Origin of the sequence: Bradyrhizobium barranii subsp. apii, assembly GCF_011516635.5 — a bacterium.
GTDB lineage: Bacteria > Pseudomonadota > Alphaproteobacteria > Rhizobiales > Xanthobacteraceae > Bradyrhizobium > Bradyrhizobium barranii.
Genome location: NZ_CP096255.1, coordinates 1953736 through 2008794 on the forward strand (window position 1 = coordinate 1953736; position 55059 = coordinate 2008794).

At 61.6% G+C, this 55059-nt stretch carries 61 protein-coding genes, 1 tRNA gene and 5 pseudogenes (2 of these 67 cut by a window edge); 41 read left to right on the forward strand and 26 right to left on the reverse strand.

Annotation, left to right across the window (positions count from 1 at the left end; genetic code table 11):
• Positions 1–36 carry the 3' portion of a hypothetical protein gene (locus tag HAP41_RS09305; RefSeq protein WP_063985493.1) on the forward strand. It extends 144 nt beyond the left edge of the window, so only the last 36 of its 180 coding nucleotides appear in the window; the start codon falls outside the window, past its left edge; its stop codon occupies positions 34–36.
• An 18-nt stretch (positions 37–54) separates the two neighbouring features.
• Here HAP41_RS09305 and HAP41_RS09310 read toward each other — a convergent pair whose 3' ends face one another.
• The 3 genes from HAP41_RS09310 to HAP41_RS09320 are packed head-to-tail and all read right to left on the reverse strand — an operon-like array spanning position 55 to position 1341.
• On the reverse strand, positions 55–567 hold the full coding sequence (locus HAP41_RS09310) for an SRPBCC family protein (RefSeq protein WP_166103299.1): 513 nt from the start codon (positions 565–567) through the stop codon (positions 55–57).
• Positions 564–1034, reverse strand: coding sequence for an SRPBCC family protein (locus tag HAP41_RS09315; RefSeq protein WP_166103294.1), 471 nt, complete (start codon positions 1032–1034; stop codon positions 564–566). Before HAP41_RS09315 ends, HAP41_RS09310 begins: the two co-directional genes overlap by 4 nt.
• Complete coding sequence (locus HAP41_RS09320; protein ID WP_008544842.1) at positions 1027–1341, reverse strand: ArsR/SmtB family transcription factor; 315 nt, start codon at positions 1339–1341, stop codon at positions 1027–1029. The genes HAP41_RS09315 and HAP41_RS09320 overlap by 8 nt, the downstream gene beginning before the upstream one ends.
• Before the next feature lie 116 nt (positions 1342–1457).
• Here HAP41_RS09320 and HAP41_RS09325 point away from each other — a divergent pair, with 116 nt between their 5' ends.
• From HAP41_RS09325 to HAP41_RS09340, 4 genes are all read left to right on the forward strand, one after another.
• Positions 1458–2906, forward strand: a complete 1449-nt coding sequence (locus tag HAP41_RS09325) for an LVIVD repeat-containing protein (RefSeq protein ID WP_166103289.1) — start codon at positions 1458–1460, stop codon at positions 2904–2906.
• 2 nt (positions 2907–2908) lie between these two features.
• The gene (locus tag HAP41_RS09330; RefSeq protein WP_166103286.1) at positions 2909–3445 is read left to right on the forward strand and encodes a hypothetical protein; all 537 of its coding nucleotides are present in this window, start codon (positions 2909–2911) and stop codon (positions 3443–3445) included.
• Positions 3446–3490: 45 nt separating this feature from the next.
• Positions 3491–4111 (forward strand): LysE family translocator, encoded by a 621-nt coding sequence (locus tag HAP41_RS09335; protein ID WP_175618152.1) that lies wholly within the window; start codon positions 3491–3493, stop codon positions 4109–4111.
• 84 nt (positions 4112–4195) lie between these two features.
• Positions 4196–5179: a DUF3592 domain-containing protein gene (locus tag HAP41_RS09340; RefSeq protein ID WP_166103281.1), complete on the forward strand. Its 984-nt coding sequence runs from the start codon at positions 4196–4198 to the stop codon at positions 5177–5179.
• Here the strand turns inward: HAP41_RS09340 and HAP41_RS09345 are convergent.
• Positions 5176–5982: an N-formylglutamate amidohydrolase gene (locus HAP41_RS09345; RefSeq protein WP_166103278.1), complete on the reverse strand. Its 807-nt coding sequence runs from the start codon at positions 5980–5982 to the stop codon at positions 5176–5178. The genes HAP41_RS09340 and HAP41_RS09345 overlap by 4 nt on opposite strands.
• Before the next feature lie 205 nt (positions 5983–6187).
• Between HAP41_RS09345 and HAP41_RS09350 the strand changes: the two genes are divergently transcribed.
• Complete coding sequence (locus HAP41_RS09350; protein WP_028150696.1) at positions 6188–6586, forward strand: gamma-glutamylcyclotransferase family protein; 399 nt, start codon at positions 6188–6190, stop codon at positions 6584–6586.
• 76 nt (positions 6587–6662) lie between these two features.
• Here the strand turns inward: HAP41_RS09350 and HAP41_RS09355 are convergent, their stop codons facing one another.
• A complete protein-coding gene (locus HAP41_RS09355) occupies positions 6663–7226 on the reverse strand; it encodes a chlorite dismutase family protein (protein ID WP_166103275.1) in 564 nt (187 codons plus the stop codon).
• A 203-nt stretch (positions 7227–7429) separates the two neighbouring features.
• Here HAP41_RS09355 and dnaG point away from each other — a divergent pair, with 203 nt between their 5' ends.
• Entirely contained in the window at positions 7430–9448 is a 2019-nt protein-coding gene (gene dnaG, locus HAP41_RS09360; RefSeq protein WP_166103270.1) for a DNA primase, read from the forward strand.
• 379 nt (positions 9449–9827) lie between these two features.
• Positions 9828–11987, forward strand: coding sequence for an RNA polymerase sigma factor RpoD (gene rpoD, locus HAP41_RS09365; protein ID WP_166103267.1), 2160 nt, complete (start codon positions 9828–9830; stop codon positions 11985–11987).
• A 109-nt stretch (positions 11988–12096) separates the two neighbouring features.
• Here the strand turns inward: rpoD and HAP41_RS09370 are convergent, their stop codons facing one another.
• Positions 12097–12333, reverse strand: coding sequence for a hypothetical protein (locus HAP41_RS09370; protein WP_028150700.1), 237 nt, complete (start codon positions 12331–12333; stop codon positions 12097–12099).
• A 636-nt stretch (positions 12334–12969) separates the two neighbouring features.
• Positions 12970–13902, reverse strand: a complete 933-nt coding sequence (locus HAP41_RS09375) for an OmpA family protein (RefSeq protein WP_414643260.1) — start codon at positions 13900–13902, stop codon at positions 12970–12972.
• A 155-nt stretch (positions 13903–14057) separates the two neighbouring features.
• Between HAP41_RS09375 and HAP41_RS09380 the strand changes: the two genes are divergently transcribed.
• On the forward strand, positions 14058–14864 hold the full coding sequence (locus tag HAP41_RS09380; protein WP_166103261.1) for a lytic murein transglycosylase: 807 nt from the start codon (positions 14058–14060) through the stop codon (positions 14862–14864).
• Positions 14865–15048: 184 nt separating this feature from the next.
• On the opposite strand, the gene HAP41_RS09385 is transcribed toward HAP41_RS09380, so the two are convergent.
• Positions 15049–15879: an SDR family NAD(P)-dependent oxidoreductase gene (locus HAP41_RS09385; protein WP_166103254.1), complete on the reverse strand. Its 831-nt coding sequence runs from the start codon at positions 15877–15879 to the stop codon at positions 15049–15051.
• Positions 15880–15998: 119 nt separating this feature from the next.
• On the opposite strand from HAP41_RS09385, the gene HAP41_RS09390 reads away from it, so the two are divergent.
• The 4 genes from HAP41_RS09390 to HAP41_RS09405 all read left to right on the forward strand — a co-directional run bounded on the left by HAP41_RS09390 (position 15999) and on the right by HAP41_RS09405 (position 19545).
• Positions 15999–16373 (forward strand): response regulator, encoded by a 375-nt coding sequence (locus tag HAP41_RS09390; protein WP_166103249.1) that lies wholly within the window; start codon positions 15999–16001, stop codon positions 16371–16373.
• 55 nt (positions 16374–16428) lie between these two features.
• A complete protein-coding gene (locus tag HAP41_RS09395; RefSeq protein WP_166103244.1) occupies positions 16429–17040 on the forward strand; it encodes a LysE family translocator in 612 nt (203 codons plus the stop codon).
• A 632-nt stretch (positions 17041–17672) separates the two neighbouring features.
• Complete coding sequence (locus HAP41_RS09400) at positions 17673–18884, forward strand: GGDEF domain-containing protein (protein WP_166103239.1); 1212 nt, start codon at positions 17673–17675, stop codon at positions 18882–18884.
• A gap of 34 nt (positions 18885–18918) precedes the next feature.
• Positions 18919–19545: a peptidoglycan recognition protein family protein gene (locus HAP41_RS09405; RefSeq protein WP_166103235.1), complete on the forward strand. Its 627-nt coding sequence runs from the start codon at positions 18919–18921 to the stop codon at positions 19543–19545.
• A 113-nt stretch (positions 19546–19658) separates the two neighbouring features.
• On the opposite strand, the gene HAP41_RS09410 is transcribed toward HAP41_RS09405, so the two are convergent.
• From HAP41_RS09410 to HAP41_RS09425, 4 genes are all read right to left on the reverse strand, one after another.
• Positions 19659–20051 (reverse strand): hypothetical protein, encoded by a 393-nt coding sequence (locus tag HAP41_RS09410; RefSeq protein WP_028150707.1) that lies wholly within the window; start codon positions 20049–20051, stop codon positions 19659–19661.
• Between the two features lie 288 nt (positions 20052–20339).
• Complete coding sequence (locus HAP41_RS09415; RefSeq protein WP_063985480.1) at positions 20340–20681, reverse strand: hypothetical protein; 342 nt, start codon at positions 20679–20681, stop codon at positions 20340–20342.
• A gap of 431 nt (positions 20682–21112) precedes the next feature.
• Complete coding sequence (gene rpoH, locus HAP41_RS09420) at positions 21113–22012, reverse strand: RNA polymerase sigma factor RpoH (RefSeq protein WP_166103229.1); 900 nt, start codon at positions 22010–22012, stop codon at positions 21113–21115.
• A 216-nt stretch (positions 22013–22228) separates the two neighbouring features.
• Positions 22229–23236 carry an RluA family pseudouridine synthase gene (locus tag HAP41_RS09425; protein WP_166103225.1) on the reverse strand — a complete coding sequence of 336 codons (1008 nt, stop codon included), beginning with the start codon at positions 23234–23236 and terminating at the stop codon, positions 22229–22231.
• Between HAP41_RS09425 and HAP41_RS09430 the strand changes: the two genes are divergently transcribed.
• The 6 genes and pseudogenes from HAP41_RS09430 to HAP41_RS09450 all read left to right on the forward strand — a co-directional run bounded on the left by HAP41_RS09430 (position 23235) and on the right by HAP41_RS09450 (position 27018).
• On the forward strand, positions 23235–23579 hold the full coding sequence (locus HAP41_RS09430) for a hypothetical protein (protein ID WP_166103220.1): 345 nt from the start codon (positions 23235–23237) through the stop codon (positions 23577–23579). The two genes, HAP41_RS09425 and HAP41_RS09430, sit on opposite strands and share 2 nt — an antisense overlap.
• A 57-nt stretch (positions 23580–23636) precedes the next feature.
• A tRNA-Glu gene (locus HAP41_RS09435) sits at positions 23637–23711 on the forward strand.
• A gap of 236 nt (positions 23712–23947) precedes the next feature.
• Positions 23948–24790: an IS5 family transposase gene (locus tag HAP41_RS09440; protein WP_166103217.1), complete on the forward strand. Its 843-nt coding sequence runs from the start codon at positions 23948–23950 to the stop codon at positions 24788–24790.
• A 314-nt stretch (positions 24791–25104) separates the two neighbouring features.
• On the forward strand, positions 25105–25239 hold the full coding sequence (locus HAP41_RS50710; protein WP_414643389.1) for a hypothetical protein: 135 nt from the start codon (positions 25105–25107) through the stop codon (positions 25237–25239).
• Between the two features lie 259 nt (positions 25240–25498).
• The gene (locus HAP41_RS09445) at positions 25499–25699 is read left to right on the forward strand and encodes a hypothetical protein (protein WP_166103214.1); all 201 of its coding nucleotides are present in this window, start codon (positions 25499–25501) and stop codon (positions 25697–25699) included.
• 483 nt (positions 25700–26182) lie between these two features.
• Positions 26183–27018 (forward strand): annotated as a pseudogene (locus HAP41_RS09450) (IS5 family transposase).
• A gap of 16 nt (positions 27019–27034) precedes the next feature.
• Here the strand turns inward: HAP41_RS09450 and HAP41_RS09455 are convergent.
• Both HAP41_RS09455 and HAP41_RS09460 read right to left on the reverse strand, forming a co-directional pair.
• Entirely contained in the window at positions 27035–28147 is a 1113-nt protein-coding gene (locus HAP41_RS09455) for a hypothetical protein (RefSeq protein WP_166103209.1), read from the reverse strand.
• A 6-nt stretch (positions 28148–28153) separates the two neighbouring features.
• Positions 28154–28795 carry a hypothetical protein gene (locus HAP41_RS09460; protein ID WP_166103206.1) on the reverse strand — a complete coding sequence of 214 codons (642 nt, stop codon included), beginning with the start codon at positions 28793–28795 and terminating at the stop codon, positions 28154–28156.
• Between the two features lie 128 nt (positions 28796–28923).
• Between HAP41_RS09460 and HAP41_RS09465 the strand changes: the two are divergent.
• A pseudogene (locus HAP41_RS09465) lies at positions 28924–29759 on the forward strand (IS5 family transposase).
• Between the two features lie 263 nt (positions 29760–30022).
• On the opposite strand, the gene HAP41_RS09470 reads toward HAP41_RS09465, so the two are convergent.
• Genes HAP41_RS09470 through HAP41_RS09485 form a run of 4 tightly spaced genes read right to left on the reverse strand, consistent with a single transcriptional unit; the run spans position 30023 to position 32275 of the window.
• Positions 30023–30235: a hypothetical protein gene (locus tag HAP41_RS09470; protein ID WP_166103203.1), complete on the reverse strand. Its 213-nt coding sequence runs from the start codon at positions 30233–30235 to the stop codon at positions 30023–30025.
• A 35-nt stretch (positions 30236–30270) separates the two neighbouring features.
• A complete protein-coding gene (locus HAP41_RS09475) occupies positions 30271–30615 on the reverse strand; it encodes a ubiquitination-like system serine protease family protein (protein WP_224580907.1) in 345 nt (114 codons plus the stop codon).
• The gene (locus tag HAP41_RS09480; protein WP_166103200.1) at positions 30612–31997 is read right to left on the reverse strand and encodes a ThiF family adenylyltransferase; all 1386 of its coding nucleotides are present in this window, start codon (positions 31995–31997) and stop codon (positions 30612–30614) included. Before HAP41_RS09480 ends, HAP41_RS09475 begins: the two co-directional genes overlap by 4 nt.
• The gene (locus HAP41_RS09485; protein WP_166103195.1) at positions 31994–32275 is read right to left on the reverse strand and encodes an E2/UBC family protein; all 282 of its coding nucleotides are present in this window, start codon (positions 32273–32275) and stop codon (positions 31994–31996) included. Before HAP41_RS09485 ends, HAP41_RS09480 begins: the two co-directional genes overlap by 4 nt.
• 34 nt (positions 32276–32309) lie before the next feature.
• On the opposite strand from HAP41_RS09485, the pseudogene HAP41_RS09490 reads away from it, so the two are divergent.
• From HAP41_RS09490 to HAP41_RS09545, 12 genes and pseudogenes are all read left to right on the forward strand, one after another.
• A pseudogene (locus tag HAP41_RS09490) lies at positions 32310–32549 on the forward strand (hydroxymethylglutaryl-CoA lyase); the annotation flags it as partial.
• Between the two features lie 142 nt (positions 32550–32691).
• On the forward strand, positions 32692–33309 hold the full coding sequence (locus HAP41_RS09495) for a VOC family protein (protein WP_206706218.1): 618 nt from the start codon (positions 32692–32694) through the stop codon (positions 33307–33309).
• Entirely contained in the window at positions 33306–33584 is a 279-nt protein-coding gene (locus tag HAP41_RS09500; protein WP_206706219.1) for a hypothetical protein, read from the forward strand. The genes HAP41_RS09495 and HAP41_RS09500 overlap by 4 nt, the downstream gene beginning before the upstream one ends.
• A gap of 23 nt (positions 33585–33607) precedes the next feature.
• Complete coding sequence (locus HAP41_RS09505) at positions 33608–34867, forward strand: alpha/beta fold hydrolase (protein ID WP_166103190.1); 1260 nt, start codon at positions 33608–33610, stop codon at positions 34865–34867.
• 42 nt (positions 34868–34909) lie between these two features.
• Positions 34910–36577 (forward strand): AMP-binding protein, encoded by a 1668-nt coding sequence (locus tag HAP41_RS09510; RefSeq protein WP_166103185.1) that lies wholly within the window; start codon positions 34910–34912, stop codon positions 36575–36577.
• A gap of 148 nt (positions 36578–36725) precedes the next feature.
• Complete coding sequence (gene bktB / locus HAP41_RS09515) at positions 36726–37829, forward strand: beta-ketothiolase BktB (protein ID WP_166103181.1); 1104 nt, start codon at positions 36726–36728, stop codon at positions 37827–37829.
• Positions 37830–37923: 94 nt separating this feature from the next.
• The gene (locus HAP41_RS09520; RefSeq protein ID WP_166053720.1) at positions 37924–39267 is read left to right on the forward strand and encodes an IS1380 family transposase; all 1344 of its coding nucleotides are present in this window, start codon (positions 37924–37926) and stop codon (positions 39265–39267) included.
• Positions 39268–39441: 174 nt separating this feature from the next.
• Positions 39442–39537: a hypothetical protein gene (locus HAP41_RS09525; RefSeq protein WP_248577188.1), complete on the forward strand. Its 96-nt coding sequence runs from the start codon at positions 39442–39444 to the stop codon at positions 39535–39537.
• Positions 39537–40292, forward strand: a complete 756-nt coding sequence (locus HAP41_RS09530) for a TetR/AcrR family transcriptional regulator (protein WP_224580906.1) — start codon at positions 39537–39539, stop codon at positions 40290–40292. Before HAP41_RS09525 ends, HAP41_RS09530 begins: the two co-directional genes overlap by 1 nt.
• A gap of 190 nt (positions 40293–40482) precedes the next feature.
• Positions 40483–41169: a TetR/AcrR family transcriptional regulator gene (locus HAP41_RS09535; RefSeq protein ID WP_166103175.1), complete on the forward strand. Its 687-nt coding sequence runs from the start codon at positions 40483–40485 to the stop codon at positions 41167–41169.
• 226 nt (positions 41170–41395) lie between these two features.
• Complete coding sequence (locus tag HAP41_RS09540; RefSeq protein ID WP_166103172.1) at positions 41396–42214, forward strand: TetR/AcrR family transcriptional regulator; 819 nt, start codon at positions 41396–41398, stop codon at positions 42212–42214.
• 272 nt (positions 42215–42486) lie between these two features.
• Positions 42487–42820 (forward strand): annotated as a pseudogene (locus HAP41_RS09545) (IS481 family transposase); the annotation flags it as partial.
• Between the two features lie 62 nt (positions 42821–42882).
• On the opposite strand, the gene HAP41_RS09550 reads toward HAP41_RS09545, so the two are convergent.
• The 5 genes from HAP41_RS09550 to HAP41_RS09570 all read right to left on the reverse strand — a co-directional run bounded on the left by HAP41_RS09550 (position 42883) and on the right by HAP41_RS09570 (position 47763).
• Positions 42883–44214, reverse strand: coding sequence for a protoporphyrinogen/coproporphyrinogen oxidase (locus HAP41_RS09550; RefSeq protein ID WP_166103167.1), 1332 nt, complete (start codon positions 44212–44214; stop codon positions 42883–42885).
• A gap of 227 nt (positions 44215–44441) precedes the next feature.
• On the reverse strand, positions 44442–44948 hold the full coding sequence (locus HAP41_RS09555) for an aromatic-ring-hydroxylating dioxygenase subunit beta (protein WP_166103165.1): 507 nt from the start codon (positions 44946–44948) through the stop codon (positions 44442–44444).
• 60 nt (positions 44949–45008) lie between these two features.
• Positions 45009–46283 (reverse strand): IS256 family transposase, encoded by a 1275-nt coding sequence (locus tag HAP41_RS09560; protein ID WP_166064748.1) that lies wholly within the window; start codon positions 46281–46283, stop codon positions 45009–45011.
• Between the two features lie 139 nt (positions 46284–46422).
• Positions 46423–47301 (reverse strand): SRPBCC family protein, encoded by an 879-nt coding sequence (locus HAP41_RS09565; RefSeq protein ID WP_166103161.1) that lies wholly within the window; start codon positions 47299–47301, stop codon positions 46423–46425.
• A gap of 12 nt (positions 47302–47313) precedes the next feature.
• Positions 47314–47763 (reverse strand): aromatic ring-hydroxylating oxygenase subunit alpha, encoded by a 450-nt coding sequence (locus HAP41_RS09570; protein WP_166103158.1) that lies wholly within the window; start codon positions 47761–47763, stop codon positions 47314–47316.
• Between the two features lie 313 nt (positions 47764–48076).
• Here HAP41_RS09570 and HAP41_RS09575 point away from each other — a divergent pair, with 313 nt between their 5' ends.
• The 4 genes from HAP41_RS09575 (at position 48077) to HAP41_RS09590 (ending at position 50689) form a co-directional block, all read left to right on the forward strand.
• Positions 48077–48607 (forward strand): NAD(P)-dependent oxidoreductase, encoded by a 531-nt coding sequence (locus tag HAP41_RS09575; protein ID WP_166103153.1) that lies wholly within the window; start codon positions 48077–48079, stop codon positions 48605–48607.
• A gap of 44 nt (positions 48608–48651) precedes the next feature.
• The gene (locus HAP41_RS09580; protein WP_248577189.1) at positions 48652–48966 is read left to right on the forward strand and encodes an NAD-binding protein; all 315 of its coding nucleotides are present in this window, start codon (positions 48652–48654) and stop codon (positions 48964–48966) included.
• Positions 48967–49113: 147 nt separating this feature from the next.
• Positions 49114–50307, forward strand: coding sequence for an NAD(P)/FAD-dependent oxidoreductase (locus tag HAP41_RS09585; RefSeq protein ID WP_166103137.1), 1194 nt, complete (start codon positions 49114–49116; stop codon positions 50305–50307).
• Positions 50308–50350: 43 nt separating this feature from the next.
• Complete coding sequence (locus tag HAP41_RS09590) at positions 50351–50689, forward strand: non-heme iron oxygenase ferredoxin subunit (protein WP_166103134.1); 339 nt, start codon at positions 50351–50353, stop codon at positions 50687–50689.
• Here HAP41_RS09590 and HAP41_RS09595 read toward each other — a convergent pair.
• A pseudogene (locus HAP41_RS09595) lies at positions 50683–50940 on the reverse strand (response regulator); the annotation flags it as partial. The gene HAP41_RS09590 and the pseudogene HAP41_RS09595 sit on opposite strands and share 7 nt — an antisense overlap.
• Before the next feature lie 217 nt (positions 50941–51157).
• On the opposite strand from HAP41_RS09595, the gene HAP41_RS09600 reads away from it, so the two are divergent.
• From HAP41_RS09600 to HAP41_RS09620, 5 genes are all read left to right on the forward strand, one after another.
• Positions 51158–51628, forward strand: coding sequence for a DUF2147 domain-containing protein (locus HAP41_RS09600; RefSeq protein WP_166103129.1), 471 nt, complete (start codon positions 51158–51160; stop codon positions 51626–51628).
• Positions 51629–51827: 199 nt separating this feature from the next.
• Positions 51828–52325 (forward strand): SH3 domain-containing protein, encoded by a 498-nt coding sequence (locus HAP41_RS09605; protein ID WP_166103125.1) that lies wholly within the window; start codon positions 51828–51830, stop codon positions 52323–52325.
• Between the two features lie 182 nt (positions 52326–52507).
• Positions 52508–52960: a GNAT family N-acetyltransferase gene (locus HAP41_RS09610; protein ID WP_321576385.1), complete on the forward strand. Its 453-nt coding sequence runs from the start codon at positions 52508–52510 to the stop codon at positions 52958–52960.
• A 127-nt stretch (positions 52961–53087) separates the two neighbouring features.
• Complete coding sequence (locus tag HAP41_RS09615; protein WP_166103122.1) at positions 53088–53399, forward strand: hypothetical protein; 312 nt, start codon at positions 53088–53090, stop codon at positions 53397–53399.
• 587 nt (positions 53400–53986) lie between these two features.
• Complete coding sequence (locus HAP41_RS09620; RefSeq protein ID WP_166103119.1) at positions 53987–54490, forward strand: EF-hand domain-containing protein; 504 nt, start codon at positions 53987–53989, stop codon at positions 54488–54490.
• Here HAP41_RS09620 and HAP41_RS09625 read toward each other — a convergent pair.
• Together HAP41_RS09625 and istB are read right to left on the reverse strand one after the other, a co-directional pair.
• The gene (locus tag HAP41_RS09625) at positions 54444–54701 is read right to left on the reverse strand and encodes a hypothetical protein (RefSeq protein WP_248577190.1); all 258 of its coding nucleotides are present in this window, start codon (positions 54699–54701) and stop codon (positions 54444–54446) included. The two genes, HAP41_RS09620 and HAP41_RS09625, sit on opposite strands and share 47 nt — an antisense overlap.
• Before the next feature lie 54 nt (positions 54702–54755).
• Positions 54756–55059, reverse strand: the 3' portion of a protein-coding gene (gene istB / locus HAP41_RS09630; RefSeq protein WP_166057122.1) for an IS21-like element helper ATPase IstB. It continues 449 nt past the right edge of the window; only the last 304 of its 753 coding nucleotides appear in the window; the start codon falls outside the window, past its right edge; the stop codon is at positions 54756–54758.

The window sequence follows — 55059 nt, forward strand, 5'->3', positions numbered from 1 at the left end:
GACGAGATTCAACCGCCGGTGAAGAAGAAGCGATAACAGCGCCGATTTCGGCCGCTACGGCGTCTTGATCCCCATCGCCTTCAACGCCGCCAGCATCTGCGCTGGCGGTGTCATTTTGATCTGCGGCGCCTTGCCGGTTTCCAGCAAACTCTTCAGTCCCGACAGGATCGCGGGCCAGCCGGTGCGGCCGCCGGAGAGGATGTCGTCGCTGAGCGGGCGGTCGTGGCGTTCGCTCATGGTGAGGCGGACGGCCTCGCCGGCTTGCTCGATCTCGTAAGTGACGAGCGTGGTGCCGAGCTTTGCGACGAGGTCGGGCCAGTTGACGTTCCACGTCACCGTCAGCTTGTTCGGCGGATCGTATTCGAAGACTTCACCCGAGATGTGCTCCGAACCGTCAGGCGCGCGCACGGTGAAACTGCCGCCGAGCCTCCGTTCCATCTCCACCGCAAAGCCGGAAAAGTACTTCCTGCTGAACTCGGCCGAGGTCAGCGCTTCCCAGACCTTCTCCGGCGTGGAGACGATGTAGATGGTGTAGACCGTCAGCGGTTTGAACTGATCGAGGTTCATTTTGCGTCGAATCCCTTGTTGAGCGCTGCGCGTGGAATGCCGAGCAGCTTGCCGGTCTCGAGCAGGCTCTTGAGCTGGGACAGGATCGCCGGCCAGCCGTTGGAGACGGCGCCGAGATATTTGCCACCCTCGATGAAGCCGTCATGCAGCACGGTCAAACGCACGAGCGAGTCGAACGGTTCGATCGTGAAGACGACGCGTGATATCGGCTCGCCGCGCAGCTCTTCGAACTTCTGGTGCTTGAAGCTGTAGGACAGGCGGCGCGGCGGATCGGCCTCCAGAATCTCGCCGGAATCGGTGACCTCGCCGTCGAGCGCGAGCGCGAAGGGTGAGCCGACCTTCCAGTCCGACTGGACCTCGGCGCCGAACCAGTATTGCCTGGTGAACTCGCTCGACGTCAGCGCCTCCCACAGTCTCTCCGGCGTGGTCTCGATATAGCTCACATAGACGAATTGGGGCTTACTCATCGCGCTTCTCCAACTGACGTTTCAACTCGCTGAGCGCGGCGAGCTTGCCGCGCTCGAATTTCCTGATCCAGCGTTCGCCGATCTGATGGATCGGCACCGGATTGAGGTAATGCAGCTTCTCGCGGCCATGTCTGATGGTCGTGACCAGATTGGCCTCTTCGAGAATGACAAGGTGCTTGGTCACGGCCTGGCGCGTCATCGCGAGGCCTTCGCAGAGTTCGTTCAGCGTCTGGCCGTTCCTGGCGTGAAGCCTGTCCAGCAGCGACCGTCGTGACGCATCGGCGAGCGCTTTGAAGACCTCATCCATGGCGGCGATAATAGGCAACCAAATGGTTGCATGTCAAGATGGTGTCTTTGGCGCCCGGAAATGGCTGTGCTAGCCTTGAAGCTCAGCCAACGCAGATTGGTTCCGGGAGAGCTTTGATGTTCCGTTGCATCTCACTCGCTGCAGGTCTTGTCCTTTTCGCCTGCAGCACCACGGCCCAGGCACAACAGAAGCAGACCATCGGCGCGCCGCCGGAAGCGTCCAATATGAAGCTGGTCGGCGCCAACGACCTCCAGGCGCGCATCGCGTACCAGCCGACCATCCATCACCAGGGTGATCGCTGGATCGCCTATATCGGCCATCACGGCGGTACTGACGACGTGCCCGCGCCGGTCAACCCGATGACGGGGCAGGCCGAACCGAACGGAACGTCCATCGTCGACGTCACCGATCCCGCGCGTCCAAAATATCTGCGGCATCTGCCGGGCCAGGAAGGCAAGTACGAATCCGGCGGCGCGCAGATGGTACGGGTTTGCGACGGCAAGTCGCTGCCGAAGGGCGATCCCAATGCGGTCTATATGCTCCGCACCTTCGGCAGCGAGGCGCATGAGATCTGGAACGTCGCCGACCCCGTAAATCCCGTGCTCGTTACCCGCATCGGCGGGCTGAAGGACACCCACAAGAGCTGGTGGGAGTGCGACACCGGCATCGCCTTTCTCGTCTCCGGCGCGCCGGACTGGCGCACGCGGCGCATGACGCAGGTCTACGACCTCAGCGATCCCGCGCATCCGCAGAAAATCCGCGACTTTGGCCTGCCCGGCCAGGAACCCGGCTCGACCGGCGCCGTGCCGACCGAATTGCACGGGCCGATCTCGACCGGGCCCGACGGCAATCGCGTGTTCTTCGGCTACGGCACCAACAAAGGCGGCATTTTGCAGATCGTCGATCGCGACAAGTTGCTGAACGGGCCGAAGGAGGCAACGCCGGACAATCTGCGCTATCCCGAGATTTCGCGCATGCCGATGTCCGCCTTCAACGGCGCACATACGACGTTCCCGATGCTCGACATGCCCGTCACCGAATTCGCCGAGGACAAGGACGGCAAGACCCGCGACATCGTCATGATCGTCGACGAGGCGATCTTGAACGAATGCGGTGAGGCACGGCAGATGGTGTGGTTCGCCGACGTCACCACCGAGACGCGGCCGATGATGATCTCGAGCTACACCGTGCCGGAGGCGGGTGGACAGTTCTGCCAGCGCGGCGGCCGCTTCGGCTCGCACTCCTCGAACGAGAGCATGGCGCCGGTCTATTACAAGAAGATGGCCTTCATCGCCTTCTTCAATGCGGGCGTGCGGGCGCTCGACATCCGCGATCCCTATCATCCGAAGGAGGTCGGCTATTTCATCCCGGCGATCACGCAGGCCACAGACAAGCGCTGCATTCCCGTCGAGGGCGGCGAGCGCTGCAAGGTCGCGATCCAGACCAACAATGTCGAGACCGACGATCGCGGCTACATCTACATCGTCGACCGAGCCAACACCGGCCTGCATATTCTCGAGCTGACCGGACCGGCGCGCGCGGCCGCCGGCCTGCCGAGGAACTGACGATGCGGCGCGGAGCGGCAATTGCAGCTGTGGCCATCGCGCTCGGTGTGTCCGGCGTCGGGGCCTATAGGCTGGCGCCGGCGGCGGAATCGGCGGGCTGGCGCGAAATCGCATGGCCGTTCCCGCGCGACGGCTGGCCCACCGGCCGCGCGTTCCGCTGCGACGGCGCCTGCGCGGGCGCCGAGCTTTACGTGCGCGCCAAGCGTGGCTTCTGCAATTGCGACCGCGGCGTCGCCGACGATGATGAGGTCGATCGCGTTGCCGACGTCGATCTGATCAGCCCGCGTTTTGCCGCCGTCGCACCGGGCGAGGAGATGGGACTTGGCGAGATGCGTGGCCGTGCCAGGCGCTATGATCTCGATATGGCCGACGGCGTCCATCATGCCGCGATCGGCATCGCCGTCTCGCGCCGCTGCGATCTCTTCGTCGCTGCGGCCCAGGGGCTTGGCGAAGCAAGCGCCGTGCAGCGCGCCGTGCTGGCGTTCCTGGAGAGGCCGGAGATGAAGCTATGGGCGACCGCGGCGCTGGACGGACAGTGAGTGTCATGCATTAATGCGCCAAACCGCTCTCAGCGAGTCCTCCCCATGATGTCCATGCAAGCCTATTTCGCCTTCGTCGCCGCCTGCATTGCGCTGGCCTTGCTGCCGGGGCCGATCGTCACCCTCGTCGTCGCCAACGGTCTGCGTCACGGCACGCGCGCGGCGTTGACCAATGTCGCGGGCGCGCAGGCCGGGCTCGCCATCATCATCGGCATCGTCGCGGTCGGCCTGACCTCGCTGATGGCGACCATGGGTTACTGGTTCGACTGGGTGCGCTTTGCCGGCGCCGCCTATCTGATCTGGCTCGGCATCAAGCTGATCTGGGCGCCGGTCGAAGGCCTCAATGTCGACGAGCCGCCGGCGCCGCCGCGCGGCGGGTTCTTCCTGCAAGGTTTCCTTGTGCTGCTGTCGAACCCGAAAGTGCTGATCTTCTTCGGCGCCTTCATTCCGCAGTTCATGGACATGAACCGCGACCACTTCCCGCAAGTCGCGGTGCTGGGCGCAACCTTCATGGTCACCGCGGCGATGACGGATGCGCTCTACGCTCTCGCCGCGGGGCGTGCCCGAAAATTCTTCTCGGCCCGCCGGACGCGGCTGATGTCGCGCATCTCCGGCGGCTTCATGATCGGCGGCGGTATCTGGCTGGCGCTGACACGGGCAAAATAACCTCCCTCGTACCGGTTCGCGCTTGAACCCTTCGCGGCGGCGATGCGTCCAATCGGGCATTGCCGCTGACGAAGGAATTTGGCCGTGCCCGATCTGCCCTGGTTCGTCTATGCGATGCTGTTCGCACCGCTCGGGCTGTTATTGGTCGCCGCCGTCGTGAAGACCTGGCAGGTGCGCGAGGCGCGAAGCTGGCCGCAGGCATCGGGCAAGGTCGTCCGCTCGGTCGCCGAGGTGCGCGAGGTCAGGGTGTCCGACAGCGACCGCGAGGAAGGCTATCGGCTCGAGAGCCGCAATTTTGCGAACGTGACTTACGAATATCCGGTCGGCAGCCGCAAGCTGAGCTGTAACCGCATCTCGATCGGCGAGGACCTCGGCAATTTCGAGGTCGCCGAGAAGCTCGCAAAATATCCCGCCGGCAGTGTCGTCACCGTCTATTACAATCCGCGCCATCCCGATCAGGCCGTGCTGGAGCGCGACCTGCCCAAGGGATTGTGGGGCTGTCTCGGCATCGGCACGGCGATCGCGTTTGGCATCGTGTTCGGCTCGGCGTTCGGTCTCAACCAGACTTATGCCTACCTTGCGCACCACATCGGGCGGCCCGATCTCGCGGGCCTCGTCGTCGGCTTCGGCGCGTTCGGCCTCGTCATCGCGCTGATGGGGTATGGGGTGCGGCGGCAGGCGTTGAAGGCGGCGCGCTGGCCGGTGGTGCCGGGCACGATCAAGCTGTCGGGGATCGAGCAATATCACGAGGCCAGCGAGCCGGGCGAGCGCCGCGGCACCGAGATGTTCGGCAAGCGCGTGACCTACACCTATCGCTATCAGAATATCAGCTACACCAATGAATGCGCGCGCGTCGCGGCCGGAACGCAGTCCGGGTCCGACGAGATGTTGAAGAAGCTGATGTCGCGCTACAAGCACGGCGCGACCGTCGAGGTGCGCGTCAATCCCGACAATCCGGCCGAGGCAACGCTCGATACAAGCGGCCCCGTCCGCATCGCCTGGCTGCTATGGGGTATCGCTGCGATTTTCGCTGCGCTCGCGGTGTTTGTCGCGACGCGGGGCAGCTAGTCGACCAGTCTCTCCCTGCGCAACTCCAGCTCGATCTCCGCAAAAATCCTCGCCAGCCGCTCCGCCCATTGCTGCTGGCCGGACTGATCCGCGATCAGATCCTGGCGGATCTCGATGCCGGTGTTGACGAGGCCGCGGGCTTCGCCGTGGACGGGGATGGTGTAGTCGCTGAGGTCGCTCACCGCATAGGGCTCGTTGTCGCCGACGACGAGATCGCCTTCAGCGCGCAAATGCTTCAGCAGCAGCTGCGGCAGCACGGTGTTGCGGTTATACAGCGCGGCGATGTGCCAGGGCCGGGCGACGCCGGCATAAACCGGCGTGAAGCTGTGCAGGGACACCAGCACCGTCGGCCGCGTGTCGTGCAGGCGGCGGTCGATCGCTGCATCGATGCGGCGGTGATAGGGCTCGAAGATCTCGCGCCGCCGCGCCGCGCGCTCGCCCTCGGAGATGCCCTCGTTGTGCGGGATCGCGGTCGCCTCGGATATCACGGGGATCGAGCTTGCAACGCCGGGAGAGCGGTTGCAGTCGATCACGAGCCGCGAATAGCGCTGCGCGATCAAATGCGCATCGAGCATTCTTGCCAGCCGCTCGGCGACGCCGGCAATGCCGATGTCCCAGGCGATGTGTCGCGTGAGCTCGCTTTCCGCGACGCCGAGGTCGCCGAGCGCGCGCGGCAAAATCCGTCCGTAATGATCCGAGGTGAGCAGGAAAGGCGATGCCCCATCCGCGTTGACCTCATGCACCGGCGGAATGTCCCCCGCGCCGAGCAGTTGATCGGTCGCGTCGGCCGTGTTCAAGTCCATCCTGATTGCCTATGGAAAAAGCAGTTACCGTCCAAATTGGGCAGCAATCGCTTGCAGGTCGGTCCGCCCAAAATCATCATGATCGCCAGACGATGCCGTTGCCGGCGATTCATCACAAGACCAAATCTTGCTTGCCCCCGGGACTTCGCTGGGACGAGGAAACGTGCGGCTGTCGTTTCGCTCGATTGACGGCTATAGACACCCCATGACCTCCGATCGTCTTTTCGTCTACGGCACCCTGATGCGCGGCTTCGACCATCCGATGGCGCGGCTGCTTGCAGGACATGCGGATTTTTTGGGTGACGCGACGTGTCGCGGCCGGCTCGTTCTGGTGAAGCATTATCCCGGATTGCTGCTGTCGAACGCGGCCTCCGATGTCGTCCATGGTGAGCTTTTTCAATTGCGCGTGCCCGACGAGCTGCTGCGCGAGCTCGACATGTACGAGGCCTGCGGCGAGGGCTTTCCGGAGCCGACCGAATATCTGCGCAAGCTGATTGACGTGACGCTGCCTGATGGCACCACGGAGAAGGCCTGGACTTACGTCTACAATTGGCCCGTCACCGATCTGCCGCGCATCGAGTCCGGGCGCTTTCTCGAGCACTAGGCGCGGATGCGGACTTCACCTCTCCCGCGCAAGCGGAGCGAGGGATCGCACCTTCATCGTGGCCGGCGTTCGATCACTACGCCGACAGCACTTCCTTCACCAGGCGCACGTCGATCTCGTGCTCGACGTAGCTCCACTCCTCGGTCTGCCTCAGCATCGCCACCAGCTCCTCGAACAGCGAGGCATCGGGGGGCGCGAACTCGAACCATGTCAGGAAGTCGAAGGGACCGCCGAGATCGCGGCTGTGATAGAGCTGCCGCGCGATGGCGGGCAGGAAACGAAGAGTGCTGGCGATGTGGTGCGACTTGTCCTCGAAGATCTTGCGGCGCTCTTCCTGCGTCAGCTCCCACCACGCTTCCGATTTGCGGATCGGAATCAGCGCCGCGGAAGTGGCCTCTAACCGGCCGAGCTCGGCCTGCACCGCGGTGAGCTGCTGCCTCTCGGCGCGCTCAGTGTAGCGCGGCGTGCTCGCAACGCCGACCAGCCGCCAGGCATTGCGAGAGGGCACCAGGGGCAATGAAATCGCCTCGCTGTCGGTCACCGACAGCGCCGGCACGAAGGGCAGGGGCTCGCCCACCACGGGTGAAATCGAGGTCACACGCCAGCCCCCGCTGTGGCCGCCGCGAAACATCCTGAACATGGCCTATGGAAGCGCGGAACCGGTCCGGGTTCAAGTCTTTCCGCGGTCATTCCGGGCTCGATACTTCGCATCGCCCCGGAATGACGCCTGTGCATAGGTCGAATAACCCGGATAAGCCGGACAAACCTGACTTTTGGGCAGGCCGCGCCTATATCCGTAACCCTTCGCCCGACTCACGTTGATTCGCGCCAGACCCAGAGCCCATGCGCTTCACGCCCCAGTTCCTCGACGAGCTTCGTGCCCGGCTTTCGGTCTCCGAAGTCGTGGGCAAGCGCGTGAAGCTGAAGAAGGCCGGGCGGGAATGGAAGGGACTGTCGCCGTTCCAGCAGGAGAAGACGCCGTCCTTCTACGTCAACGACCAGAAGGGATTTTACCACGACTTCTCCTCCGGCAAGCACGGCGACATCATCACCTTCGTGATGGAGACCGACGGCCTGCCGTTCGCGGAGGCCGTCGAGCGGCTCGCCAACATGGCGGGGCTGGCGCTGCCGGTGGTGACGCCGGATGCGGCGCGGCACGAGCAGCGGCGCCGCACGCTGCATGACGTCATGGAACTAGCCGCAAAATTCTTCGCCGAGACGCTGGCCTCGCGCGTCGGCGCCAAGGCGCGCGGCTATCTCGCCGATCGCGCGATCTCGCCGGCGACGCAAGTGCAGTTCCGCCTCGGCTATGCGCCGCCGCCACCCGAGCGTTTCGCGCTGAAGGAGCATCTCGGCAAGCTCGGCGTCTCCGTCGAGGACATGATCGAGACCGGGCTCCTCGTTGCCGGCAACGACATTCCCGTGCCCTACGATCGCTTCCGCGACCGCGTGATGTTTCCGATCACGGATCTGCGTGGCCGCGTCATCGCCTTTGGCGGGCGCGCGCTGGAAAAGGACGTTCCGGCAAAATACCTGAACTCGCCGGAGACGCCGCTCTTCCACAAGGGTGACAATCTCTACAATCACCAGACCGCGCGCAAAGCCACCCACGATGGCAGCGCGCTGATCGTGGTCGAAGGCTATGTCGACGTCATCGCCATGGTGACGGCAGGCTTTGCCGGTGCTGTGGCGCCGCTCGGCACCGCGCTGACCGAAAACCAGCTCGCGCTGCTCTGGAAGATGGCGGACGAGCCGATCCTCTGCTTCGACGGCGACAGGGCGGGGCAGAAGGCGGCTTATCGTGCCGCCGACCTTGCCTTGCCATTTCTTGCGCCGGGCAAGAGCCTGCGCTTTGCGCTGCTGCCGGAAGGGCAGGACCCTGACGATCTCGCCCGCTCGGGCGGCCGCGGCGCGATCGAGGATGTCATTGCTGCGGCGAAGCCGCTCGCCGAGATGATCTGGTCGCGCGAGCTCGAAGGCGGCAACTTTGCCACGCCCGAACGCCGTGCTGCGCTCGAAGCGCGCGTCAAGGAGCTGTCCAACGGCATCCGCGACGAGGTGGTGCGGCGCTATTATCGCGACGATTTTGCCGAGCGGCTTCGGCGTACCTTCGCGCCTGATGGCGGCCGCGGCGGCTTTGCCGGCCGGGGCAATTTCCAAGGCAATTCCGGCCGCTCCTTCCAGCCGCGCAACGGGGGACAGGCGAATCGATTCGGGGGGCAGGGATTCGGCAGCCAGGGGCGGCGTGGGGCCCCCGGTCCCGCCTTTATTCCCTCCGGCCCCTACCAGGCGGCGAGCCCCCAGCTGGCGGCCAGCCCGATCATGAAGGGCCAGCGCAGCGCCATATCCCGGCGCGAAGCCCTGATCCTGCAAATCCTGATCAACCACCCGTGGCTGCTGCACGACCACCTTGAGGAGGTCGCCGCCCTGGAGCTGGCCCATCCCGAGGCCCATAAGCTCCGGGCCGGCATCATCGCCGCCTTCGCCAACGACCACCACCACTCGCCGGACCCCGGCGAGCTGGCCGAGAAGATGCGAGCCGACATCGAAAAGGGCGGATTTTCACAGCTTCTTCAAAGGGTTGAGAACGGCATCACGACCGCGGCGGTGTGGGGTGCCCGCGAGGGCGCCGCCCGGGACGACGTTCTCTCCACCTGGCACCAGCTCGTTGCCTTGCATCGGCAATACCATTCACTACTTAGAGAACTGAAGGACGCCGAGCTGGCCTTGGGGGAGGACCCCAGCGAGGCCAATTTGACGTGGCTGCGTGACGTCAAGGCTCGGATAGGAGAAGTCGACGGTACCGAGGCCCTGATCGAGGGTTTTGGCGAGCTGTCGGGCCGGTTCCAGAAGAGCGTGTGATGAAAGAATCATGCGGACGGCCGGGACCGGAACCGCTAAAAGACTCGCCAAATCCAAGGTTTGGCGGCAAAAACAGGGTTAATCGAGGCTTAACGGTCTTGTAGCACTTTGGCCACTAGGCGGCCGCAGGCAGAACAGACGCGTCAGGAATAAATCCGCGCAATCGCTGTTGGCACTACACCTGCATCCGCTGCGACAAAGAGGCTCACGAAGCGTTAGGCAAATCCGGCGAGAGAGAAGGTCGGGGTGGCGAGAGATATCCGCGCCGCCCTTTCCGTGTCGCGATCTGACGAAGCGAGAGCGTCGAACAACAGGTTCAAGTGAATTCAGGCGGGCGGGCCGTTCGGCCTTCTGCATGAAGCGCGTTTAGGAGCAATGGATGGCCACCAAGGCAAAGACGCTGCAGGCGAAGGACAAAGAGAAAGACGACAAGGCAGCGGACGCGCCGGAGAAGGACTCCCAGGACGCGCCGTCGCCGTTGCTCGATCTGTCCGACGCGGCCGTGAAGAAGATGATTAAGCAGGCCAAGAAGCGCGGCTTCGTGACCTTCGATCAGCTCAACGAAGTTTTGCCGTCCGACCAGACCTCCCCCGAGCAGATCGAGGACATCATGTCCATGCTCTCGGACATGGGCATCAACGTCACCGAAGCCGACGATAGCGACGGCGAGGAGGACAAGGACGAGGGCGGCGAGGACGAGACCGACAACGAGCTCGTCGAGGTCACCCAGAAGGCCGTCACCGAGGTCAAGAAGAGCGAGCCGGGCGAGCGCACCGACGACCCCGTGCGCATGTACCTGCGCGAGATGGGCACGGTCGAGCTCCTGTCCCGCGAAGGCGAAATCGCGATTGCGAAGCGCATCGAGGCCGGCCGCGAGGCGATGATCGCAGGCCTCTGCGAAAGCCCGCTGACCTTCCAGGCCATCATCATCTGGCGCGACGAGCTCAACGAAGGCAAAATCTTCCTTCGCGACATCATCGATCTCGAAGCGACCTATGCCGGGCCCGACGCCAAGGGCGGCATGAACACCGCGATGATCGGCGGTCCGACCGGCGAGAATGGTGAAGCGTCCGCCGAACGCGGCGAGGTCGCAGCCGTGAACGGAGCTGCGCCGGCGCATGTCGCGCCGCCCGCCGCGCCGCCATCGCCGACCCCGTTCCGCGCCGCGCCTGCGCCCGGCAATGCCGGCGAAGGCGAGAAGGATCCGGGCGAAGCCGCCGCCGAAGCCGACATGGACGAGGACGACGAGTTCGAGAACCAGATGTCGCTCGCGGCCATCGAGGCCGAGCTCAAGCCGAAGGTCGTCGAGATCTTCGACAAGATCGCCGACAGCTACAAGAAGCTGCGCAAGCTTCAGGAGCAGGACATCCAGAACCAGCTCGAGAGCACCTCGCACGGGCCCTCGCTGTCGCCGCACCAGGAACGCAAATACCGCAAGCTGAAGGACGAGATCATCGTCGAGGTGAAGTCGCTGCGCCTGAACCAGGCGCGTATCGACTCACTGGTCGAGCAGCTCTACGACATCAACAAGCGCCTCGTGTCGCACGAGGGCCGCCTGATGCGCCTTGCCGACAGCCATGGCGTCGCGCGCGAGGACTTCCTGCGCAACTACACCGGCTCGGAGCTCGATCCGCGCTGGCTCAACCGCGTCTCGAAGCTCTCGGCCAAGGGCTGGAAGAACTTCGTCCATATCGAGAAGGACCGCATCAAGGACCTCCGTCACGAGGTGCACCAGCTCGCCGCGCTCACCGGCCTCGAGATCGTCGAGTTCCGCAAGATCGTGCACTCCGTGCAGAAGGGCGAGCGCGAGGCACGACAGGCCAAGAAGGAGATGGTGGAAGCCAACCTCCGTCTCGTGATCTCGATCGCCAAGAAGTACACCAACCGCGGCCTTCAGTTCCTCGACCTGATCCAGGAAGGCAACATCGGCCTGATGAAGGCGGTCGACAAGTTCGAGTATCGCCGCGGCTACAAGTTCTCGACCTACGCCACGTGGTGGATCCGGCAGGCGATCACCCGCTCGATCGCCGACCAGGCGCGCACCATCCGTATCCCCGTGCACATGATCGAGACGATCAACAAGATCGTGCGCACCTCGCGCCAGATGCTCAACGAGATCGGCCGCGAGCCGACCCCGGAAGAGCTCGCCGAGAAGCTCGGCATGCCCTTGGAGAAGGTCCGCAAGGTCCTCAAGATCGCCAAGGAACCGCTCTCGCTCGAAACCCCGGTCGGTGACGAAGAGGATTCACATCTCGGCGATTTCATCGAGGACAAGAACGCGATCCTGCCGATCGACGCCGCGATCCAGTCGAACCTGCGCGAGACCACGACGCGCGTGCTCGCCTCGCTCACCCCGCGTGAAGAGCGGGTGCTGCGCATGCGCTTCGGCATCGGCATGAACACCGACCACACGCTGGAAGAAGTCGGCCAGCAGTTCTCGGTCACCCGCGAACGTATTCGTCAGATCGAAGCCAAGGCGCTGCGCAAGCTGAAGCATCCGTCGCGGTCGCGGAAGCTGCGGTCGTTCCTGGACAACTAATTCGGATCGTCGTGCCCGGGCCAGTCCCGGGCATTCATCCAAACGAAAACGGCGGGCCGAAAGCCCGCCGTTTTCTATTTGTGCCGACGCTTCGCGAGTCGGGCGGAGCCTACTTCTTCTTCGCGCCGACCCGGTCGAGGGTCTTGATTGCCAGCGGCGGGCGGCCGGACTTTTCCGCGATCTCGCGGTCCTGCTCCATGATGAAGCCGCGCGCGGGCTCGTCGCCGTCCAGGCCTCCGAGCAGCTCCGCAGGCACGCGCCGGTTGGAGCGTTGGGAGCCGTCTTCGTAGAAGACGTTGAAAAAGGCGAACTCGCCCTTGGGATTGGTTCCAGGTTTCTTGGCCATGGCGGGCTTGTCGTCGATCAGGGCGCCATAGTCAAATGACTTCGGCGGATTTTCCGGTGGTCCCGCGGACCTGCTGCGGCGGTATCGGCTGCGCGATCGATCGATGAAGTCCGTTTGCGGGATGTTCGGATGGGTCCGGCACTTCGTAAAATCCGATGCGACCCTTCGCTCAATAAACGGCGGGCCGCAAAGCCCGCCGTTTATTTTTGGTCTTCAGCGTCGCCCGGGGCTGGCGGGGCGACAACCTAGAATAGAAGACTATAATCTGCGCCATGCCGTGGCAAGGCAAATCGTTGAGGCTGTGATGTCGCATCGAGCGCGTCAGATATGCGCTGGTCGCGATGTCTGGTTTTGATGCGCATCAAAGCAATTGTTTGGATGGCCAAATCACTTTGTTCATATTTCCTGCTCTCGCAACGCAACGAAGAGGTGCGTGCTTTGTAAAAAAGCGCGTTCGCCTGCACGTCTTCCGTCCGCGTGCACAGGTTGTGTTCCATTGTGCGAACGAGTTCCATGTCCGCGGTTGCACATCTCGCTACGTACACGTGACGTAGTTCCGCTACGACGAGCCACTTCTCCACCGACAACGCCATTCAACAGATACTCGGAGCGCAGGTGGGAACATGAGTGAGGCCGTCACGGCGCCACCAGCTCCACGCGCCGGTTGAGCGCGCGGCCGGCGTCCGTAGCGTTGGAACCGACTGGTGCCAGCAATCCGACGCCGGCGGTGCGCAGCCGCGTCTGCGCGATCCGAAAGCTTTTCACGAGTTCGGCTGCAACCGCTTCGGCGCGGCGCTTCGAGAGATCGAGATTGTATTCGTAAGCGCCCTGGCCGTCGGTGTGGCCGACGATGAAGACGTTGAGCTGCGGCTGACTCGTCAGCAGCTTTGCGATCTGCTCCAGCGTCGGGCGGCTCTCCGGCTTCAGCACCGCCTTGTCGGTATCGAAATAGATGCCGTAGAGCGCGATGTGGCCGGTCTCGCCAAGGCCCTTCGCCATCGCGGCAGCATCGACCATCTTGTTCGCGATCGCGCCGAGCTCGGCGACCGTGACCTGCGCATAAATGTCCTGGTTGTTCTGGCTGACGATGACGCTGGCATAGGTCTCGCGCCCGCCTTCGGTCTTGCGGCCGGAAAAATATCGGTAGTTGAATCCGTCGACCCACATCTGCGGCACCGGCAGCGTGTCGATCGCCTCGGTGAAGGGAATGGCACCGCAGGCGTCGGTGTCGCAGGTGAGCAAGGTCTCGAAGCCGGCTTTCGCAAGCTGCGTCTCGAAATTGCGCGACACTTCCAGGATCGAGGGGCCGGGATTGGTGCGATAGGCGATGCGGAAGATGCGGCCTTCGAGCCGCCGCGCATCGGCCGGCTGGCCGTCCCTGAAGGCGGCCGCCTGCATCCGTGCCGCGTCAAAATCCTTCATCACGTAGCCGGTGATGACGCTGCCGGTGAAGCGGCCGATGCCGGGATAGTCGCGGCTGCCTGCGACATCGCGGGTCTGCGCGGCGGCGGCGGTGGCGGTGAAGGAGTGCAGGGCGAGGACAGCGAGCATCCGGTGCGGAATGGGCATGGTCATCTCGATCGGTTGGGGACGGGGCGAGCGCAATTCATTTGTCGCGCCCAAGATACGATCGGTTCTGGCGAGGATCTGCCGCTTTGACGCGAATCCGGTTCCCGGGCATGATCGCGCGCTTTCCGCGTTCATTCTTCAAAGGATTTTCCCGCATGTCGAGACACGCCCTGGCCACCGCCTTCATCCTCTGTCTGGCCGGCGGATCGGCGCAGGCCGCGCGCTGCGGCGGCGACTTCAACAGCTTCGTCGCCAGCATGAGCTCGGAAGCGCAAGGAGCCGGCGTCTCGGCGAGCGTGACCAGCGCGGCCTTCAGCGGCATCGCCCAGGACGGCGCCGTGCTCGCGTTCGACCGGCGCCAGCGCTACACCTTCAACAAGAGCTTCGAGCAGTATGTCTCGACCCGCGTCGGCCCCGGCCGCATCAATGGCGGCAAGGCACTGTTGCAGCGTCACGCGGCGCTGCTCTCGCGCATCGAGCAGCAGTTCGGCGTGCCCCGCTACATCCTGGTCGCGATCTGGGGGCTGGAGAGCGATTTCGGCAAGGGCGACATCGGCAAGCTGCCGGTGATCCGCACGCTCGCCACGCTCGCGCATGATTGCCGCCGCACCGAGCTGTTCCAGGGTGAGCTGCTCGCCGCGCTCAAGATCGTGCAGCGTGGCGACCTGCCGCTGCGCGACCTCATCGGCGCCTATGCCGGAGAGATCGGCCAGACCCAGTTCCTGCCGTCGTCCTACATCAAATACGGCGTCGATTTCGACGGCGACGGCCACGTCGACCTGCGCCACAGCGTGCCCGACGTGCTCGCCTCGACCGCGAACCTGCTTCACACCAGCGGCTTCAAGATGGGCCAGCCCTACGGCGAAGGCACCGCCAATTTCGAGGCGATGCGGGAGTGGAACAGGGCGGTGATCTACCGCAAGACGATCGGCTATTTTGCGGACCGGCTGGCGGGGCAGTGAGGCGGGCTGGTGTAGAGATGCGGAGCGCTCGCGCCTCATACTAGGTGTCATCGCCCGCGAAGGCGGGCGATCCAGTATTCCAGAGACAGCAGCGATAGAGCTGAGAAGCCGCGGCGTACTGGATTCCCCGCTTTCGCGGGGAATGACAGCGCGACGTGTGGCGAGGTCAGCGCATCCCTGACGCTCACGTCCCTTTCGCCATCTTCTCCAGCTTCCGCTGCAACGGCGCCCAATAGGTGCCGGGGCGGAAGCGCTGCAACAAGTCCATGAAGCGGGCGTCGTTGCCGATCAGGATGCGGGGCTGGTTGTTCTCGATGCCCTTGATGATGCGCAGCGCGGCGTCTTTCGGCGTGGTCTTTGCCGCGTTCTCGAACCGCTCGATCGATTGCGCGCGGCGCGCATTGTCGGTGACGCCGACCCCGGTGCGCGAATTGCGCGCGATGGCGGTGGCGACGCCGCCGGGATGCACCACCGACAGTTTTACGGGGCTGCCCGCGACCGCAAGCTCGTGCCGCACGCTCTCGGAAAAACCGCGCACCGCGAACTTGGCGGCGGCATAGGCCGACTGTCCGGGCGGCGCGATGATGCCGAAGATCGAGGAGAGGTTGACGATGTGCGCCTCTGCCAGCGTCTTCAGGTGCGGCAGGAAGGCGCGCGTGCCGTGCACCACGCCCCAGAAATTGATGTCGAACAGCCACTCCATCTGCGCCTGGTCGATCTCCTCGAACGTGCCCATCAGCGCCACGCCGGCATTGTTGATGACAATGCCGAGCGCGGGATGCGCCGCGATCGCATCACGCGCGAACCCTGCGATGTCGCTGGGCTCGCTGACGTCGACGCGATGCACGCTGACTTTGCGTGCGGCACCGATCTCGGCGGCGAGCGTCTTCAATCCAGCCTCGTCGCGATCGGCGAGGGCGAGATCGCAGCCTCGGTTGCCGAGCTCGATCGCCAGCGCGCGCCCGATGCCGCTCGCCGCTCCCGTGATGGCGGCGGCGCCGCGAATGGCAGTCATGATGTCCCCCCGTCGAGCCGGTCATGTGGAACTATGATTTACATTTTTCATGATGGAACTGAACCACCGGCGAACTGGCTCCTTAACATAGGTTACACAAGCAAGCATTGGAGTGGCCCATGGGACAGGCAGAACCATTTCGCGCAACGGCGCTGATCGTCGAAGATGACGTCATGCAACGGGAGATGCTCAGTCTTCTGCTGGAGGAGAGCGGCTACCAGGTCATCCAGTGCGACAGCGCCGAGGCGGCCCAGCGGGTGCTCGACAAGAGCGCTGGCGCGCTCTGTCTGATGCTGACGGACGTTCAGCTTGCGGGGCGCATGACCGGGGTCGAGCTCGCACACGTCGCCAAGGACCGCAATCCAAAGCTCGACATCGTCGTCACCTCCGGCCGCCCCTTGGCGCAGTCGTTGCCCGACGGCGCGAAATTCTGGGCCAAGCCGTGGGCTCCGCTCGACGTGCTCCGCGAGGCCGAGCTCGCGCAGCTGTCCTGACGGTTGATCCGGGGGCTCGCTTTCTTGCCGTGAGGCGGGGTGATAGGGTCTGCCGATGACCTTGTCCTTCCTGCTCACCTCGCTCATCGTCGTCGCCTCGCCCGGCACCGGCGTGCTCTACACCCTGGCTGCGGCGCTGACCCGCGGCTCGCGCGCGAGCATCGCCGCCGCCTTCGGCTGCACGCTCGGGATCGTGCCGCACATGATAGCTGCGATGCTCGGGCTTGCCGCGGTGCTGCACACCAGTGCGCTTGCCTTTGCCGCGCTGAAATGGGGCGGCGTCGCCTATCTGCTCTACATGTCCTGGCAGGCGCTGCGTGAGACCGGAGCGCTGGCGGTCGATGGCGAGATCAGGGAGCGGTCGAGCCGCCGCGTCATCGTCACCGGCTTCCTGATCAACATCCTCAATCCGAAACTGTCGATCTTCTTCCTGGCCTTTCTGCCGCAGTTCATTGCGGTGGATGAAGCCCACGTGCTGGCGCGGATGCTGGAATTGAGCGGCACCTTCATGGCGATGACCTTTGCGGTGTTCGTCCTCTACGGCCTCTGTGCGGCGTCGGTGCGCGAGCGCGTCATCTCCCGCCCGCGTGTCATGGCCTGGCTGCGCCGCAGCTTTGCCGCCGGCTTTGCCGCGCTTGGTGCCAAGCTGGCGTTTGCGGAGCGGTAGGCTTCGCCTTCATCTCTCCCCGCTTGCGGGGAGACGCCGCAGCTGAGTGCGGCCAATAAAAAAGCGGGCCTTGCGCCCGCCATCCCTAGACTCTCTCGACCTTACCCGACGCCCGGGCGGAGCGAGGCTCCACCCGGGCAAAGAACATGCTGGCTACTTCTTCTTCGCGGCCTTCTTGGCCTTTTTCTTCGTCGCCTTCTTCGCTTTCTTAGCCATAGTATCCTCTCAAGGGTTCATGGTTAAACGCGACACGAGGGATGCTCGGCGGAGGGCCAGCCTCGCAACATCCTCGACCACAAACTCAGCAGATTCGCGGGCGGCTGCCCCGTGCTGTCACATCTGTGTCATTACGTTATCCACAGCTCAGATGCATTTTCGGGTGATTTTTGCCCACGAATCCGCATCGCGATGCGCATCGGCGTGACCGCGCAGGGAGGCCGCGACAAGCCTAACGATCCGATAATCGCGGCGCACTGTTCATGAATCCAAAACCAAGGGCGAGCTTTCGCAGATCGCGGTGAGGTTCCGTTAAGTGCAATCCGCGCATTCTTCTCCGCAAGAACGCGGGGAAGGGTCATGGACGAACGGCTGCCAGAGACGGGGGGTGCGACGCTGCGCGTGCCGCACGCACCATGCTGAACGTACCGACACTCTGGACGGTCTTTGTCGTCAACTTCCTGGCGCTTGGCCTGATCTGGGCCTACGTGACGCGCTCCTATCCGAAATTTGAGGCCGCGCGATTCTGGATGGCATCGTCGTTCATCGGCGCCACCGGCGCGATGACGGCCCTGGTCCGCCTGTTCGTCGCCTCTCCCCTGCCGCTTCTTATCGGCGCTGCCGGTGTCATCGCGGCGAGCTGCCTCGCCGCCATGGGCATTCAGCGTTTCTATGACCGGCCGGTCGCATGGCGCGTCATGACCGCAACGGGGGTGCTAAGCCTCGCCGGCGTCGTGTTCTTCATGGTCGGCTTCGAGCACATGCAGCTGCGCATGCTCAGCTACACGCTCGGCCAGGCCTTGCCGCTGGTGCTGGCGCTGCGTCTGCTCCTTGCGCCGCGGGAGGGCCGCGTCAGCCCGGGCGCGCGGCTGTCCGGCATCGTCATCCTCACCATCATCGGGATCTTTGCGGTTCGCACGCTGGGCAATCTGCTCGGCCACGATTTCTCGGCGCGCGCCGGCGGTCAGGCTCATGGCGTCATGGTGCTGGGCCTCCTGTTCCTGTCGATGACGCTCAATTTCGGCTTTCTGCTGATGGCGATGGATCGCCTGCGCAACGAGGTCGCCGACCTCGCGCTGCTCGACGATCTCACGGGCGTCGCCAACCGGCGCCATTTGTTGCAGCGCCTGTCCGAGGAATGCGCCCGGTCTGAGCGCAGCGGCGAGCCGTTCTCGCTGCTGGTGATCGATCTCGACGGCTTCAAGGTCATCAATGACTCCCATGGTCACGCCGCGGGCGATGCCTGCTTGCGGCACTTCACCCTGATGGCGCAAACGCGGCTGCGGCCGGGCGACATGCTCGCCCGCACCGGCGGCGACGAGTTCTGCGTCGTGCTGCCGTCCTCGTCCCTGCGCGAGGCTGCCGCGATCGCCCGCCGCGTGCTCGAGGTCTGCCGTCAGGACGCCGCGGCCTGTACAACCAGGGACATCCCGATCGCGATCTCGATCGGCGTTGCCGAATGGGACCACGGCATCGGCCAGTTTCCGGACCGCCTCATCGCCCATGCCGACCACGCCCTCTATGACGCCAAGAAAAACGGCAAGAACGACTTTGCCGTCTACGATCCGGCCCCGCCGCTCTCGCCTGAGCGGCCCGGGCTCGGCGAGGCCACGCGCAAATTCGCATAAAGCCTGCTACGATTTGGGTCCGCCTTGGACCCGTATGATGATCCTCCGCCTGCTCGCGGCTTTTCTCGCCGCCCTTGTTCTGCTCACCCCAGCCGCCGCAACGGACGCCGAGCTCGCGAAGATCGCGCGCGTCTCCGGCACGCCTGACATTCCCGGCCTGAAAATGGTCTGGCTCGCACCATGGGGCGATGTCCGCGACGTCCATCCCTGGCGCAACATCATCGTGCACCAGACCGAGGGGCCGACAGGCTCGGCGCGCGGCGGCGCGGCCGAGCAATCGAAGAACCCGACCCGCCGCGGCGTCACCGTGTGGGTCGAGACCGACGGCACGGTCTATTGGGCGGTCGCCGAGAACCTGGTGCCGACCCATGGCGACGGCGCCAACCGTAACGACAACAAGTATATCGACAACCGCTCGACCTACCGCCAGGTCGTGCGCGACAACTCGATCGGCGTCGAGTTCGCCGGCAACTATCCGGATGTCACCGCGGGCCCGACCGAGGCGCAGGTCGCGGCCTGGAAGATCCTCGTGAAGGTGCTGCGCGCGCGCTACGGCATCCCGCTCGACCACGTCTATGCGCACAACTGGATCGACTACAAGGACGCCCGCTATTGCGAAGGCTGCTGGCTCGCGACGCTGGCGCGGATTTGGGGGGAGTGACGGGCAGGCGCGTCCGGCAAACCGAAGGCCGAAACCTCCGGTGCCGGACGGCCATCGAGAGCGATCGCTATCGGCTCTCATCGCCATCCTAAGTCCACCGCGTCTTCCCAGGCTCAGGGGAATGCCTTGGGAAGATCGGCGGAAGGCTTCGTGACGATCTGGTGCGCGTCGCGCCAGATCACTTCGCGCTGGCGCGAGGTTGTAATCGTGCGCACCGGCAGGCCACCCTCCTCGAGCAGCCAAGCGCAGTAGCGCGCGCGGCTGACAGCCTCGCGGGCTTGAGGATCGAACCAGCAAATGCCCCAGATCGAATCGCGCCGCTTGAAGTGACGCGCGATGCGTCCAGGCAGCGGCAGATGCTGCGCGAACCAATTGAACTGGTCCGAGAGCTCATGCCGGATCCAGTCCGGACAGTTGTTTCGTTGGACATACCAGGACGCACGAAAGAAGCCGCTCTCCACGCGACTGTGCGGGTGGATGAGCGGTGTAACGAACCGCAAATACATGACGACACGGCGCGACGCCTTTTTGCGTCGCGCCCCTCGCAGCCAGATGCAATGAATGGAGAACAGCCGCGAAGCGGCGTTCAGCTTATGACCGATTGCCGATCAAAGAGGTCGGCGGTCAGAACGTATCAATCTACTTTTCATGCCGCCTCCCTTGGTTGCGCTGAACAACAAAGGCGCGATATCGCGCCGGGCGGCAGCACATACATCAGCAAGCGTCCTGCGGCAAGCGTGATCGACAAGGACGATTGAGCGGGAAGCATTCATGACGCGCTCCGGAATGACGAGCTAAACCGGCTGCGCCATCCAGCCGAACAGCCGCCGCATCAATCCCGGCCGCCGTGGCAATTCCGGCGGGCCGTCCGACGCCAGCACGCGTTTGAAGAAGTAATCCAGGAACACCATGTCGTTCGGCTCGGTGACGGTGAATTGTTCGTCGCCGAAGAACACGCTGTAATTATAGAAGAACGGGCCCATGAGCGGGATCGTCGCGGTCGAGGCATAGTCCTTGGAGATGACGAACTCTGCGGGATCGAGCCCGTGCTCGCGCATCGCCTGCTCGACCAGCGGCAGCTTGCGCATGAACTGGGCGGAGAAGCCGCCGACGGTGGATTGCAGGATGATCGACACGGTTGGTGTCCGTTCAGTTGAGGCCGCCGGCCCGATCATTCTGGGTCGGTCGACCGGACGCGCGGGTTCAAGGCAAGCCCGGTTCTACGTCGGCCAAGATGAGGAGACTGTGATCGCTGTCTCACTTGGCAAGCCTCTCCGCCAACTGTAGCCACCACCACCGCTGTCATCGCCCGGTTCAACCGGGCGATCCAGTATTCCAGAGGTCTGCGTTGGAGATCTCGCTGTCGGTACTCGCGCCGCGGCGTACGGGATGCCCCGGTCAAGCCGGGGCATGACAGCGAGTGTGGAGGTGTGGCGCGCGTCGCATCGCGCGGAGAAAGCACGGCGGATCACTCAAACAGAGCATCGCCGCAAACAAAAAAGCCGGCGTTGCCGCCGGCTTTCTGTCTCTTGTCGATCCGCCAATATCTACCGCGAGAAAAGCCCGCTTAATGCGCGGCTTCCAGCGCGGCCTGTTCCGCCCGTGCGATCGTGCCCTTGACCGCGGCCTGCACCTTTTCAAAGGCGCGGACTTCGATCTGGCGCACGCGCTCGCGCGACACGCCGAACTCGGCGGCAAGGTCTTCCAGCGTCATCGGCTCATCGGCGAGGCGGCGAGCCTCGAAGATGCGGCGTTCGCGCGGGTTGAGCACGCCCATGGCGCCGTTCAGCGCGTCACGGCGTTCGTCATACTCCTCGTGCTCCGCCAGCATGGCTTCCTGGTTGGGCGTGTTGTCGACCAGCCAGTCCTGCCACTCGCCGGCTTCGCCGTCATCGCGGATCGGTGCGTTGAGCGACGCGTCGCCACCGAGGCGGCGGTTCATGTCGATCACGTCCTGATCGGTGACGCCGAGGCGCTTGGCAATGATCTTCACCTGGTCGGGGCGGAGATCGCCCTCGTCCAGCGCGTTGATCTTGCTCTTCGCCTTGCGCAGGTTGAAGAACAGCTTCTTCTGGTTCGCGGTGGTGCCCATCTTCACGAGCGACCAGGAACGCAGGATGTACTCTTGAATCGACGCCTTGATCCACCACATCGCGTAGGTGGCGAGACGGAACCCCTTTTCGGGTTCGAAACGCTTCACCGCCTGCATGAGGCCGACATTGCCTTCCGAGACGACCTCGGAGATCGGCAGGCCGTAGCCGCGATAGCCCATGGCGATCTTGGCCACGAGGCGGAGATGGCTGGTGACGAGTTGGTGCGCCGCGTCGCGATCGTCATGCTCACGCCAACGCTTGGCGAGCATGTATTCCAGCTGGGGTTCCAGCATCGGGAACTTGCGGATCTCGGCGAGGTAGCGAGAAAGGCCGGATTCTCCATTGAGGACCGGCAAAGCAGCGGTACGGGCCATGATGAAGCCCTCCAAGGTTCAGGCCCCCGATAGCGGCGGGCCAGGCAGACGACCGCTGTGTTAAAGCCGGCCGTAGCTGCGATGTTCCGTTGGTCATTTCCAACGCAAGCGCAATATACCCCAAGGGGGGTCAAAAAGGGAAGGATTGCTGACGTCACGTCCCCGTGTGGCAGCTATAACTTTTTGTAATGTAACGCTTTTCCAAGGTGGCCTGCGTCATAGCGCCGCTTTCAGAGCGCCCTGAAGGAGAAGCAAATCCTTCGGCAGAGGCGCTTCCCAGTGGAGTAATTCTCCGGTTCTCGGGTGCTCCAATACCAGCAAATAGGCATGCAGGGCCTGCCGTCCAAGCGTGGCCAGAGTCGCCTGCGACTCCGGGCCGAGGTGGTTCGCCTTGGTCTTGAAATGCGGGCCATAGACGGCGTCGCCCATCAGGGGATGGCCGATATGGGCAAGGTGGACGCGAATCTGGTGGGTGCGTCCGGTCTCGAGCTCGCAGGCGAGCAGGGAGGCGATCGGCTTGCCGTCACGCCCCGCAAAACTCTCCAGAAGCTCCCAATGCGTCACCGCCTCGCGGCCGCCCTGGCGCACCGCCATCTTCTCGCGCGCATATGGGTGGCGGTCGATCGGCGCATCGACGGTGCCGCGGTGGCGTCCTGGCAGCCCCCAAGCGAAGGCCATGTAGCCGCGGCGCATCGCACCCGTCCGGCCGTGGTCGGCGAATTGCGCGGTGAGCGAGGCATGGGCGAGGTCGTTCTTGGCGACCACCATCAGCCCGGTCGTGTCCTTGTCGAGCCGGTGCACGATGCCGGGCCGGCGTACCCCGCCGATGCCGGAGAGCGAGCCGCCGCAATGGGCGATCAGCGCATTGACCAGCGTGCCGGTCTCGTGGCCGGCCGCGGGGTGCACGACGAGGCCCTTCGGCTTGTTGAGGACGACGATGTCGTCGTCCTCGAACACGATATCGAGGGCGATGTCCTCGCCCTTGGGCTCGGGCGGGGCCGCCTCCGGCACGTCGATTGTGATCGTATCGCCGGATGTGACGTGATAAGCGGGGTCGCGGATCGCGGAGTCCTTGAGGCTCACCGCGCCCGCCAAAATCAGGGCTTTCAGCCTCGATCGCGACAGGTCGGTGAGGTGCGCCGCCAGCACGCGGTCGAGCCGGGCCGAGCCCTCGTCGCCGGCGACGACAACTTCCAACCTTTGCGCAGAGCCTGAGCTATCCATGACGACGTCTGATACCGCTGTTCCCGAACCGAGCCCCGAGCAGGCCGCGCTGTTCGCGCGGGTGCGGCGGATGATGCTGATCGCGGGGTTGACCACAGCGCTGGCAATCTGCGCCGTCCTGATTGCGGTGGGCTACCGCCTTTTCAAGTCGGAGGGAAGGGCGTCCGAAATGGCCGGCGACGTCACCGCCGCCCTGCCCAAGGGCGCCAGGATCGTCTCGACCGGGGTCGCCGGCGATCGCCTCGTCGTCACACTGGACGTGGGCGGCCTCATCGAGATCCGCACCTTCGACGCCCACACCCTGAAGCCGGCCGGAAAGCTGAAATTTGCCAATGAGCCGTAAAAGGCTCGTTCGGGTCCTTGCGGCGGACAAATTTCGAGGTTATTGGCTAGCCCTCACGCTCCCTTCGTCTAGCGGTTAGGACGCGGCCCTCTCAAGGCTGAAACAGGGGTTCGATTCCCCTAGGGAGCGCCAGCAAACTCAGGCACTTAGGTAGCCATCAGCCGCGTTCGTTGAATAATGGTTGAATAAGACGCTGGTGAACAGCGGCGAACACTTGCGGAATTTGCTGCCGACATCAGCAGACTAGCGGCCTCAGCAGACTAGCCTCGTCGCGATGCCTCTCGCTGAGTGTCCGACCGAAAAATAAGTTGAGTGATATCAGCGAGTTCTGATTCCATCGGTGTTGCGAAGCATCAAAGGGATCGAGAATGTGGACTGATATCACCCGGGCACAGTTTGCCCGAGAGGAGCTGCGTTTGCCAAGCGACTTGACGGATGCGGAATGGGGCGTGCTGGAGAGGTTGCTTCCTGTGCGGGCCAAGCGCGGGCGGCGCCCGAAATGGAGCTATCGCGACATCGTCGAGGCAGTACTCTATCTGCTGCGCGGCGGATTGCCGTGGCGCATGCTGCCGCCCACTCTGTTTCCACCAATGACCACGGTGCAGTACTATTTCTACCAATGGCGCGACAGCGGATTGTGGCAATCGATCAACCACGCACTCCTGATGCTGGCGCGCGAGGCGATCGGCCGGGAGGCCTCGCCGACGGCCGGCGTGATCGACAGCCAATCGGTCAAGACCACGGAAAGTGGCGGCCCTCGCGGCTACGACGCGGGAAAGAAGATCAAGGGTCGAAAGCGCCACATCGTCACCGACACCCAAGGGCTCCTGGTCGGAGCGATCGTTCACGCTGCCGACGTCCAGGATCGTGACGGCACGCCAGATGTCCTGTGCAGCGTTCGCTACCGCTTCCCCTGGCTGCGCCATATCTTCGCCGATGGCGGCTATGCCGGCGAAAAGCTCAAGGCGGTGCTGGAAAAGATCGGCCGGTGGACTGTCGAGATCATCAAGCGCTCCGATGCCGCACAGGGCTTCGAGGTGCTTCCGCGCCGCTGGGTGGTCGAACGAACCTTCGCCTGGCTCGGCCGCAACCGCAGATTGGCCAAGGACTTCGAGCGAACCATCGAAAGCGCAACTGCCTGGCTCTTCCTCGCCTCTGTCCAACTCATGACAAGGCGCATCGCAGCGATAAAAACAGCAATGCAATTTTGAGTCAGGCTCTGAGGCTGAAGCATTCGCGAAAAAGTTCCTCGTGACACTTGGGTATCCAGAAATATTCAAACCGCCGCTGACGTGCGCTGTCGTACGCCAGCTCCCTCGGATGTTCGCATTGACCTTGCTCGTCGCACAATCAACGCTCGTCCTGTCGAGCTTTGTGCGAATAGGAGGGCCACGTGAGATACAATCGACGAGAGAAAACTGGCGGAAAACAGTCACAAGTCAGTCTATCCCCTCTGAAAGCCGCAGAACTGAGCACGTTGCCATTCGCTCAGCGGCTCACCTGCACGATTGACGATGCATGCGAAGTGACCGGCCTGGGACGCACGAAGCTTTACGAGTTGATAGGTGCTGGGCGTATCGTCACGATAACGATCGGACGTCGACGACTAATAGTGGTACGCTCACTTCTGGCGCTCCTTGAAACCAACATGTCGAACTAATCGATATGCGACTTAAAGGGAGCGACCCACTTTCAACGCGCTTTTCCTCAGGCACTCATTTTGATGACACGACTCAGCCGGTCGAACTCGTCCGCTCACCACCGCATCATCGCGCTCCTGTCAGAATTCGGCGGCATTGATATATCGGCCGCGTCTGCTGAGAGAGGCACACATCGGACCAGCATATAGAGCCACCTGATGGAGAGTTGCGCCTCAATGCGGCTGTGCTAGTACGCCCCTCTGAAACAAGGAGCTAAAAGTGGCGAAGAAGGCAAAGAAGGCGGCTACGAAGAAGAAACCCGTGCGTCGCGAATACACAAAGGCTGACGTGAAGGAGTTGCGCGCTCATTCGAAAGCGAAGACTCCGGTTGCAAAAATCGCGAAGCTCACAAAGCGCTCCGAAGGCTCACTCCGCCAAAAGGCGCTCAAGCTTGGAATTCGGCTTGGTCACCAGCGCTAGGAGCGGCTTCATGACGCTCTTCAGTCGAGTGTTCTCGACCAGAACGTTGTTGCAAATCATCTGCGTTCTCGTTGCAGTCGTCGCAATGAAGTTGTTGAGCGCTCATTATGATTTCAGCTGGGCAGCCGCAGTTGGCGGTTGACTAAAAGAACGCCCTGGAAGGTTGAGCAGAAGAGAAGCCCAGCTAGTGGTGAGCAATCAAGCGGCGTTCAACGTACGAAGTATTGGCGCCTTCAGAGCCGCAGGGGGAACTGCAAATAAGCGCCGAACTTTGACCTCCAGCGGCTTCCAACATTGACCTCCACACGTAATGAACGTTCCGTAGATGGTTCAACGAATTCGGCGGTGTCGGCCGGGGGGCAAACCGTGCGCCGAACAACATGCTATTGGCCGTCTCTAAGTGTCTGTTCCAAAACATGTTGAGTCGAATGAATCGGTTGTGATTCAAGGTGAGCGGCCTGATTCGATGGGGACGCGCCGCCAATGTGGACTACCGAGAACCGTGCACGCTACGACCGCAGCCGCCTGCGCTATCCGAGCGACTTGACCGACGAGGAGTGGGCGCTGATCGCGCCTCGCATCCCGCCGGCCAAGCGCGGCGGCAACAAGCGTACGGTGGACCTGCGCGAGATTGCCAACGGGCTGATGTACATCCTGAGCACAGGTTGCCAGTGGCGCGCGATCCCCAAGGACCTGCCGCCGCGCTCGACGCTGTATGGCTACTTCGATCTGTGGAGCTGGAACGGCACGCTCGATAAAATTCATCACGCCCTCTATGTCGAATGTCGCGAAAGGGCCGAGCGCGAGGCTTCTCCCACCGCCGCCATCATCGATAGCCAGAGCGTGAAAAGCGCTGAAAAAGGGGGCCTCATGATCTCCATGGCTACGACGCGGGCAAGAAGATCAAGGGCAAGAAGCGGCACATTCTCGTCGACACGCAAGGCCTCTTGATGCACGCCATCGTGCATGCGGCGGACATCCAGGATCGCGACGGCGGCGTGCTCCTGATGGCAACGTTGTTCGGCCTCTATCCCTTTCTTCTGAAGCTCTACGCCGACGGCGGATATCAAGGGCCACATTTCCAGAAGGGGCTGCGTAGCGCTCTGAAGCGCGTGAACCTCGAAATCGTCAAACGCTCCGATCAGGCTCACCGTTTCGTCGTCTTGCCCAAACGCTGGATCGTCGAGCGTACCTTTGCCTGGCTCGGGCGATGCCGAAGACTGTCCAAAGATTGGGAATGCTTCAATCACAGGGCGCTCGCCTTTCTCAAGCTGGCCTCCATCCGACTCATGCTGCGAAAGCTATGCAATCCAAGGTAATCTTTCCGGACAGACTCTAAGCCTGAACCGGCCTGAAAACGCACATCAGAGCACGCTCGATGAGGCTTTGGTCGTGCCTGAAATCCACGCCCCACGAAATCGCCCTTGCGATAGCCTCGTTTGATTGAGCCGGAGGCCCATATTTCTTCAGGCCCAGGAACGCCGTCAGGGCAGCTCGGTAGAGAGGTGCGGTGAAATTGTAGAGCGTCTGGCCCGAGGATTGGACGACAAGACGGTCCAAGGCAACGGGATTTCCGTGCAGGAAATCGTTGCGGGCTCGGAGCAGCTCGCCATAAATCCAGCAGGGCAGGGAGTTGGGCGCCGTCTTATTCTTCCCGGCATAGGCATCGTATGACCGCTTCGTGAGGTCTTGGTCTCGCCACTCCAGATCGTGAAGGAGCCGGTAGATATTGCGGTAGCCAACCTCTCCGTTTTGTCCCGGATGCGCCAGGGTCTCGAAGGCGCTAATCCAAAGCCCAACAGATCTACCCAGAGCGTAGTGGGTCATGTCCGGCCCTGATGGGAGCTGTGATGCGGCGTAGGCCATATTCAGCGACCTGAACAAGGCTATCGAGCGCCATGCGTTCTGATGGGTCTTAAACCTGCGGTCCCATGATCCTAACAGCGCGGGGAGCAGCGTGTTGTCGGCATCGCCGAGGCTGAGCTGGGCGTGAGGTACGTTGGCGTCCTGATGGCCGTGAAAATTCTTAGCGACGTTTGAATCCCTGAACGCTGGGGAGCTGCCTACTATTCCGGCGTAGTTGGTGCTCGTAATCCACGGGTGGAAGTCGAACCAGGACGAAAACTGGAAGGGGCGGGTATGGGGATAGACCAACCGCAGTGCCCGGGCCTTGCACACGCACGAGAGGGCAACCGCATCCCGAAACCCCGACGCCTGCTCGATGCCAATCAAGTCGGGTTCGCCTTCGCGGACGAAAAGTACTGCGGGTGCAACCTGATGGCCAAATTCATCGTGAAAACGTCTGATGAATGTATCGAACTCGGTGTGAGCGCGGCGAATCTCGATCGCACGGACATCATTGCAGGAGACTAGCGCGTAGTGGCTGCTCTCAAACGGTTCAGTGACTGAGATGTTCGGCAGAATGTAGCCGGGAGCCCAATTGCTCATGGTAACCTACTGGTCGCAATCCGGTAGCTTGATATCGAGAAAGAAATTCGCTGCCTCGCGGCGGTCCAACTTCTGCAATCCGCCCTGGGCGTCGATGAATTGCCAGTACAGCGTGCCTCGGACCAAATCGATGCGGGCGTATCCCGGCATTTCGGCGACCATACCACGCTTCTTTGGCACCTCGTGCTTTGCAAGATTCATGCGAAGTGCTTCGATGAAGCTGAACCAGCCGTCCATCTTCTCGTAGTAGGCTTTCACGGCGTCGATAAACGCTGGGTCAGTGATTCGAGAGACATGTTCGGAGTAGAACGACGCTCCTGAGAAGATATGATTCTCCTTGGCATTCGCGTCAGCGATGGTCTTTTCCAGAAATGCCTTCTGCTTGCGGGGGAGGGTTTTGGCGTATTGGTCGGCGAGTTGAAGAAGCTGGGTCGCGCGTTGCCGCCAAGTCCGCAGGAATTCGTTCAGCGAGAAAAGCCACATCTGGCTGACGCCGTTGAGCGCCATCATGACACCGGCGTAGGGCTCCTCAGCAAAGATTATTCGTGCGGTATGCAGTTCGAGGGGCCGGATAATGCCTATCTCAACCGCGGCAATATGCTGGGCCTGCATCCCAAGCCAGGTGTCATCGCACAGGGGAATCTTCATAAACCACGCGAGGATATTGAAGTCCTTCGGAACGTCGGTCTCTGAGTGTCTGTTCCAAAACATGTTGAGTCGAATGAATCGGTTGTGATTCAAGGTGAGCGGCCTGATTCGATGGGGACGCGCCGCCAATGTGGACTACCGAGAACCGTGCACGCTACGACCGCAGCCGCCTGCGCTATCCGAGCGACTTGACCGACGAGGAGTGGGCGCTGATCGCGCCTCGCATCCCGCCGGCCAAGCGCGGCGGCAACAAGCGTACGGTGGACCTGCGCGAGATTGCCAACGGGCTGATGTACATCCTGAGCACAGGTTGCCAGTGGCGCGCGATCCCCAAGGACCTGCCGCCGCGCTCGACGCTGTATGGCTACTTCGATCTGTGGAGCTGGAACGGCACGCTCGATAAAATTCATCACGCCCTCTATGTCGAATGTCGCGAAAGGGCCGAGCGCGAGGCTTCTCCCACCGCCGCCATCATCGATAGCCAGAGCGTGAAAAGCGCTGAAAAAGGGGGCCTCATGATCTCCATGGCTACGACGCGGGCAAGAAGATCAAGGGCAAGAAGCGGCACATTCTCGTCGACACGCAAGGCCTCTTGATGCACGCCATCGTGCATGCGGCGGACATCCAGGATCGCGACGGCGGCGTGCTCCTGATGGCAACGTTGTTCGGCCTCTATCCCTTTCTTCTGAAGCTCTACGCCGACGGCGGATATCAAGGGCCACATTTCCAGAAGGGGCTGCGTAGCGCTCTGAAGCGCGTGAACCTCGAAATCGTCAAACGCTCCGATCAGGCTCACCGTTTCGTCGTCTTGCCCAAACGCTGGATCGTCGAGCGTACCTTTGCCTGGCTCGGGCGATGCCGAAGACTGTCCAAAGATTGGGAATGCTTCAATCACAGGGCGCTCGCCTTTCTCAAGCTGGCCTCCATCCGACTCATGCTGCGAAAGCTATGCAATCCAAGGTAATCTTTCCGGACAGACTCTGAAAACTCGTCGTCGATCATAGGCGTCCCAGTGATTGAGAGGCTTGTCGATATCACCTTTTCCGGGTGTTCTACAGAGGCTGTCTACCTGCTGAGCGACGAAATGAGCGAACTCGAGGTTGATCTGGCGATCGGGTAGTTCCCCAAAAAAGCTACGAGCGGCTTTGGTAGCATGACGCGCCCTTGCCGCCGGCCGATATCCTCCGCGGACCTAGGTTGAGCCACAGCGACCTGTCGCTGATGAAACTACCGGGTCTTCTTGAGCAACTGATCGAGACTTTCGAGTCCTTTCTTCTTGAGTACAGTGCCTAGCTTCGTATCGGCACGATAGCCCTTCGCGACCTTGTCGCCATACTCATCGCGCAAAGTCCCGACGAGCGTATCGGAGCGCTTCTTACGGATCTCGCCGTTCTGGTCGCGCATGCGACCATCGAGTCCGCGCGGGTAATGCTTCGTCATTTAAGGGTCCTTTCGAGTTGAGGCTGCAGCAATACTCAAACCCAACGTACTTTGCCCTTCTGAAGCCAGAAGTGAGCTTCGCAGTCTCTCTTCAACCAGACTGACGGGTGAAGACTGGCAAGCCCATCCGGCGTCTCTGTCAACGTCCAGCAAGGCTGGGCGTCCGGCAACAAGTTCATCTCCAACACTTTGCCGCACCCGCAGGGGCACAGCATCGCGGCCGTCCAGGCATAGCCATCCTCACCGGCCACGTAGAGCCGTTCGGTGCGAAGCTTATCGGGAATGTCGACGACGCGCACCGTTCGGAACGTTGGCGTTCGAAAGCCCAGCCGCGTCAGAAGACACAGCCAGAGCTCAACAATCTGATGCCAAAGCGTCATAGGCTGAGCTCCGGCAATCCAAGCAGCGGCCCGGCGTCGCCGCGGCCCACGAGCTTCGCCATGACCGGACAAGGCGCGCCTTCGGCCACACTCTCAATCTCATTCTCGGCGAGATTGATGCGCGTGATCGCGTAGGCGGCGTTCGGCTGGTTACGTGTTCGGTAGAGACGGGCGAGTAGCTCGTTCGCCGCCATGGCGGCCACCGTCATATTAATGCTGATGACCGCAGGCATCTCTTCGTCGGCGCCCCTGATATACTTTTCGCGGACGCGCTCGGCATAGAGCGCCGGGTTCTGCCGCCTCAGAGCATCGGCTGCAACCTGCTCGACCGTGTAGGCTTCGCGCGATAAGAGGCTCGAGCCGCCGGGCTTCAGATAATGGACCACGACCTCGATGGCGTCGATCGTACCATCCGACAGGGCGTGGATGCGCACGCCCATATCGATATAGGGGATCATGTAAGCCGCGCAGATGCGGCTCATGACATCGCGGCCTTCGGCGCTGTCGACACCACCCACCAAAACATCCGCCTCCGCGATCGCCAAGACCGACTTACGTGAGACGAGATCTTCCGGGATCGGTACCGTCTCGGTGCCGAGGCCCATCGCCCGCACAGCGCGGCTGGCGATTTCGACCTTTCGCGTCTCGTGCGCCGCATCCCGCGCGGTCGCGTTGACGACCCTGTTAAGATTCTTGCGCTCGGCCTTTTGCGGGTCGACCGAAATGATCTTGCCGAAGCCAAGCCGCCCGAGGGCCTCGTTGAGGATGCTGCCGGTACCCGAGGCGCCGGCGAGTGCTGCCGTCAGCCGCGCCATTTCGGCCGTCATCTGACGGCCGAAGGCCGATGTCGCGCGGCCGACCATGTCGCTCGTCGTTCGCGGGGGATCGTCGAAGTAGATCTCGATATCGTCGCCGATGACGGAAATGCGCTCCAGCGGCTCGAAGGTCCCATACGCGTCAACGCTGCGGCCAAACAATGCGCCGGTCGGCATCATCACCACACTGGCATGCACGGCAACGCCATCCACCAGTGCGTGGATACCAGGAAACAGGCGGCGATCGCTCACGTCATCCGCCGGCGAGAAGCGGTCATACTCCCCGGGGTGGCTGTGTACCTTAACGATGCTGAGATGCTTGGCCGCGGCATGATCGACTAGGTCATCCATCCATTCAACCGGCCAGCTGATGAAATCCGCGCGGCGGTCGCAGACCGCGTAGGGGACCGGGTGAACCTCGCGCGCGAGGAGGCGATGGCGCGAGGTCCCATCATGCTGGCCACAGAGGATCAGGGCCGCGGCCTCTTTCCCGTCGCCGGGAAAGAGGTGCGCCTTGAGGTGATCCCGCTGTTGGCCGGTGAGCGTCAGAGTGATCAGTCTGCTCATTGGCCGAGCTCCCGGCTCAGCCAGCCCTGCATGTAAGCGAAGTGCGTTTCGAGATTGTCGACACCCGGCTTCCAAGCGGCGCCACCTATGCGGTGGCGCGACCAGCGCTGCCATTGATGGCCGTCAAACGTCTCGATCACATCGGCATTGGCGATCGGACGGCCCGTCTGTAGTCGCAACGACGGGCTGAAATAGGCCATGTCGAGCTGCGCGGTCGGGTAGCCCGGTGCGATCTCGATGGCGACGTTGGCCAGCCGGACGTTGAAGCCATCCGGCACCGGCCAAGCCGCGCAGAGCCGGGGAGCGGGAGGTCTCGCCTTTCACCCGCATGACACCTACGGCTTTGCGATTGCCAATGTGCTGACCGCCGTAGATCGCGGAGTGAGGGTCTTCGATGCGGCCGCGGCGGGGCTTGGCGGTTGTCCCTTTGCTCCGGGTGCGACTGGCAATGTCGCGTCCGAAGATATTGTCTTCGCGCTCGAGCGTGCGGGCCTGCGTACCGGGATAGACCCGTCACGCCTGCTCCCGGCGGCCGACCGGATCGCTGGGCTCGGATCAGATATTTCGCGCGGTCATATGAGATGCGCCCCCCGCGCGCGGTTGTTACAGGACTGGCCTATGTCGTCGAATAATTGACGAATTAGTCGAGTCGTGGTAGGTTCGAGGCAATGGCCTTGGCCAAGGGAGGACATTCATGGCGGCAGTTTCTGAAAAGCTGAACCTCAATGGTGTGGACCACACCGCGCGGCCGACATGGAAGCTACGGGAGACCGTGCGCTTCTACCGCGACATCATGGGGCTGCCGCTGGTTCATGCCGTCACCGCCAAAGGCTGGGGGCGCGCCGACGAGGAACATGCGGACTTCCTGCATTTCTTCTTCGATAGCGGCAACGAGAGCCTGATCGCCTTCTTCTACTACATCGGTACCGAACAGCCCGCAGAGCTGAAGGTGCCCCGCGGTTACATGGCGATGGCCAACCACACCGCCTGGCGCGTCAGCGGCGAGAAAGAGCTTCTCGCGTGGCAGCAGCGTCTTCAGGGCGCCGGCGTCAAGGCCAGTCAGTTCATCACCCACGAGATCATCGAATCGATCTATTTCCGCGATCCGAACGGCTATCCGCTGGAAATCACCCGAGCGCTCCGCGACGTTGAGGAGATCGACGCCGTCGATGCGGAGCTGACCATCGAGGCGGCGATGAGCCTCGAGGGCAAGGACGGCTGGACCAGCATCGAGCAGTTCTGGCGCACCAAGGGCGCGCTGGTCCGCGAGCGGCAGGAGGCCGCGCTTGCCCATTCGGGAGCCGCGCAGTGAGCGGCTTCTACGTTCTCGACGTGCCCGATTTCCGTCCTCTGGTCGACGCAGCTCGGCGTGACCCTCTATGCGTCGTTCGTGACGTCGTGGCTGGCTACAACCTCATCGAGTTTCACGAAGAGATCGAGATCGACCGTATGGCAACGGGCCTCGGCGAGGCTGTGTGGTTCGGTTGCCTGACGGGTGGACTCGACGGCCGGATCACGCTCTTCACGTCGCAAAAGCTGCGCTTGGCACCGACCAATCTGCCCGTCCTGCCCGACGTGAGCTCCTGAAGCGTCGCCAAGGGGACATCTCAATGAACACCAAAGAAGTAGCCACCAAGGTCGAGAACCGCGTCACTGCCGGGTTGCGCGGGGCCTCGTGGGATCCGGCGCTGTTGCCGGCCGGGCTACAAAGCCGTGTTGTGCAACTGGCCACCGGCGACGGCGCGCAGGTGGTGGGTTGTCTGCATTCGCTGGGAGGGGAGAGCACCGCCCTTGTCATCATGCATCCCCGCGAATTGCTGTTGACCCATTACATGGTGCCGCATGCGGTCGCCGCCGGTTATGCTTGCTGGGTGCAGGGCGCGCGCAGCGTCGGCAACGATATCCGGCTGGAGCACGAGGTCGCGCTTCACGATGTTGCCGCCGGCATCGCCTTTCTTCGCGAGGCAGGATTTCGCCGCATCGTGCTGCTGGGCAATTCGGGAGGCGCGGCGCTGTTCGCTTTCTACATCGCCCAGTCGGAAGCGGGGTCGGGTGACCGGATCGCGCGCACGCCGGGCGGCCGGCCAACGAAGCTGGACACAGTCGAACTGGCGCGGGTGGACGGGCTGATCTGCCTCGCGCCCCATCCGGGCCAAGGCAAGCTGCTGCAGAACATGATCGATCCCTCGGTCATCGACGAAAGCGATCCATTCTCGACCGATCCAGCGCTCGATCCGTTCTCCGCTACCAATGGTTTCGAATTGCCGCCGCGAGGAGCGTCCTATGCGACGGATTTTGTCGAGCGCTATCGCGCGGCGCAGGAGAGACGAGTGGCTCGAATCGACGCGCGTGCGCGCACCTTGATTGCGGAGCGAATGGCCGAGCGCAAACGCATCAATGGCGGCGAGACCGGCGATCCACGTCGTGCCGCCTACAGCGGCGTGTTCCAGGTCTGGCGCACCAATGCAGACTTGCGCTGCTACGACCTCTCGCTCGCCCCCTCCGACCGGCGCTGGGGTACGGTCTGGGGCGCCGATCCCTATGCATCGAACCTCGGCAGCGTTGGCTTCGCGCGGGTCTGTACGCCGGAAAGCTGGCTGTCCACATGGTCGGGACTGTCATCCAACGCCTCGTTTGACCGCTGCGGCGCCGCCATCAGCCAGCCGGTACTCATGATCGGCTATTCCGGCGACAATACGGTCTTTCCAGGGGATCTCGAGGCGATCTTCGCCACCATCGCCAGCACCGACAAGCAGAGCCATTCCGTGCGCGGCAACCACCATGGTCAGCCGCTGGAGCGCGATGAACGCCCTGGGCAGGAGATCGCGGCCGGCATCATACTCGACTGGCTGGGTGAAAAAATTCGCTGATCGGCAGGCTAGCGATCCGCGGGTGCATGTGGGGAGGAAAATATGCGAAGCCAGGTAAAGAACCCACTGCCGGGAGTCGTATACAACGATCCTGAGCGGTTGCGCCGCTATGTCGAGGCAGGAGTGCTTCCGGTCAAGTCCCTGGCGGATGCGTTCCGCGAGTCGTTCCAACGACACGCAGCGCGGGTGGCGCTCCATACGCCTCAAGGCAAAGTAACCTATGCTGAACTCGACGCGATCAGCGACAGGTTCGCCGCCGCCCTCCTGCGGTTGGGAATGCGCCCGCAGGAACGTGCGCTGTTCCAGACCAACAACTGTCCCGAGCTTCTGTTCGCGTTCATCGGCTGTCTCAAGGCGGGCGTCATCCCGGTCTGCACCCTTGCCGCCCATCGCGAGCACGAAATCGGTTATCTCGGATGCCATTCGGATGCGCGCATCCATATCGTTCAGGGGGACGATCCCAAGGCAGACCTGTCGGCGTTCGCCTTGAAGATGAAGCCTCGTATTTTCACAATGCGACACGTCATAGTCCTGAGGGGCAAAGGCACAGCGGATTGCCTGGCCTTCGACGATTTGATCGCCGCCGAGGATCCGGCGGAAGCGCGCCTTGCCGTCGAAGCAATCGAGCACGACCCCTTCCAGGTCGGCGTGTTCCAGCTTTCGGGGGGCACGACAGGCGTCCCCAAGATCATTCCGCGCATGTCGAACGATTATCTGCTGAACATGCAGCTGACCGCCGAAACCCTGGGCTATACGGCGGACGACGTCATGTTCATGCCGATGCCCATGATCCACAACGCCTGCATGGTCTGTTTCTGGGGCCCGACGCTGCTGACCGGTGCAGCATTCGCGATTCCCGCCGATATGACGCCAGAGGCTTGGGGCGCCACGTTCCGTAGCGCGCGCCCGACATGGTTGGGCCTGATCCGGCCGTTGCTGCCTCGCTTGGAGTCCATGCTCGATCAGAAGCTGGCAACCATCGAGAGTGTGAGAGCAATCTGGTCGCCCGATGCAGCGCGCCTCTTCCGCGAGAAGTTTGGTATTCCGAGTCATGGCATGTTCGGCATGACCGAGGGCGTGAACATGTATACGCGACGCGACGATCCCGTCGAGGCGCAGGACTGGACCGTCGGGCGCCCATTGTCGCCGTTCGACGAAATACGTCTGGTACGTCCAAGCGATGGTCAAGAGGTGGGTTATGATGAGCCTGGTGAGCTCCTATGCCGCGGGCCGTACACCTTGGCCGGCTACTACAATGCGCCCGACCGCAATGCGCAATGCTTTGACGAGCAGGGGTTTTACAGCTCCGGTGATCTCCTGGTCAAACGCATCATCGGCGGGGAGACTTACTACGCCTTTTCCGGTCGCAACAAAGATCTGGTCAATCGAGGCCATGAGAAGGTCAACGCAGAAGAACTGGAGAACGCGGTGGCGAGCCATCCAGCGGTTTCGGAATGCGCCGTGGTCGGGATGCCGGACCCCGTTCTGGGTGAACGCATTTGCGCGTATATCGTGGTACGCAATGCACAGTGCGCTCCGAGTGTCAGTGAACTTGCCCGCTATTTGGAAGGCTTCGGCTTGGCTAAGTTCAAATGGCCCGAACGTGTCGAAATTGTCGATGCACTGCCCGTGACACGGGTCGGCAAGCTCGACAAGGCCACCTTGCGCTCCGACATCGCGGCAAAGGTGGCGGCGGACAACCGCGCGTAGCGCGACCGGGCCCACGCGCAGCGCACGATGAAACGGCAGCTGTTCCAGGCCTTCCGCGATCGAGGACCAGGCAGGGGATTCAGGCGCTTCTCCGGAGTCGAAGCCAGCATTCCGGGATCGCCATGCACGCCACGACGGGGTTTCATTCATGAGCGACATTGTTATCCTTTCAGGCGCCCGAACCGCTATTGGCAGCTTCGGTGGAGCCCTCTCGGCGTTTGCGCCACATCAATTGGGAGTAGTCGTCGCGCGCGCGGCCATCGAGAGAGCCAACGTTGCCCCTGCGCAGATTGGAACGACCGTCTTCGGCCATGTGATCAACACCGAACCGAAGGATATGTATCTTTCGCGCCTCGCTTCGTTCGGAGCAGGGGTGCCTGAGGGCACGCCCGCGATGAACGTAAACCGCCTGTGCGGATCGGGGGTGCAGGCCATCGTATCTGCTGCGCAGTCGCTGGCCCTGGGTGAGGCCGACTTCGCACTGGCCGGAGGGGCCGAATGCATGTCGCGGGCGCCATTTGCCGTCCAGACGGCTCGTTTCGGGCAAAGAATGGGCGACACCGCGATGGTCGACATGCTGGTCGGCGTGCTGACATGTCCGTTCGACACCGGCCATATGGGCATCACGGCAGAAAATGTGGCTGCAAAATATGGGGTGAGTCGCGCGGAACAGGATGCCTTCGCGCTGGAAAGCCAGAGGCGCGCAGCCCGTGCGCTGGCAGAGGGACGATTCAGGGAACAAATTGTCCCGGTCGAGGTGGGGACACGGAGAGGGCCCCTACAGTTCGCCATTGACGAATATCCCAAGGATACTTCGATCGAGGCGCTGACCGCTCTGAAGCCCGCGTTTCGCAAGGACGGAAGTGTGACCGCGGGCAATGCCTCGGGCATTAATGACGGTGCGGCGGCCGTGGTTCTGGCGCGAGCGGATGCAGCCGACCGGGCCGGCCTGAAGCCGTTGGCGCGCGTTCTAGGCTACGCCGTCGCAGGCGTGCCTCCGGAGGTCATGGGCATCGGCCCAGTGCCCGCTGTCGAACAGCTCATGCGTAGGACTGGCCTTTCCGCGGGCGACTTCGACGTAATCGAATCGAACGAAGCCTTCGCCGCGCAAGCCATCGCGGTGACACGGGGGCTGGGACTGGATCCCGAGGGGGTCAACCCGAACGGTGGAGCCATCGCACTGGGTCACCCGGTCGGTGCGACGGGCACGATTCTGGTGATTAACCCGTCTTATTCGTCAGAGGGCGCCTGAGAGGCTGGCGAGCGTGGTGTAAAGCGCTGATGCGGCGTAGGATTCGGTTGCAAAGCCAACCCCATCACCTTCAGCCGCGAACACCACGCCCGCCATGACCGACGATACGATTCTGCCCTTCTCGTTTCCAGCCGTTCACGCCAAGAAAGTCACAGCTGCCTTCGATGGCGGTCGGCTGACCTCGAACGGGGGCGTGATGCTTCTGGCGATGGCCGAGCGGCGTCTCGGCTTGGCCGACAATTTGGCCCGGGTGTTCCCGGATCGGCGCGATCCGACGCGGGTCGTGCACAGCCTGGTCGATATGTTCCGCGCGCGCATGTTCGCGATCTGCTGCGGCTACGAGGACGCCGACGACCTCGATCATCTGCGGTCCGATCCCGCATTCAAGCTGGCCTGCGGACGGCTGCCGGACACGGGTCGCGATCTGTGTTCCCAACCGACGCTGTCGCGTCTGGAGAATGCTCCGCGCCTGCGCGACGTGATCCGACTGACCTACACTTTGGTCGACGCATGGATGGATAGCTACCCGCGCGAGCCGGCATCCGTCACGCTCGACATCGATGATACCTGCGATGTCGTCCACGGCCATCAGCAGCTCTCGCTGTTCAACGCTCATTATGACGAACGCTGCTTCCTGCCGATCCACGTCTACGACACGGAGAAGAGCCGGCCCGTGGCGGTCGTGCTGCGGCCCGGCAAGACGCCGGGCGGCGTCGAGGTGCGTGCCCATCTGCGCCGCCTGGTACGGCATATCCGGACGCGGTGGCACAACACGCGAATTACGTTCCGTGGCGACGGGCACTATGCCCGGCCGGAGGCAATGGCGTGGTGCGAGACCAACGGCATCGACTACATCTTCGGTCTGTCCGGCACCAAGCCGCTCGCCAGAAAAGTCGACGCGGTCGCCGACGACATCCGCACGCGACGCGCCATCGAGAACCTGCCGGTTCTGCGCGGCTATACCGAGACGCGCCACAAGGCAAAGTCCTGGGATCGCGAACGACGCACCGTCGCCCGTATTGAGGCGACGATGCTCGGCCTCGACATCCGCTTCGTCGTCACCAGCCTCGATGTCGGCTCGGCCGAGTGGATCTACGACAGCCTGTATTGCGCGCGCGGCCAAGCCGAGAATCTGATCAAGCTGCATAAGACGCAGCTCGCCTCCGATCGCACCAGTTGCCGTTCGGCGCTCGCCAATCAAGTCCGCCTCGTTCTCCATACCGCCGCTTATTGGCTGATGCTGACCGTGCGCGACGCCATTCCCAAAGTCCGGGAATTGGCCACTGCCGAGTTCGCGACGCTGCGTCTTCGGCTCTTGAAAATCGCCGCCCGGGTTGTCGAGACCAAGAGCCGCATTCGCCTTGCGTTCGCCGCGGCATGTCCCGAAGCCGACCTGATCCGCAGCTTGCCCGGCGCGCTGCTGCCGCTCGGTCCTTGACCGGTGGGGCGTCCGCCCGCGTTCACCCAACCCATCCCTCAAGCGCGTTGCAAAGTACCGGTCGTCAGGCGGTGAAAAGCCGAAGGCAATCCTGTGCGCCTCGTCAGCGGAGGTGTGCGGATGCACCAGTCGGACCAAAATACCGCGCTCTCACGAATAGGGCGGGTTAAGACCATGAACGAACTGGCGCGCGCTGGCGGCCGGCGGGGACTGATCACGATGTGCATCGGCGGCGGTCAGGGTATTGCGCTGGCAATCGAACAGCTTTGATGGAGTTCGGGCCGACCGAATCGGCTCCTCGGCACGGAACGGCTCAGCATGCAGTCGGGTTCGACGTCCTGGCAAGAAGCATTGAAGGCAACTGGATCGATATGAAGCGACCCCACAAAGGCGAGGCTGGCGCCGCGATCGGGCTTTTCACGGAAAAGCGCCAGGAGATCATTGACGGTGCGCGGCGCGTCTTCCTTGACATGGGCTTCGATGGCGCGAGCATAAACGAAATCGCGCGCGCCAGCGCTGTATCGAAAGGGACTATCTATAGCTATTTCACCAGCAAGGAGGAACTCTTTGCGGCCCTGGTAGAAGCCGATCGTACCAAGGCGGCCGAGTGCTTGTTCGACTACGACTCCGAGGAGCCGGATGTCGAGCGAACATTAAGGCGTATTGGCGAAACGTTTATGCTCATGATGGTTCAGCCCGATCATATCCGCCTTACTCGCCTTGTCATCGGTGCTGCGGAGAAATTCCCGGTTATCGGCCGCACGTTCTTCGACGCTGGCCCACGCGAGGGCAGCGACAGACTAGCTGATCTCCTTGCGCAACTTACCCAACAGGGCTATCTCGCAATAGACGATTGCGAGATAGCAGCGTTTCAATTCTTCAATCTTTGCCAAGGAAACATTGTGAGGAAACTGATGTTTGGCGTCGAACAATTGCAAATGTCGGCGGCAGTGGAGAGTACCGTCAGATTTGCCGTAGGAGCATTCCTCCGCGCGTATGGCACTGGAAGCCCCCGTCGCACTTGAATTGTTCAGCTTACGGTCGCGATACGTCAAATTTATAGCTCAGTATCTCCGAACGACTATATTTTGCGTGATCTAGATGCGCTAATGGGTCCTGCGGGCGGTGTGAATCCTGACGGGCGGATCCCCTCAGAGTAGTTGCCAGGAATGCGCAGCCCCCGTGCCGGTTGGGCTGTTCAAGGAGTGACGGGACATGGTCAAGGCTGGGCCAAGAAAGGAGCTCATGGAGCGTGAGCTCCTGGATCACGCGGCAGAGCTTTTTGCGCGTAACGGTTTCAGCGGAACGTCTCTGCAGGAGATCGCCGATACCGCAAATGTGGGGCGCACGTCGCTCTATCATTATTTCAGTTCGAAAGAGGCGTTTCTAACCGCGCTGGTCGAAGATGTGACCATGACCGCATGGACGTTGCTCAGCGAGATACGGCAACGCAGCGACCTGAGCCCACGCCGCCAGCTCGAGGCGGCGGCGCGAATGCTGGTTATGCGTGTACTGTCAAAGCCGGCGCGATTTCGCGTTTTGGAGCGCGACGAGGCAAGCCTTCCGGAAGAGCTTGCCGAGCTTCACCGTAAAGGCAAACGTGACTCGCTGGCGGAGCTCGCTGCCATCATCGACGCCGGCGTGGTCGCCGGTGAATTCCGCCCCGTCGACTCGCAAATTGCCGCGCTGACGATCTTCGGCATGTGTAACTGGCCCGCGTGGTGGTTTAATCCCAAGGGGCAACGTAACGCTAGCTCCGTGGCCGATGCCGTCAGCACAATGGCGGTGGGATCGATTTTGCGCGACGATGTGGCGGGGCCGTCCACCCCGGCCGAAGTAATCCGAGGGATACGCGATGACCTTGCAACTCTCGCCCGTATGGTCGGATTACGAGAAACCTGAGTAAAAGACGAACGACCCGGCCGGTTGCCATAAGCTCTCTCTCTTCGGCAAGCGGCCGCGAGGCGAGGCCAGAACCGGCAATCCTCCGCGCCCATGAGTAGTTGATCGCGCCTGAGCGCTTCGAGGCGTGAGTAGCGGGATCAGCTTGAAGAGCGTTGTGGCGAAACGAGCTTTCCTTTACGAAAAGCACATCGCGTCATCTGTGCTGACGTTTGGGAGATTCGACGTGATCAAACGAAAGGCGAAGGCGACCTTGGCCCCCACCGGCAAGGACGGCACCGGCCGCCGGCCGGGACGGCCTCAGGCGGCGGAGGCTGGTGATATCGGCCGGGCAGTGATCCTGAGAGCAGCTCTAAGAATGACCAAGACGGTGCCTCTTCAGGATCTATCGATCGTATCGGTGGCACGAACAATGAAGGTCACCCCAGCGCTCATTCACTACTATATCGGTGGGAGGGATTCGCTCACATCAGGAACGATGAATCTCTTCTACGAAGAACTAATAAGGAAATGGCCCCAAGAGACGGACACCTGGCAGGCTGGACTCCTTGCCGCCGCCAAGGCGATGTATGACCATTTTCTTTTATATAGCGGGGTGGCCGCCTATTGCGCTTCCAACGGCCAGTTTCGCGTGTTCCAACTATTGAAGGAGGGCGAGCACGACTATGGAGTCGAAATGCTCGAGCGCTTCATTGGCCGAGTGAAGGTTGCGGGCCTATCCGGCGAGCGTACAGGTATCTATGCTCATCTTTTTGGGGATTTCATCATTAATACGGCCTACGGCGGATCGCTGAATATGTTTCCATCCTCGCACCGCAAATTCATCCAGGGAAAGCAGAAGTCGCTGGATCCGAGGGAGTTTCCAAACATTGCATATGTGCGGAGTTCCCCAGTCCAGATCGACGCTGCGACTGCGTTCGAGGAAACCTGTCATCTCTTTTTGCTCAGCATTTCCGCGGAACTGAGCGGCCAGAAGCCGAAGTTCATGCTCCCTCAGATCGATCGCGAAGTTCAAGGGCGAGGAGCGCGCCGGTCTTCGAACTAGAGCCCGTCAAGCGGGGGCTCATTCATCCATCGCGAAGAGGCTTTCCTGATCGTGCAAAAAGGATGGAGCCGCGGGTGTCGGACGGAAATTCACAACGGCGATGACGATGTAGCAGGACATCGACATCATAGTTTGCTGGCGTTGCGGCTTGGTCGCCGTGCGAACCCTTTCCGCGAGGGGCGGGCCAATTCTGAGCGGCCCGAGACATAGGTGACATTTCGTACCGGACACATGGGTTACACTTTTCGCTTTTTTGCAAGCGGGAGGTGTGGATGCCGTGGAAAGCGAGTTCGGTGATGGAAGAACGCCTTCGCTTTGTCGCTCTCCTGCTCGACGGGGAGGCGATGACGAATTCGGTGTATCCCGCAAGACCGGCTACAAGATTTTCGATCGCTACAGGGAGCATGGGCTGGCGGCGCTCTGATTGTCCGGCTCAAGGCCGAGAAGCCACACTGGGGCGCGCGCAAGATCCGGGAACTACTGGTAAGACGGCTCGACGGTGATATCCGGGTTCCGGCCAAAAGCACCATCCATGCGGTGCTCGATCGCCATGGCCTGGTCAAGCGCGGCCGCGGGCCGCGCCACCGCGCGCGCGGCACGCCGATAATTACGTATTTGACCTGATAAATGTCATAATAATACTGAAATTCGTTCACTCCGACAGGCTGCTAGTGGACGTAATTCTGTATCAGTCGCTTGGCCACCAGCTCGCCTGAAGTTACCGCCGCGTTCACCGAAGACAGCGAGAAATAATCGCCGGCAAGTTGCACGCGACGCTTCATATCCAGGCCGTCGATGAACTTTGCCATCTTCTTGTAGCCGCCGGGGTGGGAGATCGTCGCGCCGAACTCGCAGCGCTGTACGTGATAGCCCTCGACCAACTTCGTGATGCCGGGCATGACGCGCTCGCCCTTGGCCATTGCGATCCTGAAAACTTCCTCATCAGACAGCGCCCAGTTCTTGCGTACCCATTCATCATGGAGATAGATGCTAAGTGAGCCCTTGCCTGCCGGCGCGCGATCGCTGCCCTTGTTGTGGTCGACAAGGATGCCGCACAGATCCTTGTCGGCGCTGTCGGGCACCATGATCAATACGGCGCGTTCGCTGGTGCGCTCTTTCAACTGCACATGGACGTCGGAGAGCATCGAGTAGTGCAGAGTGGAAAGATAGTTTTGCGAAGCCGGCGAAAGACCGCGGTCGATCTTCGGTACCACGTTGGCTGGGGTGGCGATGACACAGATATCCACCGTGTCGGTCGATTCGGCGCCATTGGCATCGCGCATTTTCACTTCCACCTTGTCGCCGGTTTCGTCGACTGAGAGCACTTCGGTGTTCAACGAAACATTCAACTGCACGCAGACGAGGTCGACGATACGTCCCATGCCGCCGCGGACGCAAAAGGCGCCGCCGGCGAACTTGGACTTGGCCGACCAGAACAGATCGACAATCGATGCCCGTTCCGCCGACGTGACGTAGAGGACCTTCTGCATCGGGTTGATCAGGTAATCGAGCAGTTCCTGGTTCAGGACGCGGCGCGTGTAGCCGGCGAGCGATTCATTCTCGGTATCGAAGGGCGCGGAGCGGCCGAGATTCTCGAAGTTGAGGTAGTTCCACATCCGCATCATGGGCCAGGCTGCCGCCAGCATCCTGAACTTCGACGCAAGGCTGAAGAGTTTGGTTTTCATTATCGAGCTGGCCATGTTGGTGGCTTCGAGGTAGTGCAGTGTGCCGTCACGCCAGATCGCGGTTGGCGCATGCATCGGCTCCAGCATGTCGCCGAGGTCGGCATCATCCATCATGCTGAACACGGCCTTGCTGGTCCCCGGCATCAGGCCGGCGCCGATATCCATGATGAAGCCGTTCTGGTGTAGCGAGCGGGTGCGCCCGCCGACCTGCGCATCGCGCTCGATCAGGCGTACATCGCAACCTGCCTGCTTGAGGCGAAACGCCGCCGAAGTGCCGGCAGGGCCGGCGCCGATAACAATAGCTCTTTTTTTCATCACTTCTCTCTTAGTAAGTATCCCCCGGCAGAGCCGGGGGCTTTATGATGTGAGCCGCTCAAAGCGGCTGGGTCTGGCCGCTAACGCGGCCGAGCAAATCCCGCGCGATATGGATGGCGCTCTTGCCCTTCACATAGCCCACAACCTGCGACACCGCATATTTCCGGTATCGAGTTCATATTTTTCCGGATCACGCCCCAGGGATATGCGGCCGTATCGTGTGCGCTTCAGGCGAGATACGTGAGTGTTCCGGGGCTCGACAACATCTGAACATCAAGAAAGATCTGCTTGGAGCGGATCTTGAGCTGACTATCCTCGCGTACAAGACGGAAATAGACAACGCCGGGTATCACGTTCGTCCCCTCTTGGTCCGCTCGGATCCTTGTGATCAGCATGTTGACCCTGAAGGTAATCTCGCCCGAGATTTCTTTGACATCCCTCAGATGAGCGTAGAAATGCCTGATCTTGGAGCGTATCGGCGATTCCGAATGAGCATCCGGCTTTCCAATTCGCAGAACACGGTGCTCGAGCCGGAAACGGTTATCGCTGATCAGAAATAAGGACTGGTCATACCTCAGACCCGGTTTTTGATCCATGTTGAGTGGACCTACCTCGTAAGCGATTTCGCCATCTGCCCAAAGGGCAAGCCAGTCCGCTAAAGCCCATTCGTCTGCGAGATCCGCCTCCTTCAGCAGAAAATCCTGAACTTCTTCCTTCAAAGCCGATGTGCCCATTTCCAGGGGATGTCCCGATCGCTGTTGAACTACGTCGGGTCGACGTTGCCGGAATGAATATTACGCAGCCCTCGTGACGTGGGCAACGGACTTGATTGTCATGCGATCGTGGTGAGCTTGAAGGGCCGCACGCAGAACCGACAATTGCTTATGCGCCTTCAATCGTCGGAAGCCCTTGTTGGCCTCGATCATACCGGCCGCGACCCATCGCAAGGCCATACCGGCATCCCGCCAGCGTTTAACGTTGCGCGTGACGCGGCGAATGGTGCCCATCATGTTCTCGGCGATATTGGTACAGGCGAGCGATCGGCGAAGCTCCTTCGGCAACTTCAACCGGACGACAGTCAGGATTTCGTCGAGGCCTTCGAGGATACTGGCCGCAACGCCGGGCCATTGCTGGTCGAGTCGACGCGCGAGATTGCGGATCAATTTTTCAGCCTTGTCGGCGTCATCGAGCTCCCAGGCCTGGCGCAGCACCCGGCGGGTGGCCGCATGATGCTCTTTCGGCAGGCGTTCCATGATGTTGCGCGCCTTGTGGATCTGGCAGCGCTGGATCGCAGCGGCCGAACCGAAGGTGCGGCGGATCGCCTTCGACAACGCCTTCGCGCCGTCGGCGATGAACAGTCTTGGCACCGTCGGGTCGAGCCCGCGCGAGACCAGGTTGTCCAGCAGGGCCTGAACCGTTGCTGCATTCTCGGTCGCCCCTTCCACCAGCGCCAGCGGATGCTTGTTGCCTTCGCCGTCAACCCCGATCGCGGCCACCAGCACGAGATCGTCGTCGAGATGCAGCCCGTCGATTTGGACCACCAGAAGGTCGAGCGCGGACAGATCGGCAGCCATGAAGTCGGCCAGCCGCGCCGCCGACAGAGCCACGAACCTCCGCGAGGCCGCCGACTTCGAAATCCCCGATCCGGGCGGTGCCGGCACGTCACCCTCGGGCAGCCGGACGGCGCGGCCGAACCGGCGCGTCGACACATTGATCAGCATCAGGTTCATCGCCCAGCGACCGAGCCAGTCCTCCTGCGCCGCCGTTTCCCAGCTCGGGATCGTGACCTCGCGGCCGTCCATGCCCCGGACCCGCGGGCGATCGACCTCGATCTTGCCGCCGTGGAAACCGATCCGCCCCCGCGTTCGGCCCCAACGGTGCGCCCGCCGCGCCGCATCACGACCGTGGCGCGGCCCGCAGGCCGCTGTCACATCCGCCTCCATCATCGTGCCGAGCGCCTCGATTCCTGCCGCAAGGCAGAACCGATCGAAGCTCGCTCGCACTTCCGCAAATGATTTCTCCACAGCCCCGGTCGCCGGCCAACCAGCCGGTGTGATATCTCTCGTCATGGCGTTGCTCTCCTTTGTGGAATCAGCACCCCGAGCCTACCGGCTCAAGGTGGGCAACGCCGACCTCTTCAGAAATTCAACAGAACCCGGGACATCCCCCCATTTCCACCCTCCGAGCCCTTATGATTTCTTCGCGATCTTAGTCAGCGGACATCATCTTGTCCCACTGCAGCCAGTAGGCGCGCATGTGCAATTCGTCATCGTAAACTGCAGTCGTGTTCAGGGTGTCCTCGTCCGGGTCCATCGCCTTGGAGAAATCGTTCCAGCCACCGCAAGTGTGTTCGTAGGCGCGCTGGGCCCACTCGAGCATCGTGACGTCGTCCGGTGTGGCAAATCCGCCTGGGCCGAGGAAGGACAGGATGTTCTCCATCCGGATTTGACGCAGTTTCGGGCTTTCGTCCTTGGGAGCCAAGCTCCACGCGCGTACGCGCAACTTGTTGTGCGAAAGCGGAAGAATCGCCCGGACCAGAATCGTTTGCTGGTCATTGATGATCGAGATTGGAAATATCCACGTATTGCTGTTGAAGTCGCACACATCGGCGCCATCCTGCTCGCCCAACCGTGACACGACTTCCCTGCGCTTCTCTTCGATTTCGCGTTTTGCTTCGTCGCCCCAATGAGGCAGCCACTGCGCGACGGGTCGCCCAGACATCACAGGAGTCATGAATGAGGCATGACCATTGCCTAGCGTCGTAACGCTGCCACCAATTTGCGGATTGATCCCCTTGAGCAGATCAGCCATGTATGCAAAATACGTGGCGTGGGTCGACATCAGGTGATAGCCGTCGAGGCTGTTCTCGACGAGCAGCTTGTAATTTGCGCTGATCTCGTATTCGTGAACTCCAGCTACCAGCTCGAATCCAGCCGCGCTCTGCTTCGAGATGCGGTCAAGGCGCTGGCCCGCGGCGCCCAAAAACTCATCCAAAGGCATGGCGTCGTCGTCAAAATTGACGAAATAAAATCCTGCGCGCTGTGCGACATTTTTCACCGCGGTCAATCTGACGCCGCCGGGCTTCAAATAATGATCCGGTTAGCGCGCGTCTGCCTGCTTCGATCCAAGCGACGCCACTTGGCCTGAATTGCGGTACACCCAGCCGTGATAAGGACATACGAACGTACGGGCGTTCCCTGAGGGTTTCTTGCAGACGGCTGGTCCCCGATGCAAGCAAGTGTTGTAGAAGACGTTGACGCGACCGTCGTTGTCCCGGTTGAAGATCAGATCTTTGTCGATCACCGTCCGGGTGACGAAGTCACCTTTGTTTGCAACCTCCGACTCGTGACCGATTACGAGCCAGGACTTGTAGAGCACCTTGCGCTTTTCCTCCTCGAACACCTCAGCGGAGCTGTAGGCCTCGCGGCTTACTCGGAAAATCCGATTTTCGGGGTCGAATTCGACAAAACGGGATTTGTACATACCGATCTTGCCGCCAGACGTCCCCTCAAAGATCCGATTGGATGCAACACTGCCCGACGTTTGCATTGGCGTCTCCTTCCCCTGGTCGTTGCCTGCCCGCTTCCGAAGCCTATGCCGCCCCTTCCAAGGGGGCGGCAGCTTCGCGTGCTTTTCTCGTGGCTACTGAGCCCTCTTACATTCGTTCAACATGACTATCAACTTAAAAATTGACAGGGGTATTAATATGGTGGCATGTTGGAATCGTTACGGATGAGGAAACATGATCCGTGGGGCCGCTCGAACAAGCGGCAAATGAGAGCAAATGCGGCCGTGGTCGCGGGGTGCGCATCTCATCCGCGGCCAATGCCCGTAACGTAAAAAAAGTGGGAGGCAGGAAATCATGGACCAGGCCGGTTTCATCGGTGTTGGTGCCATGGGCCGCGCAATCGCCGAGCGATTGGTCCGACGGGGCGTCAAGGTTCTCGCTCACGACGTCAATCCAGATGCGCTCGGAAATTTCGTGACGTGCGGCGGCTTGGCAGCGGTTTCGAACAAGCAGGTCGCCGATGAATGCGAGATCGTCTTTGCCTGCCTTCCGTACGCTGAAGTGTGCAAGCAGGTTGCGCTCGGGCCTGGCGGCGTCGCGGATGGAAGGCGAGCTAAGGTTTATGTTGAAACATCGACCGTTGGGACCGCGGTGGCTCGGGAACTGGCCGAGGGCTTGAACGCCAAAGGGATCACCTTGATCGATTCACCAGTCGTTGGTGCGCAGACCGCGCTGACCGCGGGTACTCTTGGAGTGCTAGCGGCAGGTCCCGCGGCTCAGTTTGAGAGAGTGAAGCCGATACTGGAGCTGTTCGCCGGCAGGCTGTTTTATCTGGGTGCCGAGTGCGGCATCGGGCAAACCGCGAAGGAATGTCGAATAGTGTGACCTGGGCCAGCGCGCTCGCGACATGTGAGGCCCTCACGGTTGGAATGAAGGCGGGCATCGATCTTGAGACCGCCGTCGCCATCATCAACCAGGGCAGCGGAGCAAACTTCTTCTCACAACGGGTGGTGCCGCACACCATCCTCCAAGGGAAGCTTGACGGCACCGGAGCGCTCGAGATTACCATCAAGGACGTGCTGCTGTTCTTCGAAGAGGCCGCGCGTCTTCGCGCTGCTACGCCGGTTGCTGCCGCGATCTCGACTATTCAGCACGAGATTCTGAAATCCGGACCTGAAGGCAGGGATATGTTGACGGCGATAAACTACTTCACCGACTTGGCCCGATTGCCGAGGCTTGCCTGATCTCGCTTTGACGTGCCGACGACATATGGTCACGACAACGAATCCGGGAGCCGTTGGATGTCTGCCTGCTGCGATCCCGCATAGCATCTTTCGTTCGCGAGGTGACGTGCAGAAACGCGGTCATCATGCGTCAAGCTTGGAGGACTCATGTTTTGTATCGTTGGAGCTGGATTGGCAGGGGACGTAGCCGCAGCCACCCTGCGCGACGAACGTTATCCGGGACGGATTGTTATGATCGGCGACGAGGCGCATCCGCCTTACGACCGTCCGCCGATTTCCAAGGACGCTTTAGTCGCGGAGGCGGCCGAAGAACGGCTCTTCCTGCGACCCAAGGCATTCTACCAAGAGAACGGAATCGAATTGAAGCTGGGCACAGCGGTGACGGGCCTGGATCGCTTGGCGCGAAAAGTGATGCTCGCGAATGGGGAGGAGCTTGCTTATGAAAAGCTGCTTCTGACGACAGGAACGCGGCCACGTCTCTTATCCGGGACGGAGCAGTTGAAGGTGCCTCATTTCTATGTTCGGACGCTCGATGATGCGCGACATTTGCGCCGGGTACTCCAGCCCGGAAGTCGTGTTGCGATAGTGGGAGCAGGCGTCATCGGGATGGAAGTTGCCGCAAGTGCGATCGAGCTTGGCTGCGACGTGTCGGTTATCGACATCGCCAGTCGGGTGCTAAGCCGAGTGGTTCCGAGCAATGTCTCGGAATTTATCGCAGGCGCGCATCGGGCCAGGGGCGTGAAGTTATTTCTGTCCAGCGGTCGATGCAACTTGACGCCAAATGGCTTAAGCTCGGAAGTTCATGGCGATATGGTCGCCGACGTCCTGGTTATCGGGGTGGGCGTCGTGCCAAACGTAGAGCTGGCGCAAGCCGCGGGGCTCAGTTGCTCCAATGGCATCGAAGTTGACGAATTTGCACGCACAACTGATGCAGACGTGCTCGCGGCCGGTGATGTAGCAAGATACCCCTGCTACTTCAGTGGCGAAAATGTCCGGGCCGAAAACTGGAAACATGCGGAGCGCCATGGAAAAATCGCAGCGCAGAACATGCTCGGCAAAAGGGTGCCTTATCGGGCCGTTACAAGTATGTGGTCCGACCAATACGAAATCAAGCTCCAGACAGTTGGAATGCTGACTGGAAAAGGGCATGTGCGCGGTACCTTTGAAGCTCAAAAGTTCCTCGTCATATTTTGCAATGATGACGGCATTGTCGTCGGAGCGCTAGGGATCAACAGCCCCAAGGAGTTCCGGTTTGCGGAAATGTTGGTCGAGAAGCGTGTGCGAGTTGAGCCGTCACTTCTGATTGACCAGAAACAAGACCTGCGCAAGCTTGCTGCCTAGCGCGCTTTCAACCCTGCCAAGATGCTAGAGAAAGATATCGCGGATGAGTTCGACGTTGAGAGCTGGCAAGCGGGTAAGAGTATGTCTTCAATCCGATGTAGAAGAGAACCAAATCGTGCAAGTGCATGTCGATGGGATTGGCGTTCTTGCCATCTATCGAGTGGAAGGCCAGTTTTTCGCGTCGGATGATATCTGTACTCACGGTCAGGCGTCTCTTTCCGAAGACGGATACCTCGAAGGCTTCAATGTTGTTTGTTCCTGGCACAGTGGTTCGTTCGATATTCGGAGCGGACAACCAACCAAGCCTCCCTGCATGGAAGCCTTAACGACTTATCCCGTCATCCTCGATGGCGACGAAGTGCTCGTGGCGCTTGAAATCTGAAGTGAGAGCGCGGTGATCATGATGGCGGGTGTATCGCCCCGGCGTCGGATCTCGGCCAATACCTCCCAACCGTCGAGGCGCGGCATCGTCACGTCGAGAAGGATGAGGTCCGGCTTCAGCGCAAGGTGCAGGTCGAGTGCGGTTCGGCCATCGCCAGCGCGGACCGTGCGGAAGCCCTCACGCGTCAGATAGGCGTCGAGAATTTCGCAGATTTGCGGTTCATCTTCGGCAATGAGGATAAGGGCGTCCATCGGAACACAAGGTCAGGCATCATTGGATAGGGTCTCATGGCATGGGGGCAAGCTTCCCGTCGATCTATTACAGGCCAACTCCACCAAGTCTCCATGGATTCTCCATGGTCGATCGACCGTTGCCGGCGATGACGCCGCGCATCGGCCCTGTCCGGCAGGCTGGTGGAAGCCGAAGCCGCTCTTGGACCGCCGCAACGCTCTGTAAGGGCCATTTCGCATGCGCATCGACCCTGTCCGCACCGCCATTTACGCATTTCCGGTGGTTTTGGCCATTACGGTCGTTCTCGTACACGGCGTCGCAGCAGGCCGCGCCAAGCCGAGAACCAATCCTTTTGGAGCCTGGCTGACTCAGGCAGGCGACGCCAAGGTGGTGGTAAGACCATGCGGCGCGGCAATATGTGGCAAGGTCGTGTGGCTGAAGCAACCGATCGATAGCGTAACGGGCAAACCTCAGACAGACGACAAGAACCCGGATCCGTCTCTCAGAACGCATCGCATCGTGGGGCTTCAGCTCTTCCTCGACATGCTGCCCTCTACACCGAACTCATGGTCGGGGCGAGTCTATAACGCCGATGACGGCAAGAGCTATGCCAGCACAGTTACCTTGCTTGATGGAGCACGGCTGGAAGTGCGGGGGTGCGCTGGCTCGTTGTGCGGGAGCGAAATATGGACCCGGGCCGCGCGATAGCCCCAGCATCGAGAGTGTGAGGACGCATCATCGCCTGAGACTTCTTCTCAACAGAAGTTTCAGTGTGAAGTCCTCTACCAAATCTCCACCTAGCCTCGACTCTGCGTCAACAGCCGCGAGGCAATGCGCAGGGAGCGAGACGGTGCGCGGGCCGCGGCCCATCTGGCCCGCCACTTCGGTACTTTCCGTTGGAGAAACTATGAAAAAGTCCCGCTTTGTCTATGCAACCACGCTGCTCCTGATCGTCTTTGCTGGCGAGGGCCATGCTGGAACTAGCGACGGATATTCCGGCGTGAATCTCAACATCCGTTCCGGACCGAGTGTTCGATTTCCGGCGGTCGGCACGTTGGCTGCCGGATCATCGCTGACGATCCACGGATGCCTGGCACGCTATACTTGGTGCGACGTGAGCGCATCTGGTGTTCGCGGCTGGGTGTCGGGAGCGCATGTGCAGTTCGTTCACGAAGCGCGCCGCGTCTACATCCCTGCCTACGCGGCGCAGGCGGAAATCCCCGTCGTAACGTTCAACGTCGCCAGTTACTGGCACGACTACTACCGTGACTATGGCTTCTACGGCGAAATCGACCGCTGGAACGAACATCGCTGGGAGAACGATGGCAATCCGCCCGGCTGGCGCGACAATTGGGATGATGACGATGTCGACCCCGAAAATGAGCCCGCGCCGGACACCGACTAGGCGGCTCGATACGCCAATCATCGTCATCTAGATCGCGTACTCGTAAATCAGACCGGAAGGTATGTCCGTAACTGATCGATCTCCTGGGTATCGTCGGCGTGCAACCGCTCGTCATTCTTTCAATGAAAGGCCCATCCATGAGTGACCTCCTCGTCCGCCTATATGATCTTCCCGACGTACGGATGGAGGAGAAGATCGCTTCCCACGGGATCACGGTTCGTCGCGCGATGGCGGCGGAGGCGCATGTCGTGCTTCCCTGGATTGAAAGGCATTTCTACAGTCCCTGGGTCAGCGAAGCGACACGCGCCTTCACGCGCTCACCGGTCATGGTGTGGCTCGCTGTGCGGCAGAACGAGTTGCTCGGCTTCGCCTGCGCTGACTGCTCGATGCGGGGCTTCTTCGGTCCGACGGGAGTGGCGAAGGCTGCTCGTGGGCAAGGCATTGGCGAGGCGCTCCTCTTCGCCACCCTGCGGGGCATGCGCGAAGCGGAATATGCCTATGCGATCATCGGTGGCGTCGGGCCGCTGGCTTTCTACCGTAAGCACCTCGATGCGATCGATATCCCGGGTTCCGAGGAGAGCATCTACGGTCAGATGCTGCACGACGACAAAGGGCGAGATTTCGACGAGTTTTAGAGTGGCCAGCGCTGCAGCGGAAGAAAGACGCTGCCTTCGTGAGACGCGCCCAAAGCCCGCGAAGATAACGCGGGATCAGCTTGCGCCGCGAAGAACACGCAGCCCGCTCTCTTCGCGGACCGACGCGTTGATCATCTACGAGGCGGCCTATCCATCAGGTGCGCCTTCTGTCGCTTTGGATTCATGCATGGCACGTCAGTTCGGCACTTTCCAGATCCTGTTTTTATTTTTGACCGCACTGTGTTTGGCCGGTTGCGGCCAGGATAAATCCGAGAGGGCGGCTGCGCAGGTTGGAGCACCGCCGGCCCTGGTCACGGTATTGTCTGTCAAACCCGAAACGGTGACCCTCGTCGACGAGTTGCCGGGGCGGGTTGCGGCTTTTGATTCCGCCATTCGGAGGTTCGATGCCTCCCGCCCCAGCCAGCACGCAAGCTGCTGAGTTCATTATGTAAGTGGCTCTCTTCACGCTAGATATTCCGGGTGCGTTTGGAAACCGAGCTTCTGAATCTGCATTGAGAATCGAACTAAAGAGCGTCCTTCTCTGAGTGGTTCTCATTACGGCGTACGCCGCGCGGGCTTCCTCGGCTAGGTTCGTCGGGGCTTCATCGTAGACTAGGGTGTTGCGGCGAACAAATCGGACAACCACCCAAAGCGCTTGTGCGAAATTGGCGCCGTCCAACGGTTCGCCTAGCAGATAGACAGGGCGAGTCGCTGCCTAGCTACGCGTTCCCGCTCTACGCCACTCTACGATCTTTATGGGATTGGCAAAGACGGCCACTTTGCGCCGTGAGTTGTGTTCGGAAGCTGCTATTCAGTCCGTCAACTGATCCTCATCGGAGAAGGATGGAGATCACGCGCGATCAGGCTGCAGCCACGCCTAAACAGTCGTGGACCGGATCGCAAACGATCCGGCGACGACGGGTGCACTGCAGTAGTCTCTCCGTACACTGCGCGTTGACTTGCCTCAAGTCCAACTCGGTCGGGATCGGCAACGTTTTTTCTCTAACCAACCCCGGAGAACCGTCCATGCGTTTCCCATTCACCGCTGCAGCGCTGCTGTCTGCTGTGCTGAGCTATCCCGCGTTTGCTCAGTCGTCAGCTGATCACGAGGCCCATCACCCTGGACAGAGCCAAGTTTCGCCGCCGATGGAGACGGAATCTCCCGCAGGCGCATCCGCGGACCGACAAGGCACGATGCGTGGTGGCGGCATGATGGGAATGATGGGGCGCGGCATGAAGGGGGAGGGCATGATGGGCGCGGACGGAATGGGGCCACCCATCATGTTCCGCATGATTTTCGCGCTGATGGATGCTGATGGTGACGGGACCGTCTCATTGCCGGAGTTTCAGGTCGCGCACGAACGAATCTTCAAGGCAATGGACAGCAACAAGGATGGGAAGCTCACTCTGGATGAGATGCAGGCGTTCATGCGTGGAACAAAGAACTTGATCCCGCAGCAGACTCGCGGCTGTCTGGTACAAATTACGATGACCACGAGGTCGAGATTGCGCCCGCCCACGCGGCCGTGATGACGAGAATGAGCCCGGGGATCAGCCGCAGCGCGAAGGAGCGCCCGCCGCTGACCCAGCCAATAACGATCTTGCTGAGAGTATTTGTCGACAGCGCGGCCAGAACCGGAGCGATCGCGTCGGCCGAGGTGATCTTGGTGCGGATTCCGACGAAGCCGGCCATGCATTCCAATTCGAAGCCGGCCGGGTATTCCGATCTGAAGCCGGCCACCCGTGGCGTCGTTCGCATGGGTCAATTTCATGATGTCGTCGAGGGCTGGGAAGGTCAAGAGACCGGTTGATCTTGAGCGGGTTGCTTCTGCTTCCTGAGGCTCTCTCCTTTGAGTTCGATGCGGTAGGCATTGTGGACGAGGCGATCGAGAATCGCGTCGGCGATGGTGGGGTTGCCGATGATTTCGTACCAGCGATCGACGGGCAGCTGGCTGGTGACGATAATCGAGCGGGCTTCGTATCGATCCTCGACGATTTCGAGCAAATCACGGCGCTGGTCGGCGTCGAGAGGTTCTGGTCCCCAGTCGTCCAGGATCAGCAGATCAAGTCGTGCGATCGCCCGCAGCATCTTGGTATAG

Coding starts and splice junctions, on each gene's coding strand:
- HAP41_RS09310 (WP_166103299.1), bottom strand. CDS start 567: ATGAACCTCGATCAGTTCAAACCGCTGACGGTCTACACCATCTACATC.
- HAP41_RS09315 (WP_166103294.1), bottom strand. CDS start 1,034: ATGAGTAAGCCCCAATTCGTCTATGTGAGCTATATCGAGACCACGCCG.
- HAP41_RS09320 (WP_008544842.1), bottom strand. CDS start 1,341: ATGGATGAGGTCTTCAAAGCGCTCGCCGATGCGTCACGACGGTCGCTG.
- HAP41_RS09325 (WP_166103289.1), top strand. CDS start 1,458: ATGTTCCGTTGCATCTCACTCGCTGCAGGTCTTGTCCTTTTCGCCTGC.
- HAP41_RS09330 (WP_166103286.1), top strand. CDS start 2,909: ATGCGGCGCGGAGCGGCAATTGCAGCTGTGGCCATCGCGCTCGGTGTG.
- HAP41_RS09335 (WP_175618152.1), top strand. CDS start 3,491: ATGATGTCCATGCAAGCCTATTTCGCCTTCGTCGCCGCCTGCATTGCG.
- HAP41_RS09345 (WP_166103278.1), bottom strand. CDS start 5,982: ATGGACTTGAACACGGCCGACGCGACCGATCAACTGCTCGGCGCGGGG.
- HAP41_RS09350 (WP_028150696.1), top strand. CDS start 6,188: ATGACCTCCGATCGTCTTTTCGTCTACGGCACCCTGATGCGCGGCTTC.
- HAP41_RS09355 (WP_166103275.1), bottom strand. CDS start 7,226: ATGTTCAGGATGTTTCGCGGCGGCCACAGCGGGGGCTGGCGTGTGACC.
- dnaG (WP_166103270.1), top strand. CDS start 7,430: ATGCGCTTCACGCCCCAGTTCCTCGACGAGCTTCGTGCCCGGCTTTCG.
- rpoD (WP_166103267.1), top strand. CDS start 9,828: ATGGCCACCAAGGCAAAGACGCTGCAGGCGAAGGACAAAGAGAAAGAC.
- HAP41_RS09370 (WP_028150700.1), bottom strand. CDS start 12,333: ATGGCCAAGAAACCTGGAACCAATCCCAAGGGCGAGTTCGCCTTTTTC.
- HAP41_RS09375 (WP_414643260.1), bottom strand. CDS start 13,902: ATGCCCATTCCGCACCGGATGCTCGCTGTCCTCGCCCTGCACTCCTTC.
- HAP41_RS09380 (WP_166103261.1), top strand. CDS start 14,058: ATGTCGAGACACGCCCTGGCCACCGCCTTCATCCTCTGTCTGGCCGGC.
- HAP41_RS09385 (WP_166103254.1), bottom strand. CDS start 15,879: ATGACTGCCATTCGCGGCGCCGCCGCCATCACGGGAGCGGCGAGCGGC.
- HAP41_RS09390 (WP_166103249.1), top strand. CDS start 15,999: ATGGGACAGGCAGAACCATTTCGCGCAACGGCGCTGATCGTCGAAGAT.
- HAP41_RS09395 (WP_166103244.1), top strand. CDS start 16,429: ATGACCTTGTCCTTCCTGCTCACCTCGCTCATCGTCGTCGCCTCGCCC.
- HAP41_RS09400 (WP_166103239.1), top strand. CDS start 17,673: ATGCTGAACGTACCGACACTCTGGACGGTCTTTGTCGTCAACTTCCTG.
- HAP41_RS09405 (WP_166103235.1), top strand. CDS start 18,919: ATGATGATCCTCCGCCTGCTCGCGGCTTTTCTCGCCGCCCTTGTTCTG.
- HAP41_RS09410 (WP_028150707.1), bottom strand. CDS start 20,051: ATGTATTTGCGGTTCGTTACACCGCTCATCCACCCGCACAGTCGCGTG.
- rpoH (WP_166103229.1), bottom strand. CDS start 22,012: ATGGCCCGTACCGCTGCTTTGCCGGTCCTCAATGGAGAATCCGGCCTT.
- HAP41_RS09430 (WP_166103220.1), top strand. CDS start 23,235: ATGACGACGTCTGATACCGCTGTTCCCGAACCGAGCCCCGAGCAGGCC.
- HAP41_RS09425 (WP_166103225.1), bottom strand. CDS start 23,236: ATGGATAGCTCAGGCTCTGCGCAAAGGTTGGAAGTTGTCGTCGCCGGC.
- HAP41_RS09440 (WP_166103217.1), top strand. CDS start 23,948: ATGTGGACTGATATCACCCGGGCACAGTTTGCCCGAGAGGAGCTGCGT.
- HAP41_RS09455 (WP_166103209.1), bottom strand. CDS start 28,147: ATGAGCAATTGGGCTCCCGGCTACATTCTGCCGAACATCTCAGTCACT.
- HAP41_RS09460 (WP_166103206.1), bottom strand. CDS start 28,795: ATGAAGATTCCCCTGTGCGATGACACCTGGCTTGGGATGCAGGCCCAG.
- HAP41_RS09470 (WP_166103203.1), bottom strand. CDS start 30,235: ATGACGAAGCATTACCCGCGCGGACTCGATGGTCGCATGCGCGACCAG.
- HAP41_RS09475 (WP_224580907.1), bottom strand. CDS start 30,615: ATGACGCTTTGGCATCAGATTGTTGAGCTCTGGCTGTGTCTTCTGACG.
- HAP41_RS09480 (WP_166103200.1), bottom strand. CDS start 31,997: ATGAGCAGACTGATCACTCTGACGCTCACCGGCCAACAGCGGGATCAC.
- HAP41_RS09495 (WP_206706218.1), top strand. CDS start 32,692: ATGGCGGCAGTTTCTGAAAAGCTGAACCTCAATGGTGTGGACCACACC.
- HAP41_RS09505 (WP_166103190.1), top strand. CDS start 33,608: ATGAACACCAAAGAAGTAGCCACCAAGGTCGAGAACCGCGTCACTGCC.
- HAP41_RS09510 (WP_166103185.1), top strand. CDS start 34,910: ATGCGAAGCCAGGTAAAGAACCCACTGCCGGGAGTCGTATACAACGAT.
- bktB (WP_166103181.1), top strand. CDS start 36,726: ATGAGCGACATTGTTATCCTTTCAGGCGCCCGAACCGCTATTGGCAGC.
- HAP41_RS09520 (WP_166053720.1), top strand. CDS start 37,924: ATGACCGACGATACGATTCTGCCCTTCTCGTTTCCAGCCGTTCACGCC.
- HAP41_RS09525 (WP_248577188.1), top strand. CDS start 39,442: ATGAACGAACTGGCGCGCGCTGGCGGCCGGCGGGGACTGATCACGATG.
- HAP41_RS09530 (WP_224580906.1), top strand. CDS start 39,537: ATGGAGTTCGGGCCGACCGAATCGGCTCCTCGGCACGGAACGGCTCAG.
- HAP41_RS09535 (WP_166103175.1), top strand. CDS start 40,483: ATGGTCAAGGCTGGGCCAAGAAAGGAGCTCATGGAGCGTGAGCTCCTG.
- HAP41_RS09550 (WP_166103167.1), bottom strand. CDS start 44,214: ATGAAAAAAAGAGCTATTGTTATCGGCGCCGGCCCTGCCGGCACTTCG.
- HAP41_RS09555 (WP_166103165.1), bottom strand. CDS start 44,948: ATGGGCACATCGGCTTTGAAGGAAGAAGTTCAGGATTTTCTGCTGAAG.
- HAP41_RS09560 (WP_166064748.1), bottom strand. CDS start 46,283: ATGACGAGAGATATCACACCGGCTGGTTGGCCGGCGACCGGGGCTGTG.
- HAP41_RS09570 (WP_166103158.1), bottom strand. CDS start 47,763: ATGCAAACGTCGGGCAGTGTTGCATCCAATCGGATCTTTGAGGGGACG.
- HAP41_RS09575 (WP_166103153.1), top strand. CDS start 48,077: ATGGACCAGGCCGGTTTCATCGGTGTTGGTGCCATGGGCCGCGCAATC.
- HAP41_RS09580 (WP_248577189.1), top strand. CDS start 48,652: ATGAAGGCGGGCATCGATCTTGAGACCGCCGTCGCCATCATCAACCAG.
- HAP41_RS09585 (WP_166103137.1), top strand. CDS start 49,114: ATGTTTTGTATCGTTGGAGCTGGATTGGCAGGGGACGTAGCCGCAGCC.
- HAP41_RS09590 (WP_166103134.1), top strand. CDS start 50,351: ATGAGTTCGACGTTGAGAGCTGGCAAGCGGGTAAGAGTATGTCTTCAA.
- HAP41_RS09600 (WP_166103129.1), top strand. CDS start 51,158: ATGCGCATCGACCCTGTCCGCACCGCCATTTACGCATTTCCGGTGGTT.
- HAP41_RS09605 (WP_166103125.1), top strand. CDS start 51,828: ATGAAAAAGTCCCGCTTTGTCTATGCAACCACGCTGCTCCTGATCGTC.
- HAP41_RS09610 (WP_321576385.1), top strand. CDS start 52,508: ATGGAGGAGAAGATCGCTTCCCACGGGATCACGGTTCGTCGCGCGATG.
- HAP41_RS09620 (WP_166103119.1), top strand. CDS start 53,987: ATGCGTTTCCCATTCACCGCTGCAGCGCTGCTGTCTGCTGTGCTGAGC.